Raw genomic sequence first — 54,824 nt, forward strand, 5'->3', positions numbered from 1 at the left:
GCAGTGAAACGATGCATCGCCGATGGTAGTGTGGGGTTTCCCCATGTGAGAGTAGGTCATCGTCAAGATTAAATTCCGAAACCCCATTTGCGAAAGCAGATGGGGTTTTGTTTTGCGCGGTCGAAAAGTATTTGACGCTTTTGTTGCGCGCGCTTTTCGCGCCAAGCCCCTGCCTTTCTATGCAATGGCTCTACGCATGGCTATCATGCGTGCCTCATTGTGAGGCGATACTTGCATGCTGACGTTGTTGAAACTCTTGAAAGATGGCCGCTTCCATTCCGGAGAGGCATTGGGTGCTGCGCTCGGTGTCAGTCGCAGTGCTGTCTGGAAGCAGCTGCAGCATCTGGAGACTGAATTGAATCTCCCTATCCATAAGGTTCGAGGACGGGGATATCAGTTGGCATCCCCCCTGGTCTTCTTGGATGCCGAGGAGATCGCTTCAAATTCGGCTACTGCGGCCTGGCCCGTCCATATTTCAGACTCCATTGACTCCACCAATGCCGAAGCATTGCGCCTTGTCGAGGCCGGTTGTGCCGCGCCGTTCCTGGTGCTCGCAGAGCAGCAAACGGCAGGCCGGGGGAGGAGGGGGCGGGCATGGGTCAGTCCATTTGCACAGAACGTGTATTACAGCCTTGTGTTACGCATTGAGGGCGGTCTGAGGCAGTTAGAGGGGTTGAGCCTCGTCGTCGGATTGGCTGTCATGCAGGCCCTGCGTGAGTCGGGGGTGCAAGGCGCGGCTTTGAAGTGGCCAAACGACGTTCTTGTCGGTCGGAAGAAAATTGCCGGAATTTTGCTTGAGTTGGTCGGGGACCCCGCTGATATCTGTCATGTTGTCCTGGGCATCGGGATCAACGTGAATATGCAGAATGCCGCAGAGGTTGATCAGCAGTGGTCTTCGGTGCAGCTGGAAACCGGTTTTCCTCTTGATCGCAACCTTCTTGTTGCAAGGCTTGGCCAGCAGCTGCAGCACTATCTGGACCTGCATAAGGCTTCCGGCTTTTCCGCGCTCCAGGAAGAGTGGGAGCGGAATCATTTGTGGCAGGGTAAAGCTGTTTCCCTCATAGCCGGAGTTAACCATATTGAAGGGGTGGTCTTGGGTGTCGATCGTCAGGGGGCATTGCGGTTGAGTGTCGAGGGTGTCGAAAAGACATACAGCGGTGGTGAATTAAGCCTGAGGTTGCGTGATGATTCTTGAGCTCGACTGTGGGAACAGCTTCATCAAGTGGCGTGTGCTTGATTTGCCAGCGGTAGGCGCTTTTGCGGAAGGCGTCGTCGGTTCGGATGTCGCGTTGATAGATAGCCTGTCAGCGATACCAGGCCTCTTGCTGACACGCTGTCGTTTGGTGAGTGTTCGGGCTTTGGAGGAAACGAGCAAGTTGGTGGCGGCCTTGGAGGCGGCTTTTGGGGTTGTCGTGTCTTGCGCTGCGCCCGCCCGCGACATGGCGGGCGTTCGCAATGGGTATGAGGAGTTCGAGCGCCTCGGGCTCGATCGCTGGTTGGCAATGCTCGGTGCCTTCAAATTAGCTTCGAGTGCCTGCCTGGTGCTTGATTTCGGTACAGCAGCAACGGCCGATTTTATTGCTGCGGATGGTGAGCACCTGGGAGGCTTCATCTGCCCTGGGATGCCGCTAATGCGTAACCAGTTGCGAACTCATACCCGCAAGATCCGTTACGACGATGCCGCCGCCGAGCAGGCATTGGCGCGCTTGTTGCCAGGTCGTACCACCGTAGAGGCAGTCGAGCGCGGCTGTACGCTCATGCTGAGAGGGTTCGTGCTGACTCAACTGGAGCTTGCTCGAAGTTACTGGGGGGATGAGTTCACGGTGTTTCTCACAGGCGGGGATGCCGAGCTCGTTTCGGAGGCTGTGCCTCAAGCTCGGCTTGTTCCGGATCTGGTCTTTGTTGGTCTGGCGATGGCGTGCCCTTTGTCCTGAGGTGTTTATGCGTTGGCTGTTTCTGCTTTTACTGGTCCTCAATGCGTTTTACTACATTTGGCATCAGCAAGAGGCGCCGTTACGGGCAAAGGATGTCACTCCTCTGAGTCTCTACAAGGGCTCTCAGCAGGATATCCGCCTGCTGAGTGAGTCCTCCGACGCGGTGCAAAAACGTGACAGGGGCAAGGCCTCTGAGGTGAATACCTGCTTGTACCTGGGTGGCTTTGCGGATCAGCGACAAGCATCAGTGCTTGAGCAGCGCCTCATCAGTCTGGATATAAAGGTCAAGATGCAATTGCTCAATACGTCGGAGGTCTCGGGTTATTGGCTTCGTGTTGCCCCTGAAAGCAGGCGCCTCGCTGACGATCTGCCCTTTGAAAACCTTGCTAAGGAATTCAATGAGTTAAAACATAAAATAATGTTGTGCGAAGGCGTTGCATCTCTCGAATAGTTTGCATAGAATGGCGCCCGCTTCGCAGTGAAGACCTTTACGGTCAACACGGTGAAGCAAAGGTCAACGCAGCTAACCTCATATTTTTAAATGAGAAAATGCTTGACAGAAGGTCGGCGTAATGTAAAATGCCGGCTCGCTTAGGAGGGGTTCCCGAGCGGCCAAAGGGATCAGACTGTAAATCTGACGTCTACGACTTCGAAGGTTCGAATCCTTCCCCCTCCACCATTTTTAGCGTGAGCTGCAAGCTCCGCGGGTATAGTTTAGTGGTAGAACCTCAGCCTTCCAAGCTGATGATGCGGGTTCGATTCCCGCTACCCGCTCCAAGTTTGCAGGTTGTGCAAGGTGTTTCGCTCTTGTAGCTCAGTTGGTAGAGCACACCCTTGGTAAGGGTGAGGTCAGCGGTTCAAATCCGCTCAAGAGCTCCATATAACAAGGCAGATATGAAAATATCTGCCTTTGTTTTAACAGCTGCCTCGGCTTGATGGTGTTGTGCTTGGCTTTGTTGCTGGGTGATTTCAAGTCTCTTGGGGTTGGTTGTTGTAAAGTCTTTTTCAGGCCTGCATAATGGTCGGCCTGATTTTGTTTTAGGTCAGTAGCTCAATTGGCAGAGCGACGGTCTCCAAAACCGTAGGTTGGGGGTTCGATTCCCTCCTGACCTGCCAGATTCACGTGGTGTGTCTGGCTTTCTTTTCACAGGATCTTCATAGATGACTCCTAAGGCTGAAGCTCAAAGCTCTCGTTTCGATCTGGTCAAGTGGCTCGCCGTAGTCGCGTTGGTGGTCGTAGGCGTTGTTGGCAATCAGTACTATTCTGCTTCGCCGATCCTGTACCGTGTGCTCGCATTGCTTGCTCTTGCTGCTGTAGCTGCCTTTGTAGGCCTGCAGACTGCTAAGGGTAAGTCTTTCGCAGTCCTGGTAAAGGAAGCTCGCACCGAAATTCGTAAAGTCGTTTGGCCGACTCGCCAAGAAACTACGCAGACCACCCTGATTGTGGTGGCTGTTGTTCTGGTTATGGCGTTGCTGTTGTGGGGGCTTGATTCCCTGCTCGGCTGGCTTGTTTCCTTGATTGTTGGCTAAGGGTGTCCCGTGGCTAAGCGTTGGTACGTTGTGCATGCTTACTCGGGTTACGAGAAGCATGTTATGCGCTCTTTGCTGGAGCGCGTAAAGCTGGCAGGCATGGAAGATGGCTTCGGCGAAATTCTGGTTCCCACTGAAGAAGTGGTCGAAATGCGGAATGGCCAGAAGCGCAAGAGCGAACGCAAGTTCTTTCCAGGCTACGTGCTGGTTCAAATGGACATGAACGAAGGTACTTGGCACTTAGTCAAAGATACCCCTCGTGTTATGGGTTTTATCGGCGGTACAGCTGATAAGCCTGCTCCAATCACTGACAAAGAGGCGGAAGCAATTCTGCGTCGTGTTGCTGATGGCAGCGACAAGCCCAAGCCGAAGACGTTGTTCGAACCGGGTGAGGTTGTTCGTGTTACAGATGGTCCGTTTGCTGATTTTAACGGCACTGTCGAAGAAGTTAACTACGAAAAGAGCCGGATCCAAGTGGCTGTGCTCATTTTCGGTCGCTCTACTCCGGTAGAGTTGGAGTTCAGTCAGGTCGAGAAGGTCTAGCTGAGCAAGCATCCCAACCCCGCAGCCTTAGGCTGTGGGGTTTTGTCGTCACTGGGATAAACGCGCAAGTAACCGGGGAGCCTTTCGAGGCGTTTGAACCCGTAATTGGAGTGCCTCATGGCCAAGAAGATTACCGCTTACATCAAGCTGCAAGTGAAGGCCGCTCAGGCCAACCCAAGCCCACCCGTCGGTCCAGCTCTGGGTCAGCACGGCGTGAATATCATGGAATTCTGCAAGGCCTTCAACGCCCGTACTCAGGGTCTTGAGCCAGGTCTGCCGACTCCAGTGATCATCACTGTCTACAGTGACCGTAGCTTCACTTTCGAAACCAAGTCGACCCCGGCTTCGGTTCTGCTGAAGAAAGCTGCTGGTCTGACTAGCGGTTCCGCTCGTCCTAACACCGTTAAGGTTGGCACCGTAACTCGTGCTCAGCTGGAAGAAATCGCGAAAACCAAAAACGCGGATCTGACTGCAGCTGATATGGATGCAGCCGTGCGTACCATCGCCGGTTCTGCTCGTAGCATGGGCCTTAACGTGGAGGGTGTGTAATGGCTAAGCTGACCAAGCGCCAAAAGGCTATCGCCGGCAAAATCGAAGCGGGCAAGTCCTACAGCTTTGTAGACGCTGCTGCCCTGCTGACCGAGCTGTCGACTGTCAAGTTCAGCGAGTCCGTTGACGTTGCTGTAAACCTGGGTGTTGACCCACGTAAATCCGACCAGGTCGTTCGTAGCGCAACTGTGCTGCCACACGGTACTGGCAAGACTGTACGTGTTGCTGTCTTCACCCAAGGCCCGGCTGCTGAAGCTGCTCTGGCCGCTGGCGCAGACCGCGTTGGCATGGACGACCTGGCTGCCGAAATGAAAGGCGGCGACCTGAACTATGACGTAGTTATTGCCTCCCCGGATGCAATGCGCGTTGTAGGTCAGTTGGGTCAGATCCTGGGCCCACGTGGTCTGATGCCTAACCCTAAAGTCGGCACCGTAACCCCAGACGTAGCTACCGCGGTTAAAAACGCCAAGGCTGGTCAGGTTCGTTATCGCACTGACAAGAACGGCATTATTCACACCTCCGTTGGCAAGGTCGGTTTCGACGCCGTCAAGCTGAAGGAAAACGTTGAAGCCCTGATCGCTGACCTGAAGCGTATCAAGCCAGCTTCCTCGAAAGGTATCTACGTCAAGCGCGTTACCCTGAGCACCACTATGGGCCCAGGTCTGGTCATCGACCAAGGCTCGTTGGACGTATAAGACACAAGTTGGCGCGAGAGATTGCGCCAATTGAAAAAATTGGGGTCCCTGCCTGGCGGGGGCTATCCAAGACCGTAGGCGACGCAAGTCTTAAACCACAAGCCTACGCAGATGGTGCTCCCGGTTCCTTACCGAATCAGACACCAAAACGACATCCGGCTCCGGCCAGATGAAACGGTAACAAGCAGGAGTTAAACCCGTGGCAATTAATCTCGAAGACAAGAAGGCCATCGTCGCTGAAGTCAACGAGGCTGCCAAAGCTGCTCTGTCCGCTGTCGTGGCTGATGCCCGTGGTGTGACAGTAGGCGCTATGACCGGACTCCGTAAAGAGGCTCGTGAAGCTGGCGTATACGTACGTGTTGTACGTAACACCCTGCTCAAGCGCGCTGTTGCTGACACTGAATACAGTGTTCTCAACGACGTGTTCACTGGCCCGACTCTGATCGCGTTCTCCAAAGAACATCCAGGCGCTGCTGCCCGTTTGTTCAAAGAGTTTGCCAAGAGTCAGGATAAGTTCGAGATCAAGGCAGCTGCGTTCGAGGGCAAGTTCCTCGCAGCTAACCAAATCGACGTACTGGCAACACTGCCGACCCGCGACGAAGCCATTTCGCAGCTGATGAGCGTGATTCAAGGCGCTACCAGCAAGCTGGCTCGTACTCTGGCTGCAGTTCGCGAGCAAAAAGAAGCTGCCGCAGCCTAAGGCTGAGCAACTTCTCTCGCGTATTTTTGTTTATTTCGATGGCCTCGTAGGCCGTCCCCCAATTCAGGAAATACAGTAATGTCTATCTCCCAAGAAGATATCCTCAACGCCGTAGCTGAAATGTCGGTTCTGCAGGTTGTTGAGCTGATCAAAGCTTTCGAAGAAAAATTCGGCGTTTCCGCTGCCGCTGCTTCCGCTGGCCCAGCTGCTGCTGCTGCCGTTGTTGAAGAGCAAACCGAATTCAACGTCATGCTGACCGAAGCTGGCGAGAAGAAAGTAAACGTGATCAAGGCAGTACGTGAACTGACCGGTCTGGGCCTGAAAGAAGCCAAGGCTGTAGTTGACGGCGCTCCTGCCCTGGTTCTGGAAGCTGTTGCCAAAGACGCAGCTGACAAAGCCAAAGCAGCACTGGAAGAAGCAGGCGCTAAAGTCGAGCTGAAGTAAGCATCGACCTTGCGTCTCCAGCCCAAGCGTTAAGCTGAAGGCTGATGGCTGGTGGCTCTTGCCACCGGCCTTTTTCCGTTCTTGGCTGTCGACTCGGTCGCCGCCATTAACGCGCTGTAGCCACCCGATGCGGTGGTGCAAACCATGGGGTTTGCGAGATTTTCTGGCTGCTCCCGTCGGAGGGGCCAAACAAGCAGGTGACCAAGCTGGGGAACGCTGATGGCTTACTCATATACTGAGAAAAAACGTATCCGCAAGGACTTTAGCAAGTTGCCGGACGTCATGGATGTCCCGTACCTTCTGGCTATCCAGCTGGATTCGTATCGTGAATTCTTGCAGGCGGGAGCGACCAAAGATCAGTTCCGCGACGTGGGCCTGCATGCGGCCTTCAAATCCGTTTTCCCGATCATCAGCTACTCCGGCAATGCTGCGCTGGAGTACGTCGGTTATCGCCTGGGCGAACCGGCATTTGATGTCAAAGAATGCGTGTTGCGCGGTGTTACTTACGCCGTACCTTTGCGGGTAAAAGTGCGCCTGATCATTTTCGACAAAGAATCGTCGAACAAAGCGATCAAGGACATCAAAGAGCAAGAAGTCTACATGGGCGAAATCCCATTGATGACAGAGAACGGTACCTTCGTTATCAACGGTACCGAGCGTGTGATCGTTTCCCAGCTGCACCGTTCCCCGGGCGTGTTCTTCGACCACGACCGCGGCAAGACGCACAGCTCCGGCAAACTCCTGTACTCCGCGCGGATCATTCCGTACCGCGGCTCGTGGTTGGACTTCGAGTTCGACCCGAAAGACTGCGTGTTCGTACGTATTGACCGTCGTCGCAAGCTGCCGGCCTCGGTACTGCTGCGCGCGCTCGGCTATACCACCGAGCAGGTGCTGGACGCCTTCTACACCACCAACGTATTCAGCCTGAAGGATGAAACCCTCAAGCTGGAGCTGATCGCTTCGCGCCTGCGTGGTGAAATTGCCGTTCTGGACATCCAGGATGACAAGGGCAAGGTCATTGTTGAGGCTGGCCGTCGTATTACTGCGCGCCACATCAACCAGATCGAAAAAGCCGGTATCAAAGAGCTGGAAGTACCTCTGGACTACGTTCTGGGTCGTACTACCGCCAAGGTCATCGTTCACCCGGCAACAGGCGAAATCCTGGCCGAGTGCAACACCGAGCTGAACACCGAGATCCTGGCCAAGATCGCCAAGGCCCAGGTTGTTCGCATCGAGACCCTGTACACCAACGATATCGACTGCGGTCCGTTCATCTCCGACACGCTGAAGATCGACTCCACCAGCAACCAATTGGAAGCGCTGGTCGAGATCTATCGCATGATGCGTCCTGGTGAGCCTCCAACCAAAGACGCAGCCGAGACCCTGTTCAACAACCTGTTCTTCAGCCCTGAGCGCTATGACCTGTCTGCGGTCGGCCGGATGAAGTTCAACCGTCGTATCGGTCGTACCGAGATCGAAGGTTCGGGCGTGCTGTGCAAGGAAGACATCGTCGCGGTACTGAAGACCCTGGTCGACATCCGCAACGGTAAAGGCATCGTCGATGACATTGATCACCTGGGTAACCGTCGTGTTCGCTGCGTAGGCGAGATGGCCGAGAACCAGTTCCGCGTTGGCCTGGTACGTGTTGAGCGTGCGGTCAAAGAGCGCCTGTCGATGGCTGAAAGCGAAGGCCTGATGCCGCAAGACCTGATCAACGCCAAGCCAGTGGCTGCGGCGGTGAAAGAGTTCTTCGGTTCCAGCCAGCTTTCCCAGTTCATGGACCAGAACAACCCGCTCTCCGAGATCACCCACAAGCGCCGTGTATCCGCACTGGGCCCGGGCGGTCTGACCCGTGAGCGTGCAGGCTTTGAAGTTCGTGACGTACACCCGACGCACTATGGTCGTGTTTGCCCGATCGAAACGCCGGAAGGTCCGAACATCGGTCTGATCAACTCCCTGGCCGCTTATGCGCGCACCAACCAGTACGGCTTCCTCGAGAGCCCGTACCGCGTGGTGAAAGACGCACTGGTCACCGACGAGATCGTGTTCCTGTCCGCCATCGAAGAAGCTGATCACGTGATCGCTCAGGCCTCGGCCACGATGAACGACAAGAAAGTCCTGGTCGACGAGCTGGTAGCTGTTCGTCACTTGAACGAGTTCACCGTCAAGGCGCCGGAAGACGTCACCTTGATGGACGTTTCGCCGAAGCAGGTAGTTTCGGTTGCAGCGTCGCTGATCCCGTTCCTGGAGCACGATGACGCCAACCGTGCGTTGATGGGTTCCAACATGCAGCGTCAAGCTGTACCGACCCTGCGCGCTGACAAGCCGCTGGTAGGTACCGGCATGGAGCGTAACGTAGCCCGTGACTCCGGCGTTTGCGTCGTGGCTCGTCGTGGCGGCGTGATCGACTCCGTTGATGCCAGCCGTATCGTGGTTCGTGTTGCCGATGACGAAGTTGAAACTGGCGAAGCCGGTGTCGACATCTACAACCTGACCAAATACACCCGCTCGAACCAGAACACCTGCATCAACCAGCGTCCGCTGGTGAGCAAGGGTGATCGCGTTCAGCGTAGCGACATCATGGCCGACGGCCCGTCCACCGACATGGGTGAACTGGCTCTGGGTCAGAACATGCGCATCGCGTTCATGGCATGGAACGGCTTCAACTTCGAAGACTCCATCTGCCTGTCCGAGCGTGTTGTTCAAGAAGACCGCTTCACCACGATCCACATTCAGGAACTGACCTGTGTGGCGCGTGACACCAAGCTTGGCCCAGAGGAAATCACTGCAGACATCCCGAACGTGGGTGAAGCTGCACTGAACAAGCTGGATGAAGCCGGTATCGTTTACGTAGGTGCTGAAGTAGGCGCAGGCGACATCCTGGTCGGTAAGGTCACTCCGAAAGGCGAGACCCAACTGACTCCGGAAGAAAAACTGCTGCGTGCCATCTTCGGTGAAAAAGCCAGCGACGTTAAAGACACCTCCCTGCGTGTGCCGACTGGCACCAAGGGTACTGTCATCGACGTACAGGTCTTCACCCGTGACGGCGTTGAGCGTGATGCTCGTGCACTCTCCATCGAGAAGACCCAGCTCGACGAGATCCGCAAGGACCTGAACGAAGAGTTCCGTATCGTTGAAGGTGCGACCTTCGAACGTCTGCGTTCCGCTCTGGTAGGCCACAAGGCTGAAGGCGGCGCAGGTCTGAAGAAAGGTCAGGACATCACCGACGAAATCCTCGACGGTCTTGAGCACGGCCAGTGGTTCAAACTGCGCATGGCTGAAGATGCTCTGAACGAGCAGCTCGAGAAGGCCCAGGCCTACATCGTTGATCGCCGCCGTCTGCTGGACGACAAGTTCGAAGACAAGAAGCGCAAACTGCAGCAGGGCGATGACCTGGCTCCAGGCGTGCTGAAAATCGTCAAGGTTTACCTGGCAATCCGTCGCCGCATTCAGCCGGGCGACAAGATGGCCGGTCGTCACGGTAACAAGGGTGTGGTCTCCGTGATCATGCCGGTTGAAGACATGCCGCACGATGCCAATGGCACCCCGGTCGACGTCGTCCTCAACCCGTTGGGCGTACCTTCGCGTATGAACGTTGGCCAGATCCTTGAAACCCACCTGGGCCTCGCGGCCAAAGGTCTGGGCGAGAAGATCAACCGTATGATCGAAGAGCAGCGCAAGGTCGCAGACCTGCGCAAGTTCCTGCACGAGATCTACAACGAGATCGGCGGTCGCAACGAAGAGCTGGACACCTTCTCTGACCAGGAAATCCTGGATCTGGCGAAGAACCTGCGCGGCGGCGTTCCAATGGCTACCCCGGTGTTCGACGGTGCCAAGGAAAGCGAAATCAAGGCCATGCTGAAACTGGCAGACCTGCCAGAAAGCGGCCAGATGCAGCTGTTCGACGGCCGTACCGGCAACAAGTTCGAGCGCCCGGTTACTGTTGGCTACATGTACATGCTGAAGCTGAACCACTTGGTAGACGACAAGATGCACGCTCGTTCTACCGGTTCGTACAGCCTGGTTACCCAGCAGCCGCTGGGTGGTAAGGCTCAGTTCGGTGGTCAGCGTTTCGGGGAGATGGAGGTCTGGGCACTGGAAGCATACGGTGCTGCTTACACTCTGCAAGAAATGCTCACAGTGAAGTCGGACGATGTGAACGGTCGGACCAAGATGTACAAAAACATCGTGGACGGCGATCACCGTATGGAGCCGGGCATGCCCGAGTCCTTCAACGTGTTGATCAAAGAAATTCGTTCCCTCGGCATCGATATCGATCTGGAAACCGAATAACACGTGACGCGAATCGAGAGCGGGGCTGTTTAGCCCGCTCTCTGCTCCGCCAGGAGGAAAGGCCTTGAAAGACCTACTGAATTTGCTGAAAAACCAGGGTCAAGTCGAAGAGTTCGACGCCATCCGTATTGGGTTGGCATCGCCTGAGATGATCCGTTCGTGGTCGTTCGGTGAAGTTAAAAAGCCGGAAACCATCAACTACCGTACGTTCAAACCTGAGCGTGACGGCCTGTTCTGCGCCAAGATCTTTGGCCCGGTAAAGGATTACGAGTGCCTGTGCGGTAAGTACAAGCGCTTGAAACACCGTGGTGTGATCTGCGAGAAGTGCGGCGTTGAAGTTGCACTGGCCAAGGTTCGTCGTGAGCGCATGGCGCACATCGAACTGGCTTCGCCAGTAGCCCACATCTGGTTCCTGAAATCGCTGCCGTCCCGTATCGGCTTGCTGATGGACATGACCCTGCGTGATATCGAACGCGTTCTCTACTTCGAGAGCTATGTCGTTATCGATCCAGGCATGACCACCCTTGAAAAAGGTCAGCTGCTGAACGACGAGCAGTACTTCGAAGCGCTGGAAGAGTTCGGCGACGATTTCGATGCCCGCATGGGTGCCGAAGCTGTCCGCGAACTGCTGCACGCTATCGACCTGGAGCACGAGATTGGCCGTCTGCGCGAAGAAATTCCGCAAACCAACTCCGAAACCAAGATCAAGAAGCTGTCCAAGCGTCTGAAGTTGATGGAAGCCTTCCAGGGTTCCGGCAACTTGCCAGAGTGGATGGTGCTGACCGTTCTGCCGGTTCTGCCGCCAGACCTGCGACCGCTGGTACCGTTGGACGGTGGTCGTTTCGCGACCTCTGACCTCAACGACCTGTACCGTCGCGTGATCAACCGTAACAACCGCTTGAAGCGCCTGCTTGATCTGTCCGCTCCGGACATCATCGTGCGCAACGAAAAGCGTATGTTGCAGGAAGCGGTCGATGCCTTGCTCGACAACGGTCGTCGTGGCCGCGCTATCACCGGTTCGAACAAGCGTCCTCTGAAGTCCTTGGCTGACATGATCAAGGGTAAGCAAGGTCGTTTCCGTCAGAACTTGCTCGGTAAGCGTGTTGACTACTCCGGTCGTTCGGTAATTACCGTAGGCCCGACCCTACGTCTGCACCAGTGCGGTCTGCCTAAGAAGATGGCGCTGGAGCTGTTCAAGCCGTTCATCTTTGGCAAGCTGGAAATGCGCGGTCTGGCGACCACCATCAAAGCGGCCAAGAAAATGGTCGAGCGCGAACTGCCAGAGGTTTGGGATGTTCTCGCTGAAGTGATTCGCGAACACCCGGTTCTCCTCAACCGTGCACCGACGCTTCACCGTCTGGGTATCCAGGCGTTTGAACCGGTACTGATCGAAGGTAAGGCTATCCAGCTGCACCCTCTGGTCTGTGCTGCGTACAACGCCGACTTCGACGGCGACCAAATGGCCGTGCACGTACCGCTGACACTGGAAGCCCAGTTGGAAGCGCGTGCGTTGATGATGTCGACCAACAACATTCTGTCGCCAGCCAACGGTGAGCCAATCATCGTTCCGTCGCAGGACGTTGTATTGGGTCTGTACTACATGACCCGTGAAGCGATCAACGCCAAGGGCGAAGGTCGTGTGTTTGCTGACCTGCAAGAAGTTGACCGTGTGTTCCGTGCCGGCGAAGCCGCACTGCACGCCAAGGTCAAAGTGCGGATCAACGAAACCGTCAATGACCGTGATGGTGGCAGCGTGACCAACACCCGTATCGTCGACACCACTGTCGGCCGTGCGCTGTTGTATCAAGTTGTGCCAAAAGGTCTGTCGTACGACGTCGTCAACCTGCCGATGAAGAAAAAGGCGATCTCCAAGCTGATCAACCAGTGCTACCGCGTGGTTGGTCTGAAAGAGACCGTGATCTTCGCTGACCAGTTGATGTACACCGGTTTTGCTTACTCGACCATTTCCGGCGTTTCCATCGGTGTTAACGACTTCGTTATCCCGGATGAAAAAGCCCGCATCATCGGTGCTGCCACCGACGAAGTGAAAGAGATCGAAAGCCAGTACGCCTCCGGCCTGGTAACCCAGGGCGAGAAGTACAACAAGGTAATCGACCTTTGGTCGAAGGCGAACGACGAAGTTTCCAAGGCGATGATGGCCAACCTCTCGAAAGAGAAAGTCATCGACCGTCACGGCGACGAAGTTGACCAAGAGTCCTTCAACTCGATGTACATGATGGCCGACTCGGGCGCACGGGGTTCTGCTGCGCAGATCCGTCAGCTCGCCGGTATGCGTGGTCTGATGGCCAAGCCGGACGGTTCCATCATCGAAACGCCGATTACTGCGAACTTCCGTGAAGGTTTGAGCGTACTCCAGTACTTCATCTCCACTCACGGTGCTCGTAAGGGTCTTGCGGATACCGCGTTGAAAACCGCTAACTCCGGTTACCTGACTCGTCGTCTGGTAGACGTTGCACAAGATCTGGTTGTAACCGAGATCGATTGCGGCACCGAGCATGGCCTGCTGATGACGCCGCACATTGAAGGCGGTGACGTTGTAGAGCCGCTGGGTGAGCGCGTATTGGGTCGTGTTATTGCCCGTGACGTATTCAAGCCGGGTACCGAGGAAGTTATCGTTCCTGCTGGCACCCTGGTAGACGAAAAGTGGGTCGAGTTCATCGAACTCAACAGCATCGACGAAGTGATCGTTCGCTCGCCGATCAGCTGCGAAACCCGCTACGGCATTTGCGCCAAGTGCTACGGCCGTGACTTGGCTCGTGGTCACCAGGTGAACATCGGTGAAGCGGTCGGCGTTATTGCTGCCCAGTCCATCGGTGAGCCGGGTACCCAGCTGACCATGCGTACGTTCCACATCGGTGGTGCGGCAAGCCGGACTTCTGCAGCCGACAGCGTTCAGGTGAAGAATGGCGGTACCGTCCGTCTGCACAACCTGAAGCACGTTGAGCGAGTGGATGGCCACCTGGTTGCTGTGTCCCGTTCCGGTGAGCTGGCAATCGCTGATGACTACGGTCGTGAGCGTGAGCGTTATAAGCTGCCGTACGGTGCTGTGATTTCGGTTAAAGAAGGTGACAAGGTCGACGCTGGCGCAATCGTGGCCAAGTGGGATCCGCACACTCACCCGATCGTTACCGAAATGAAAGGTACCGTGACCTACGTGGGCATGGAAGAAGGCATCACGATCAAGCGTCAGACTGACGAATTGACCGGTATGACCAACATTGAAGTACTCGACGCTAAAGATCGTCCAGCTGCCGGTAAAGACATCCGTCCAGCCGTGAAGATGGTTGATGACAACGGCAAGGATCTGTTGCTGCCAGGCACTGACGTTATCGCTCAGTACTTCCTGCCAGCCAACGCCCTGGTCGGTGTAGCGGATGGTGCGAAGATCGCGATCGGTGATGTTATCGCGCGTATCCCGCAAGAAACTTCGAAGACCCGTGACATCACCGGTGGTCTGCCGCGTGTTGCCGACTTGTTCGAAGCGCGCCGTCCGAAAGAAGCGTCGATTCTGGCTGAAGTCAGCGGCACCATCGCGTTCGGTAAAGAGACCAAGGGCAAGCGCCGTCTGGTCATTACCCCGAACGACGGTAGTGATCCGTATGAAGAGCTGATTCCGAAGTGGCGTCACCTGAACGTGTTCGAAGGCGAACAGGTAAACCGCGGCGAAGTTATCTCCGACGGTCCGAGCGATCCACACGACATCCTGCGTCTGCTGGGTGTGAGTGCGCTGGCCAAGTACATCGTTAACGAGATCCAGGACGTTTACCGCCTGCAAGGCGTGAAGATCAACGACAAGCACATCGAGACCATTCTGCGTCAGATGCTGCGTAAAGTTGAAATCGCTGAATCCGGCGATTCCAGTTTCATCAAGGGCGACCAGATGGAACTGACTCACGTACTGGTGGAAAACGAGCGCCTGACGAACGAAGACAAATTCGTGTCCAAGTTCACTCGCGTGCTGCTGGGTATCACCAAGGCGTCGTTGTCGACTGAGTCGTTCATCTCGGCGGCCTCCTTCCAGGAGACCACTCGCGTACTGACCGAAGCAGCGGTAACCGGCAAGCGCGATTACCTGCGCGGCCTGAAAGAAAACGTGGTTGTGGGTCGTCTGATCCCGGCCGGTACCGGTTTGGCTTACCACAGCGAGCGTAAGCGCCGCCGTGATGCTGACAAGCCGTTGCGCGTAAGCGCCAGTGAAGTGGAAGCTGCACTGACCGAAGCGCTGAACTCTAGCGGTAACTGAGTTCTGCGATAAATAAGTCCGGGCCCTGGCAGCCCCATTCGTCGGATCGAGGTAATTTTGCCCCAGTTCGATGAGAGGGGAGGTCGGGGCCTTGCCTTGACTGGGGGCAAGATCCTCTTTAGACTCTTGTACCCCTAAATTTGGCGGGAATTCGTTCCTGCCATTTTGCTTTTCTTGCAAGACAATAGCGTCGCAAGACAACAGTGGAGCTAGTAGATGGCAACTATCAACCAGCTGGTACGTCAGCCGCGTAAGCGTATCGTCGAGAAATCCGACGTACCTGCGCTGCAGAACTGCCCGCAACGTCGTGGCGTATGCACTCGCGTGTATACCACTACGCCGAAAAAACCTAACTCGGCACTGCGTAAAGTATGCCGTGTGCGCCTGACCAACGGTTTCGAGGTTTCCTCGTACATCGGTGGTGAAGGTCACAACCTGCAAGAGCACAGCGTGGTACTGATCCGCGGCGGTCGTGTAAAAGACTTGCCAGGTGTTCGTTACCACACCGTACGCGGCTCCTTGGATACTTCCGGCGTTAAAGGTCGTAACCAGGGTCGTTCGAAGTACGGTACCAAGAAGCCTAAGTAGTAGCGGCTTTTTGTAACACTGAATCATCTAATTTTCTGAGTCGATAAGAGTAAGGTCGGAGGCGTCCCGTAAGGGCACCGATTCCGAGCGAACCTGAAGACCGTTTGAGGGCTTATCCATGCCAAGAAGACGCGTAGCAGCCAAGCGCGAAGTGCTTGACGATCCAAAATACGGAAGCCAAATCCTGGCCAAGTTCATGAACCACGTGATGGAAAGCGGCAAGAAAGCCGTTGCCGAGCGTATCGTTTATGGCGCGCTGGAAAAGGTTAAAGAACGCAAGAACAGCGACCCCCTGGAAATCTTCGAGAAAGCTCTCGACGCCATCGCTCCGCTGGTCGAAGTGAAGTCGCGCCGTGTAGGCGGTGCTACTTACCAGGTTCCGGTTGAAGTTCGCCCGTCCCGTCGTAACGCTCTGGCAATGCGCTGGTTGGTAGACTTCGCCCGTAAGCGCGGCGAGAAGTCTATGGCTCTGCGTTTGGCTGGCGAACTGTTGGACGCTGCTGAAGGTAAAGGTGCTGCTGTTAAGAAGCGTGAAGACGTGCACCGTATGGCTGAAGCTAACAAAGCTTTCTCGCACTACCGCTTCTAATTTTAGCTTCACTAATTTTGCGAGGGCTTTATGGCTCGTACTACTCCGATTAGCCGCTACCGTAACATCGGTATCGTTGCTCACGTGGATGCTGGTAAAACCACCACCACCGAGCGCGTACTGTTTTACACCGGCAAAAGTCACAAAATGGGCGAGGTGCATGACGGCGCCGCGACCACAGACTGGATGGTTCAGGAGCAGGAGCGTGGTATTACCATTACTTCTGCTGCTATTACCGCCTTCTGGAAAGGTTCCGAGAAGCAGTACAAAGACGAGCATCGCTTCAACGTAATCGATACCCCGGGCCACGTAGACTTCACCATTGAAGTAGAGCGTTCCCTGCGCGTACTCGACGGCGCTGTCGTTGTGTTCTGCGGTACCTCGGGTGTTGAGCCTCAGTCGGAAACCGTATGGCGTCAAGCCAACAAGTACGGCGTTCCACGTCTTGTTTACGTAAACAAGATGGACCGTGCTGGTGCCAACTTCCTGCGCGTGATCGGTCAGATCAAGCAGCGTCTGGGTCACACTCCGGTGCCAATCCAATTGGCAATCGGTTCCGAAGATAACTTCCAGGGTCAGATCGATCTGATCAACATGGAAGCGGTCTACTGGAATGACGCTGACAAAGGTATGGTTCCTGTTCGCAAGCCAATCCCTGCCGAGCTTCAAGAGCTGGCTGACGAGTGGCGCAACAACATGGTTGAGGCTGCTGCCGAAGCCAGCGAAGAGCTGATGAACAAGTACCTCGAAGGTGAAGAGCTCACCAACGTGGAAATCAAGGCCGCTCTGCGTCAGCGCACTATCGCTGGCGAAATCGTCCTGGCTGTTTGTGGTTCCTCGTTCAAGAACAAGGGTGTTCCCCTGGTTCTCGACGCCGTTATCGACTTCCTGCCTGCTCCAACCGACATTCCTGCTATCAAGGGTTCCAACCCTGATAACGAGGAAGAAGAGATGGAGCGTCACGCAAGTGATGACGAGCCGTTCTCGGCATTGGCGTTCAAAATTGCTACCGACCCATTCGTGGGTACTTTGACCTTCGTCCGCGTTTACTCGGGCGTGTTGGCATCCGGCGACGGCGTGATCAACTCGGTTAAAGGCAAGAAAGAGCGTGTGGGTCGTATGGTGCAAATGCACGCAAACGCCCGTGAAGAGATCAAGGAAGTACGCGCTGGTGACATCGCGGCCCTGATCGGCATGAAGGACGTCACCACTGGTGAAACCTTGTGCGACGCTGCCAAGCCAATCATCCTGGTTCGCATGGACTTCCCGGAGCCGGTTATTTCGGTAGCCGTAGAGCCTAAGACCAAGGATGACCAGGAAAAAATGGGTATCGCTCTGGGCAAGCTTGCTCAGGAAGATCCATCTTTCCGCGTTAAAACTGATGAAGAGACTGGTCAGACGATCATCTCCGGCATGGGCGAGTTGCACCTGGACATCCTGGTTGACCGGATGCGCCGTGAGTTCAACGTCGAAGCCAACATCGGTAAGCCTCAGGTTTCCTATCGTGAGCGCATCACGAAGAACTGTGAAATCGAAGGCAAGTTCGTTCGTCAGTCCGGCGGTCGTGGTCAGTTCGGTCACTGCTGGATCCGTTTTGCTCCTGCTGACGAAGGTCAGGAAGGTCTGCAATTCGTGAACGAAGTAGTTGGTGGTGTGGTTCCTAAGGAATACATCCCGGCTATCCAGAAGGGTATCGAAGAGCAGATGAAGAACGGTGTTGTTGCCGGCTATCCGCTGATCGGCCTGAAAGCAACCGTTTTTGACGGTTCTTACCACGACGTCGACTCCAACGAGATGGCGTTTAAGGTGGCTGCCTCCATGGCTACCAAGCAACTGGCCCAGAAGGGCGGTGGTGAGTTGCTTGAGCCGATCATGGCGGTAGAAGTTGTTACACCTGAAGACTATATGGGTGATGTCATGGGCGACCTTAACCGTCGTCGCGGCATGATCTTGGGTATGGAAGACACGGTTTCCGGCAAAGTGATTCGCGCCGAGGTTCCGTTGGGTGAGATGTTCGGTTATGCGACCGACGTTCGCTCCATGTCCCAGGGTCGCGCAAGCTACTCTATGGAATTCAAAAAATACAACACAGCTCCGGCGCACATCGCTGAAACTGTATCCAAAAAACAAGGCTGATTCAGTCCTTTAGGCAAGGAGTTAATTGTCGTGGCTAAAGAAAAATTTGATCGTTCCCTACCGCACGTAAACGTTGGCACCATCGGCCACGTTGACCACGGTAAAACCACTCTGACCGCTGCTCTGACTCGCGTCTGCTCCGAAGTTTTCGGTTCGGCTCGTGTTGACTTCGACAAGATCGACAGCGCACCAGAAGAAAAAGCTCGTGGTATCACCATCAACACCGCTCACGTTGAGTACAACTCGACTATTCGTCACTACGCTCACGTTGACTGCCCAGGTCACGCTGACTACGTGAAGAACATGATCACTGGTGCTGCCCAGATGGACGGCGCGATCCTGGTTTGCTCGGCCGCTGATGGTCCGATGCCACAAACCCGTGAGCACATCCTGCTGTCCCGTCAGGTAGGCGTTCCGTACATCGTGGTTTTCCTGAACAAGGCTGACCTGGTAGACGACGCTGAGCTGCTGGAGCTGGTTGAGATGGAAGTGCGCGATCTGCTGAGCACTTACGACTTCCCAGGTGACGACACTCCGATCATCATCGGTTCTGCTCGTATGGCTCTGGAAGGTAACGACGAAAACGAAATGGGCACCACTGCCGTTCGTAAACTGGTTGAAACCCTGGACAGCTACATCCCAGAACCAGTTCGTCTGACCGACAAGCCGTTCCTGATGCCAATCGAAGACGTATTCTCGATCTCCGGTCGCGGTACTGTTGTGACTGGTCGTATCGAGCGCGGTATCGTTCGCGTTCAGGATCCACTGGAAATCGTTGGTCTGCGTGACACTACCGTCACCACCTGCACCGGTGTTGAAATGTTCCGTAAGCTGCTCGACGAAGGTCGTGCTGGCGAGAACTGCGGCGTTCTGCTGCGTGGTACCAAGCGTGACGACGTTGAGCGTGGCCAGGTTCTGGTTAAGCCAGGTTCGGTTAAGCCGCACACCAAGTTCACCGCAGAAGTTTACGTTCTAAGCAAGGAAGAAGGCGGTCGTCACACTCCGTTCTTCAAAGGCTACCGTCCACAGTTCTACTTCCGTACTACTGACGTGACCGGTAACTGCGAGCTGCCAGAAGGCGTTGAAATGGTAATGCCAGGCGATAACATTCAAATGACTGTTACCCTGATCAAAACCATCGCAATGGAAGACGGTCTGCGCTTCGCTATCCGTGAAGGCGGCCGTACCGTTGGTGCTGGCGTTGTAGCTAAAATCATCGAGTAATTATCTCTTCTGAGATAGCTCCGATGTTTTGAGAAAGCCCCCGCTCAGCGGGGGCTTTTTTATTGGGTTGACACCTATCTGGGGCGTCTATAGAATTGCGCCTCCTTTTAACGGGCGCATTGCGCCCGGTGGGAATAGCAGCCGGAGTCTGAAATCCAATGCAAAATCAGCAAATCCGTATCAGGTTGAAGGCTTTTGACCATCGCCTGATCGACCAATCCACCCAGGAAATCGTGGAAACCGCGAAACGTACTGGTGCTCAAGTGCGTGGTCCAATTCCACTGCCTACCCGTAAAGAGCGGTTCACCGTTCTGGTCTCCCCGCACGTCAACAAAGACGCGCGTGACCAGTACGAGATCCGTACTCATAAGCGCGTACTGGACATCGTCCAGCCAACGGATAAAACCGTTGATGCACTTATGAAGCTCGATCTGGCGGCCGGTGTGGAAGTACAGATCAGCCTCGGCTAAGACTCGGGTCTTAGTCGTGTAACGCTCTGAAATGGGCGGCCATAGCGGGTGAAAGCCCCGTACACTCATGAGGTTTACAACATGACTATTGGTGTAGTCGGTCGTAAATGCGGTATGACCCGTATTTTCACCGAAGAAGGTGTCTCCATTCCGGTCACGGTCATTGAGATCGAGCCGAATCGCGTCACCCAGTTCAAAACTGAAGAAACCGATGGCTATCGTGCAGTGCAAGTCACTGTCGGCGAGCGTCGTGCTTCGCGCGTGACTGCTGCTCAAGCAGGTCACTTCGCTAAAGCAAACGTTGCAGCTGGTCGCACTGTCATGGAGTTCCGTCTCGAAGACGGCGACTACCAGGCTGGCGATCTGATCAACGCTGAAATCTTCGCTGCTGGTCAACTGGTTGATGTAACCGGTCAGTCCAAAGGTAAAGGCTTCCAGGGTACGATCAAGCGTTGGAATTTCCGTGGCCAAGACAACACTCACGGTAACTCCGTTTCCCACCGCGTCCCGGGCTCTATTGGCCAGTGCCAGACTCCTGGTCGTGTATTCAAGGGCAAGAAAATGTCCGGTCATATGGGCGCTGAGCGCGTGACCGTGCAGTCCCTCGAAGTAGTGCGCGTCGACGCTGAACGCAATCTGTTGTTGGTCAAGGGTGCTGTTCCTGGCGCTACTGGCGGCAACCTGGTTGTACGTCCAGCGGCCAAGGCTCGCGGTTAAGGGGAAGCTGACATGCAATTAAACGTAAATGACGCTCAAGCGATCGAAGTTTCCGAACTGACGTTTGGCGGCGAGTTCAACGAGACGCTGGTTCACCAAGCAGTCGTGGCCTACATGGCCGGCGGCCGTCAAGGTAGCAAGCAGCAAAAGACCCGTTCCGACGTTCGTGGTGGCGGTAAGCGCCCTTGGCGTCAGAAAGGTACTGGCCGTGCTCGTGCTGGTACTATCCGTAGCCCAATCTGGCGCGGCGGCGGTACCACTTTCGCAGCTCGTCCTCAGGATCACTCGCAGAAGCTCAACAAGAAGATGTACCGCGCAGCTCTGCGCTCCATCCTTGCTGAACTCGTGCGTACCGACCGTCTGGTCGTGGTTCAGGACTTCGCTGTTGAAAGCCCGAAAACCAAAGACCTGCTGGGCAAACTGAACAACATGAGCCTGACCGACGTTTTGATCGTGTCGGAAGCTGTTGATCAGAACCTGTACCTGGCTGCTCGCAACCTGCCACACGTTGATGTACGTGACGTGCAAGGTTCCGATCCAGTTAGTCTGATCGCATACGACAAGGTGTTGATCACCGTGTCGGCCGTGAAGAAATTCGAGGAGCTGCTGGGATGAACCAGGAACGCGTATTTAAAGTTCTGCTTGGCCCGCACGTTTCCGAAAAGGCTACGGTTCTGGCTGACAAGAAAGGCCAGTTCGTTTTCAAGGTTGCAACTGACGCAACCAAGCTGGAAATCAAGAAGGCCGTCGAAAGCCTGTTCAGCGTGAAAGTTGAGCGTGTTACTACCCTGAATGTTCTGGGTAAGAGCAAGCGCACTGCTCGCGGTCTGGGCAAGCGTAATGACTGGAAGAAGGCAGTTATCTCCCTTCAGCCAGGCCAAGATCTCGATTTCAGCAGCAGTGCTGAGTAAGGAAGGGGTGCATCATGGCAATCGTTAAATGCAAACCGACTTCCCCTGGCCGCCGTTTTGTGGTCAAGGTGGTCAACCAGGAGCTGCATAAAGGCGCTCCTCACGCACCGCTGCTCGAGAAGAAATCGAAGTCTGGTGGTCGTAACAACAATGGTCGTATTACCACTCGTCACATCGGTGGTGGCCATAAGCAGCATTATCGTCTGGTCGACTTCCGTCGCAACGACAAAGATGGCATCGCTGCCACTGTCGAGCGTATCGAATACGATCCAAACCGTACTGCTCACATCGCTCTGCTGCTGTACGCAGATGGCGAGCGTCGCTACATCATCGCCCCTAAAGGCGTGAGCGCTGGCGACCAGCTGATCGCAGGTGCTTTGGCACCGATCAAGCCGGGCAACGCTCTGCAACTGCGTAACATTCCAGTTGGTAGCACCGTACACGGCATCGAATTGAAGCCAGGTAAAGGCGCACAGATCGCTCGTTCCGCTGGTGCTTCGGCTCAGCTGATCGCTCGTGAAGGTGTCTACGTGACCCTGCGTCTGCGTTCTGGTGAGATGCGTAAAGTGCTGGCTGAGTGCCGCGCGACCCTGGGCGAAGTCTCGAACTCCGAGCACAGCCTGCGTTCGCTGGGTAAAGCTGGTGCCAAACGCTGGCGTGGCGTTCGCCCAACCGTTCGTGGTGTTGCCATGAACCCGGTTGACCACCCACACGGTGGTGGTGAAGGTCGTACCTCTGGTGGTCGTCATCCGGTATCGCCATGGGGCTTCCCGACTAAGGGCGCGAAGACTCGTGGTAATAAGCGTACCGACAAAATGATCGTCCGTCGTCGCAAGTAAATAGAGGGATACGACAGTGCCACGTTCTCTGAAAAAAGGTCCTTTTATTGATCTTCACCTACTGAAGAAGATCGAAGTGGCGGCGGAAAAGAACGATCGCAAACCAGTTAAGACCTGGTCGCGTCGTTCGATGATCCTGCCACAAATGGTCGGTCTGACCATCGCAGTACACAACGGTCGTCAACACGTCCCAGTTCTCGTTAACGAAGACATGGTCGGCCACAAACTGGGCGAGTTTGCCGGTACCCGCACTTATCGTGGGCACGTGGCAGACAAGAAAGCCAAGCGTTAAGGGGTAAGGAAATGGAAGTAGCCGCTAAGTTGTCGGGCGCTCGAATCTCCGCCCAGAAAGCCCGCTTGGTCGCCGACCAGATCCGCGGGAAGAAGGTGGGCGAAGCGCTCAACCTGTTGGCTTTCAGCAGTAAGAAAGCCGCCGAGATCATGAAGAAAGTGCTGGAGTCGGCCGTAGCCAACGCCGAGCATAACGAAGGCGCAGACGTTGATGACCTGAAGGTCAGCACCGTTTTCGTCAACGAAGGGCGTTCGCTGAAGCGCATCATGCCACGTGCCAAAGGCCGTGCTGATCGCATCGTCAAGCGGTCTTGCCATATCACTGTCAAGGTTGCTGACAAGTAACGGAGTCGAAGAGATGGGTCAGAAAGTACATCCCATTGGCATTCGCCTGGGAATCGTCAAGGAGCACACCTCCGTCTGGTACGCAGACGGTCGGACTTATGCGGACTACTTGTTCGCTGATCTGAAGGTGCGTGAGTATCTCCAAGACAAACTAAAAAGCGCGTCCGTAAGCCGTATCGATATCCATCGTCCGGCCCAAACTGCACGTATCACCATCCACACCGCTCGTCCAGGTATCGTTATCGGGAAGAAAGGTGAAGATGTTGAGAAACTGCGTCAGGACCTGACCAAGCAAATGGGTGTGCCTGTGCACATCAATATCGAAGAGATCCGCAAGCCGGAGCTCGACGGTATGCTGGTTGCGCAGAGCGTAGCTCAGCAGCTGGAGCGTCGCGTAATGTTCCGTCGCGCTATGAAGCGTGCCGTACAGAACGCCATGCGCATTGGTGCCAAAGGCATCAAAATCCAAGTGAGCGGTCGTCTCGGCGGTGCTGAAATCGCACGTACTGAATGGTATCGCGAAGGTCGTGTGCCACTGCACACCCTGCGTGCCGACATCGACTATGCCAACTACGAAGCTCACACCACTTACGGTGTGATCGGTGTAAAGGTTTGGATCTTCAAAGGCGAAGTAATTGGTGGTCGCCAAGAAGAACTGAAACCACAAGCACCAGCGCCTCGTAAAAAAGCTGCTAAGTAAGGGGTACGCCAAATGTTGCAACCTAAGCGTACGAAGTTCCGCAAGCAGATGACAGGCCACAACCGTGGTCTGGCTCAGCGCGGTAGCAAAGTCAGCTTCGGCGAGTTCGCGCTGAAGTCTGTAGCTCGTGGTCGTCTCACCGCTCGTCAGATCGAGTCAGCGCGTCGTGCTCTGACCCGTCACGTAAAACGTGGTGGCAAGATCTGGATCCGTGTATTCCCGGACAAGCCGATCTCCAAAAAGCCTCTCGAGGTTCGGATGGGTAAAGGTAAGGGTAACGTGGAATACTGGGTAGCCCAGATTCAGCCAGGCAAGGTCCTGTATGAAATCGAGGGTGTTTCTGAAGAGCTGGCGCGTGAGGCTTTCGCCCTGGCTGCTGCAAAGCTGCCGCTCGCCACCTCCTTTGTTAAACGGACGGTGATGTGATGAAAGCGAATGAACTTCGTGAAAAATCCGCACAGCAGCTGAACGAGCAACTGCTCGGCCTGCTGCGCGACCAGTTCAATCTGCGTATGCAGAAAGCAACTGGCCAGTTGGGGCAGTCTCATCTGCTCTCGCAAGTTAAGCGTGACATCGCTCGCGTGAAGACTGTGCTCAACCAGCAGGCAGGTAAGTGATCATGGCTGAAGCCGAAAAGACTGTCCGTACGCTGACTGGCCGTGTTGTCAGCGACAAGATGGACAAAACCATCACCGTTCTGATCGAGCGTCGCGTTAAGCACCCGATCTACGGTAAATATGTTAAGCGTTCGACTAAGCTGCACGCGCACGACGAAACCAATCAGTGCCACATCGGCGACAAAGTCACTATTCGTGAAACTCGTCCGCTGGCCAAGACCAAGTCTTGGGCACTGGTTGATGTTCTCGAACGCGCTGTGGAAGTCTAAGGACTAGGGGTCGGAGAAATTATATGATTCAGACTCAATCCATGCTCGATGTGGCCGATAACAGCGGCGCTCGCCGTGTTATGTGCATCAAGGTGCTGGGTGGCTCCCATCGTCGTTACGCTGGTATCGGTGACATCATCAAAGTTACCGTGAAGGAAGCAATTCCTCGCGGTAAAGTGAAAAAAGGCCAAGTGATGACTGCTGTTGTAGTCCGCACTCGTCACGGCGTACGCCGTGCTGATGGCTCCATTATCCGCTTTGATGGCAACGCTGCTGTTCTTCTGAACAACAAGCAAGAGCCGATCGGCACCCGTATCTTTGGGCCAGTGACCCGTGAACTTCGTACTGAGAAGTTCATGAAGATCGTCTCGCTCGCCCCAGAAGTGCTGTAAGGAGATCCGACATGCAAAAGATTCGTCGTGACGACGAGATCATCGTGATCGCCGGCAAAGACAAAGGTAAGCGCGGTAAGGTGCTGAAGGTTCTCGCTGACGACCGCCTGGTCGTTGGTGGTCTGAACCTGGTCAAGCGTCATACCAAGCCTAACCCGATGTCGGGCGTACAGGGCGGTATCGTCGAGAAAGAAGCGCCACTGCACGCTTCTAACGTCGCCATCTTCAACGGCGAAACCAACAAGGCTGACCGCGTTGGTTTCAAAGTAGAAGACGGTAAGAAAATTCGTGTCTTCAAGTCGACCCAAAAAGCGGTTGATGCTTGAACACTGCTAGGTAGATAAGACCATGGCACGACTACAAGAGATTTACCGGAAGGAAATCGCCCCCAAGCTTAAGGAAGAACTTAAGCTCGGGAACGTGATGGAAGTTCCGCGCGTCACCAAAATCACCCTGAACATGGGTCTGGGCGAAGCGATCGGCGACAAAAAAGTCATCGAGCACGCTGTTGCTGACCTGGAAAAGATCACCGGCCAGAAAGTCGTTGTGACCTACGCTCGGAAATCCATCGCTGGCTTTAAAGTCCGTGAAGGTTGGCCGATCGGCGTCAAAGTGACCCTGCGCCGTGAGCGTATGTACGAGTTCCTGGATCGTCTGCTTTCGATCTCCCTGCCTCGGGTTCGCGACTTCCGCGGCCTGAATGCCAAGTCCTTCGATGGTCGTGGTAACTACAGCATGGGCGTGAAAGAGCAGATCATCTTCCCGGAAATCGACTACGACAAGATCGATGCTCTCCGCGGTCTGGACATCACCCTGACCACCACTGCCAAGAACGATGATGAAGGTCGCGCCCTGTTGCGTGCTTTCAAATTCCCGTTCCGCAACTGATTGGAGTAGGACCATGGCCAAGATGAGCATGAAAAACCGCGAGCTGAAGCGTCAGCTCACGGTTGCCAAGTACGCCAAGAAGCGTGCAGCACTGAAAGCAATCATCGTTGATCTGAACGCAAGTCCAGAAGCGCGTTGGGAAGCTACAGTTGCTCTGCAGAAGCAGCCACGTGACGCAAGCGCTTCGCGCATGCGTAACCGCTGCCGCCTGACCGGTCGTCCACACGGCGTTTACCGCAAGTTCGGCCTCGGCCGTAACAAACTGCGTGAAGCGGCAATGCGTGGTGACGTACCAGGTCTGGTTAAAGCCAGCTGGTAAGTACTTTCGAAGTCCAGGTGGTTGGCGTCGCAAGATAGCGACCACCGGTGACCTTGAATCTGGAACAAGCCCCTTTTGGGGCTTGTTTCATTTCCGGAGTGTGTCTAGAATACCCGGCTCGCCTGAGCCCGTGTTTTCTATGCCCGGAGATTCTCGGCGACATATGTAGCCGCAAGGCTAATTTTTTTGTATTAGGAGCGTCTAGCCCATGAGTATGCAGGACCCGTTAGCGGACATGCTAACTCGTATCCGTAATGCCCAGATGGCTGAAAAGTCCGTCGTAAGCATGCCATCTTCCAAGTTGAAGGTAGCTGTTGCCAAAGTCCTGAAAGACGAAGGCTACATTGCGGGTTATCAGATCAGCAGCGATGTAAAAGCACTGCTGTCCATCGAGCTGAAGTACTTCGAAGGCCGTTCGGTCATCGAGGAAGTGAAGCGCGTTAGCCGTCCAGGCCTGCGTCAGTACAAGTCCGCTGAAGATCTGCCGAAAGTTCGTGGCGGTCTGGGCGTGTCTATCGTCTCCACCAACAAAGGTGTGATGACGGATCGTGCTGCGCGCGCTGCCGGTGTCGGCGGCGAAGTTCTTTGCACTGTGTTCTAAGGGGGGATAAGCATGTCTCGCGTCGCTAAGAACCCCGTTAAGCTGCCAGCCGGTGTCGAAGTCAAATTCGCAGGCCAACAGCTTTCGGTGAAGGGTGCCAAGGGTACTCTTGAACTGAACATCCATTCGTCCGTTGAGATCGTTGAAGAAGCTGGTGAGCTGCGTTTTGCTGCTCGCAATGGCGATCAACAAACTCGCGCAATGGCCGGTACCACGCGTGCGTTGGTAAACAACATGGTCCAAGGCGTAAGCCAAGGCTTCGAGCGTAAGCTCCAGCTGGTCGGTGTTGGTTACAAAGCGCAAGCAAAAGGCACGGTTTTGAACCTGGCCCTTGGCTTCTCGCACCCAGTGGATTACGAACTGCCGGAAGGCATCACCGCTGAGACTCCTAGCCAGACCGATATCCTGATCAAGGGCATCGACAAGCAACTGGTAGGTCAAGTGGCTGCTGAGATCCGCGACTTCCGTCCACCAGAGCCGTACAAAGGCAAAGGTGTGCGCTACGCGGACGAAGTCGTCCGTCGTAAAGAAGCCAAGAAGAAGTAGGGCATAGCAAATGACCGACAAAAAAGTTACTCGACTGCGTCGCGCTCGCAAAGCACGCCTGAAAATGCACGAACTCGAAGTCGTGCGTCTCTGCGTGTTCCGCTCGTCGCAGCACATCTACGCCCAGGTCATCTCGGCCGACGGCAACAAGGTCCTGGCAAGCGCCTCGACTTTGGATAAAGAACTGCGTGATGGTGCCACTGGCAACATCGACGCGGCCACAAAGGTTGGCCAGCTGGTCGCTACGCGTGCTAAGGCCGCTGGCGTCTCGCAAGTGGCTTTCGACCGCTCTGGCTTCAAGTACCACGGCCGCGTGAAAGCGCTGGCTGATGCTGCTCGTGAAGCTGGGCTGGAGTTCTAAGTTATGTCAAATAACGACCAAAAGCGCGACGAAGGCTACATTGAGAAGCTGGTTCAAGTTAACCGCGTAGCCAAAACCGTTAAAGGCGGCCGTATTTTCACTTTCACCGCGTTGACCGTGGTAGGTGATGGTAAAGGGCGTGTTGGCTTCGGCCGTGGCAAGTCGCGTGAAGTGCCTGCTGCGATCCAGAAGGCAATGGAAGCTGCTCGTCGCAACATGATCCAAGTTGATCTGAACGGCACCACTCTGCAGTACGCAATGAAGTCCGCCCATGGCGCTTCGAAGGTGTACATGCAGCCTGCTTCTGAAGGTACCGGTATCATCGCTGGCGGCGCTATGCGTGCTGTCCTCGAAGTTGCTGGCGTTCAGAACGTTCTGGCCAAGTGCTACGGCTCGACTAACCCGGTAAACGTGGTTCACGCCACTTTCAAAGGTTTGAAAGCTATGCAGTCTCCTGAGTCCATCGCTGCCAAGCGTGGCCTGACTGTCAAGGAGATCTTCTGATCATGGCTACCGTTAAAGTAACGCTGATCAAAAGCATGACCGGCCGCATCCCTAACCACAAACTGTGTGTTAAAGGTTTGGGTCTGCGTCGCATCGGTCACACTGTAGAAGTCCAGGATACTCCCGAGAATCGCGGGATGATCAACAAGGCTTACTACATGCTGCGTGTAGAGGGTTAATCGATGAAACTCAATGATCTGAGTCCAGCGCCGGGTTCCCGTCGCGAAAAGCATCGTCCGGGCCGTGGTATCGGTAGCGGTTTGGGTAAGACTGGTGGCCGTGGCCACAAAGGTCAAACCTCCCGTTCCGGTGGCACCATTGCTCCAGGCTTTGAAGGCGGTCAACAGCCGCTGCATCGTCGCCTGCCTAAGTTCGGTTTCGTATCCCTGAAAGCCATGGACCGCGCAGAAGTGCGTCTGTCCGAGCTGGCTAAAGTGGACGGCGACATCGTTACTCTGCAGACCCTGAAAGATGCCAACGTGATCAACGTCAACGTACAGCGCGTGAAAATCATGCTGTCCGGTGAAGTGACTCGCGCTGTCACTATCGGCAAGGGAATCGGCGCCACCAAAGGTGCGCGTTCGGCTATCGAAGCAGCTGGCGGCAAGTTCGAGGAATAAATGGCTAAGCAAGGTGCTCTCTCAGCGCTCGGCAAAGGCGGTATGTCTGAACTTTGGGCTCGTCTGCGTTTTCTGTTCCTGGCGATTATCGTCTACCGAATAGGCGCACACATCCCGGTTCCAGGTATCAACCCGGACCGACTCGCAGACCTGTTTCGACAGAATGAGGGGACCATTCTTAGCTTGTTCAACATGTTTTCCGGCGGCGCGCTGGAACGGATGAGCATCTTTGCACTGGGGATCATGCCGTACATTTCGGCATCGATCATCATGCAACTGATGACCGCCGTCAGCCCGCAGCTGGAGCAGTTGAAGAAGGAAGGTGAAGCTGGCCGTCGCAAGATTAGCCAGTACACCCGCTACGGCACTGTCATCCTCGCCCTGGTTCAGGCTATCGGCATGTCCGTTGGTCTGGCTGGGCAGGGTGTTGCGTTCACTGGTGACTTTGGCTTCTATTTCGTCGCGGTATCCACATTTGTGGCTGGTGCGATGTTCATGATGTGGCTGGGTGAGCAGATTACTGAGCGTGGTGTTGGCAACGGTATCTCGATGTTGATTTTCGCAGGTATCGTCGCCGGTCTTCCGAGAGCAATTGGGCAGTCTTTCGAGTCTGCACGTCAGGGTGATATCAATATCTTCGCTCTGGTTGCCATCGGTTTGCTGGCAGTAGCGATTATCGGTTTTGTGGTGTTCATTGAGCGTGGCCAGCGTCGTATTGCTGTTCACTACGCCAAGCGTCAGCAGGGCCGTAAGGTCTTTGCTGCGCAGACCAGCCACTTGCCGCTGAAAGTGAATATGGCCGGTGTTATTCCGGCAATTTTCGCGAGCAGCATTTTGCTGTTTCCGGCTTCGTTGGGTACCTGGTTTGGTCAGTCTGAAAATATGGGCTGGCTGCAGGACCTCTCTCAGTCGATCGCTCCTGGTCAGCCGTTGAATATTCTGCTGTTTAGTGCAGGGATTATTTTCTTCTGCTTCTTCTATACGGCGTTGATGTTCAATCCGAAAGACGTAGCGGAAAACCTGAAGAAGTCCGGTGCCTTTATTCCGGGCATCCGTCCAGGTGAGCAGTCTGCGCGCTACATTGATGGCGTTCTGACTCGTTTGACCCTGTTCGGTGCTCTATATATGACGGCCGTGTGCCTGCTGCCCCAGTTCCTGGTGGTTGCGGCAAACGTTCCGTTCTACCTTGGCGGGACCTCGTTGCTGATCGTGGTCGTGGTTGTGATGGACTTCATGTCCCAAGTACAATCGCACCTCGTTTCGCACCAGTACGAATCCCTGATGAAGAAAGCCAACCTGAAGGGTTACGGCAGCGGCATGTTGCGCTGAGTACCCATAAGGTTCGAGGAGTTGGTGATGAAAGTTCGTGCATCGGTGAAAAAGCTGTGCCGTAACTGCAAGATTATTCGCCGCGAAGGTGTTGTTCGAGTAATTTGCAGCGCGGAACCGCGTCACAAACAGCGCCAAGGCTGAGTGTGATCCGCTTGAAGCCCGGCAGCTAGTGCGCTGCCGGGTTGATTATTTGTTATTACAGCGATATTATCTCGCGCCCTATTTCTTGGCTTCCGGGGCGTAGGTAGCTGTCAATTGGAGTCCCACTGAATGGCCCGTATTGCAGGCGTTAACATTCCAGATAACAAGCACACTGTTATCTCGCTGACCTACATCTATGGTGTTGGTCGCACTACTGCGCAGAAAATTTGCGCAGTTGCTGGGGTAAACCCAGCCGCTAAGATCAAGGATCTGAGCGACGAGCAGATTGAACAGCTGCGTGGCGAAGTGGCGAAGTTCACCACTGAAGGTGACCTGCGTCGCGAAATCAACATGAAAATCAAGCGTTTGATGGACCTCGGTTGCTATCGCGGTCTGCGTCATCGTCGTGGTCTTCCAGTACGCGGTCAGCGTACCAAGACTAACGCGCGTACCCGTAAAGGTCCGCGTAAGCCGATCCGCAAGTAATCGCCCCAGCGAATCGACAGGAAAATTATCATGGCAAAACCTGCTGCTCGTCCTCGTAAAAAAGTTAAAAAGACAGTGGTTGATGGCATCGCCCACATCCATGCTTCTTTTAACAACACCATCGTGACCATCACCGACCGTCAAGGTAACGCGCTGTCTTGGGCTACCTCTGGTGGTTCGGGTTTCCGCGGTTCCCGCAAGTCCACCCCGTTCGCTGCTCAAGTAGCTGCTGAACGTGCTGGTCAAGCTGCGCTGGAATACGGCCTGAAAAACCTCGACGTTAACGTCAAGGGTCCAGGTCCAGGTCGTGAGTCCGCTGTCCGTGCTTTGAACGGCTGTGGCTATAAGATCGCCAGCATCACCGACGTGACGCCAATCCCGCACAACGGGTGCCGTCCGCCGAAGAAGCGCCGCGTGTAATCCAGGAGATTGTAAAGAATGGCTCGTTACATTGGTCCAAAATGCAAACTCGCTCGTCGCGAAGGCACCGATCTCTTCCTGAAGAGCGGCGTGCGCGCGATCGAATCGAAGTGCAACATTGAAGCAGCACCTGGTATCCACGGCCAACGCCGCGGTCGCCAGTCCGACTACGGCACCCAACTGCGTGAAAAGCAGAAGGTCCGTCGTATCTACGGCGTTCTCGAGCGTCAATTCAGCGGCTACTACAAAGAAGCTGCTGGCAAGAAAGGTGCAACCGGTGAAAACCTGCTGCAACTGCTCGAATGCCGTCTGGACAACGTTGTATACCGTATGGGCTTTGGTTCTACTCGTGCCGAATCCCGTCAGCTGGTATCGCACAAGTCGATCAGCGTTAACGGTCAGACCGTAAACGTTCCGTCCTACCAGGTTCGTGCTGGTGACGTGGTTGCAGTTCGCGAGAAAGCAAAAAACCAACTTCGCATTGTCCAAGCTCTCGATCTGTGTGCCCAACGTGGCCGCGTAGAATGGGTAGAAGTAGACACTGAGAAGAAGTCGGGCGTTTTCAAGAACGTTCCTGCTCGCAGTGATCTGTCCGCCGACATCAACGAAAGCCTGATTGTCGAGCTCTACTCCAAGTAAGGGCTAGAAAATAGGTGCATCCATGCAGATTTCGGTAAATGAGTTCCTGACACCCCGCCACATTGATGTGCAGGTTGTCAGTCCAACCCGCGCCAAGATCACTCTCGAGCCTCTCGAGCGTGGTTTTGGCCACACCCTGGGCAACGCGCTGCGCCGCATCCTGTTGTCCTCAATGCCCGGCTGTGCAGTAGTCGAGGCCGAGATTGACGGTGTGCTCCACGAGTACAGCGCCATCGAAGGTGTACAGGAAGACGTAATTGAAATCCTGTTGAACCTTAAAGGTCTGGCTATCAAGCTGCACGGCCGTGACGAAGTTACGCTGACCTTGTCGAAGAAGGGTTCGGGGGTGGTTACCGCTGCCGATATTCAGCTGGATCATGATGTCGAGATCGTTAACCCCGATCACGTAATCGCTAACCTGGCGTCTAACGGCGCCCTGAACATGAAGCTCACCGTAGCTCGTGGTCGTGGTTATGAACCGGCCGACTCGCGTCAGAGCGATGAAGACGAAAGCCGCAGCATTGGTCGCTTGCAGCTTGACTCTTCGTTCAGTCCGGTTCGCCGTATCGCATACGTGGTGGAAAACGCCCGTGTCGAACAGCGTACTAACCTGGACAAGCTGGTTATTGATCTGGAAACCAACGGTACTCTGGATCCTGAAGAGGCTATCCGCCGCGCTGCAACCATCCTGCAACAGCAGTTGGCTGCGTTCGTCGACCTCAAAGGTGACAGCGAACCAGTGGTAATCGAGCAGGAAGACGAGATCGATCCGATCCTGCTTCGCCCGGTTGACGATCTGGAACTGACTGTACGTTCGGCTAACTGCCTTAAGGCGGAAAACATTTACTACATCGGCGACCTGATTCAGCGTACCGAAGTAGAACTGTTGAAGACTCCGAACCTGGGCAAGAAATCCTTGACTGAAATCAAGGACGTTCTGGCCTCCCGCGGTCTGTCCCTCGGCATGCGCCTCGACAACTGGCCGCCTGCAAGTCTTAAGAAGGACGACAAGGCGACTGCCTGATCGTCGTAATCACCGAACGTGAGTTTGGTAAGGAATGAACCATGCGTCATCGTAAAAGTGGTCGTCACCTGAGCCGTACCAGCTCGCACCGCAAGGCCATGTTCCAAAACATGGCGGTGTCGCTGTTCGAGCACGAGCTGATCAAAACTACACTGCCGAAAGCTAAAGAACTGCGTCGCGTTGCTGAGCCGCTGATTACTTTGGCCAAGACAGACAGCCTGGCTAACCGCCGTCTGGCTTTCGACCGTACTCGTTCGAAAGCTATCGTTGGTAAGCTCTTCAACGACCTGGGCAAGCGTTACGCTACCCGTGAGGGTGGCTACCTGCGCATCCTCAAGTGCGGTTTCCGTGCTGGCGACAACGCGCCTATGGCGTACGTCGAGTTGGTTGATCGTGCTACTGCTGGCGAAGCTGTAAGCGCCGAGTAAGACGACAAGCTGTAACGAAGAACCGGGCCTAGTGCCCGGTTTTTTGTGCGCGTAAGAAAAGTGCAGTGTGTTCAAAATTCCACGGTGAGTGCTTAACGCTATGGGTCAGCGAGAGTTTGGTAGAAATTTTCTATTGATGCCTACAATTTAATGAATTTGTAGACGTCATGTTGATGATCAATACTCCCTCCAAGCCGATTAGCCGGCAGTTCCAAGTCCGACCTGAGGGAAATTGAGCATGAGCCAGAATAAAATCCTTACTACCGCCAGCGGCGCCCCCGTTGCGGACAACCAGAATTCCCGTTCCGCCGGCCCACGCGGCCCGCTGCTGCTCGACGATTTTCACCTGATCGAGAAGCTCGCTCACTTCAACCGCGAGAACATTCCTGAGCGCCGTGTGCACGCCAAAGGTTCAGGCGCCTACGGTACTTTCACGGTCACCCAGGACATCACGAAATACACCAGTGCCAAGCTGTTCGAATCCGTTGGCAAGCAAACGCCGACCTTCCTGCGTTTCTCCACTGTAGGGGGCGAACGCGGTTCGGCTGATACAGAGCGCGATCCACGCGGTTTTGCGTTGAAGTTCTACACCGAAGAAGGCAACTGGGACATCGTGGGTAATAATACTCCGGTGTTTTTCATCCGTGACCCGCTGAAGTTCCCTGACTTCATCCACACTCAGAAACGCCTGCCGCAAAGCAACCTGAAAAGCGCCCAAATGATGTGGGACTTCTGGTCGCACTCCCCGGAGGCGCTGCACCAGGTCACCATCCTGTTTTCCGACCGTGGCATCCCTGATGGCTACCGTCACATGCACGGCTTCGGCAGCCACACCTACAGCCTGATTAACGCCAATGGCGAGCGTCACTGGGTGAAGTGGCACTACAAGACCAAGCAAGGCATCAAGAACCTGGCGCCTGCAGAAGCTGCACGCCTGGCCGGTACCGACCCTGATTACGCCCAGCGCGATCTGTTTGGTGCGATCGAGCGTGGTGATTTCCCGAAATGGCGCGTCTGCATTCAGATCATGACTGAGGCCCAGGCCAACGCTCACTACGAGAACCCGTTCGACGTGACCAAGACCTGGTCGCAGAAGGAGTTCCCGCTGATTGAAGTTGGCGAGTTGGAACTCAACCGCAATCCGCAGAACTACTTCGCTGAAGTGGAACAAGCTGCGTTCGGTCCAAGCAACATGGTTCCAGGTGTCGGCCTGTCGCCGGACCGCATGCTGCAAGGTCGTGTATTCGCTTACGCAGATGCGCACCGCTACCGTGTTGGCACCAACCACCAGCAATTGCCGGTGAACGCCCCACGCAGCCCGGTGAACAGCTATCAGCGTGACGGTTCGATGGCCTTCGGCAGCAACGGCGGCGCAGCGCCAAACTATGAGCCGAACAGCTACAGCGACGCACCGAAGCAGGCTCCTCAGTACGCAGAGCCAGCGCTGGCCCTCAGTGGCGCCGCGGACCGTTACGATCACCGCGAAGACACCGATTACTACAGCCACGCCGGTGCGCTGTTCCGCCTGATGAATGACGAGCAGAAAGCATTGCTCGTCAACAACATCGCCGGCGCCATGGGCGGGGTCTCCAGTGATGTGGTCCAGCGCCAGTTGGGGCACTTCTACAAGGCAGACCCGGCTTATGGAGAAGCAATCGCAAAGGCATTGGGTGTATCGCTTAACTGACTCTAAACGATAAGCAGAACCGCCCTCATTTGGGCGGTTTTTGCGTTAAATCAGCTACTTTTCTCTGAAAGTCTTCACTTTTCTGCCGTTGGTCTCGTGACCTCCGAGTCATCATGGTTCAAACTACAGACTTTCAAGCAGGGAGATGTAGGGCGATGCAAGGTCACCCCGACGTAATCGATTACCTCAACACGTTGCTGACGGGCGAACTGGCAGCGCGTGACCAATATTTCATCCATTCGCGCATGTACGAAGACTGGGGCTTTACCGAGCTCTACGAGCGTATCAATCACGAGATGGAAGAAGAGGCACAGCACGCCGACGCACTGATGCGCCGTATCCTCATGCTCGAGGGCACGCCGCGTATGCGTCCTGATGATCTGGATGTGGGCACCACGGTGCCTGACATGCTCGCTGCCGACCTGCGTCTTGAGTACAAGGTGCGAGCCGCACTCTGCAAGGGCATTGAGCTCTGCGAGAAGCACAGCGACTTCGTCACTCGTGAGATCCTGCGCGTGCAGTTGAACGACACCGAAGAAGATCACACCTACTGGCTGGAAAAGCAGCTGGGTCTGATCAAGCTGGTGGGCCTGGAGAATTACCTGCAATCGCAGTTCTGATTCCCGGCTACGAAAAAGCCCCTGTCACCGCAAAGTGACAGGGGCTTTTTATTGGGCCCGATAATCAGGCCCGGTCGCGCTCCAGCAGCGGCTTCAAGTAGTAACCAGTATGGGATTGCGGCATTTCGGAGACCTGCTCCGGCGTACCCACCGCGATGATCTGGCCACCCTTGGAGCCGCCTTCCGGCCCCAGGTCGACCAGCCAGTCGGCCGTCTTGATCACATCCAGGTTGTGCTCGATCACGACCACCGTGTTGCCGTGATCGCGCAGACGGTGCAGCACGTCCAGCAGTTGCTGGATGTCCGCGAAGTGCAGGCCGGTGGTCGGTTCATCGAGGATGTACAGGGTCTTGCCGGTATCGCGCTTGGACAGCTCACGGGACAGTTTCACCCGTTGTGCCTCACCACCAGACAACGTGGTCGCCGATTGCCCCAGCTTGATATACGACAAGCCTACGTCCATCAGCGTCTGCAGCTTGCGCGCCAACGCTGGAACGGCATCAAAGAACTCCCGGGCTTCCTCAATAGTCATCTCAAGGGTCTCGTGGATGCTCTTGCCCTTGTATTTGATCTCCAGGGTTTCGCGGTTGTAGCGCTTGCTCTTGCATACGTCGCACGGCACGTAGATGTCCGGCAGGAAGTGCATCTCCACCTTGATCAAGCCATCGCCCTGGCAGGCTTCGCAGCGGCCGCCCTTGACGTTGAACGAGAAACGACCTGGCCCGTAGCCCCGTGAGCGGGATTCCGGCACGCCCGCGAACAACTCGCGAATCGGCGTAAACAAGCCGGTGTAGGTCGCCGGGTTGGAGCGCGGTGTGCGGCCAATCGGGCTCTGGTCGATATCGACCACTTTGTCCAGGTGCTCCAGGCCCTTGATGCTGTCGTGTGCAGCCGCTTCCAGGGTGGTCGCGCCGTTCAAGGCAGTGGCACTCAACGGGAACAGCGTGTTGTTGATCAGCGTCGACTTGCCCGAGCCGGAAACCCCGGTCACACACGTCAGCAGGCCCAGCGGAATCTCCAGGTCGACATTGCGCAGGTTATTGCCCCGCGCGCCCTTGAGGTGCAGCGCCAGCTTCTTGTTGCGCGGTGTACGCTTGGCCGGCACTTCAATTTTCACTCGGCCCGACAGGTATTTGCCGGTCAGCGAGTCGGGATGGGCCATGACCTCGGCCGGCGTGCCCTCGGCCACAATGTGCCCGCCGTGCACGCCCGCACCCGGGCCGATGTCGACCACGTAATCGGCCAGGCGAATCGCGTCTTCGTCGTGCTCGACCACAATCACGGTGTTGCCGATATCGCGCAGGTGTTTCAACGTGCCCAGCAGGCGGTCGTTGTCTCGCTGGTGCAAGCCAATCGATGGCTCGTCGAGGATGTACAGCACGCCGACAAGGCCGGCACCAATTTGGCTGGCCAGGCGAATACGCTGGGCTTCACCGCCCGACAAGGTATCGGCACTGCGATCCAGCGACAGGTAGTCTAGGCCAACATTGACCAGGAACTGCAGCCGCTCGCGAATCTCCTTGAGGATCTTGTCGGCAATCTCGCCACGGCGTCCCGTTAGCTTGAGCACACCAAAGTACTCGCAGGCATCGCCGATCGGCAGGCTGGTGACAGCCGGCAACGTCTTCTCACCGACCCACACATGGCGAGCCTCGCGACGCAGGCGCGTACCGCGGCAATCCGGGCAGGGCTGGGTGCTGAGGAACTTTGCCAATTCTTCACGCACGCTCGCCGATTCGGTCTCGCGGTAGCGACGTTCCAGGTTCGGCACGATGCCCTCGAACGGGTGGGAGCGCTTGACGATGTCGCCACGGTCGTTCAGGTATTTGAAATCGACGTTCTGCGAACCGCTGCCATGCAGGATGACTTTCTGCTGTTCGGCAGGCAGTTGGTTGAACGGCACTTCCAGGCTGAACTTGTAGTGGGCCGCCAACGACCCGAGCATCTGGAAGTAGTAGACGTTACGCCTGTCCCAGCCGCGTATAGCCCCCTCCGCCAAGGTCAGTTCGCCATTGACCAGGCGCTTGATGTCGAAGAACTGCTTGACCCCCAGGCCATCGCAAGTCGGGCAGGCGCCGGCCGGGTTATTGAAAGAAAACAACTTGGGTTCCAGCTCGCTGATGGCGTGACCGCAGATCGGGCAGGCAAAACGAGCGGAGAAGATGATTTCTTCGCCCGGCTCGTCATCCATCGGCGCCACGAGGGCGATGCCGTCCGCCAGCTTCAACGCGGTCTCAAACGATTCCGCCAGGCGCTGCTGCAAGTCAGCCCGCACCTTGAAGCGGTCCACCACCACGTCGATCGAATGCTTCTTCTGTTTGTCGAGCTTCGGCGCTTCATCCAGCTCATACAGCTTGCCGTTGATGCGTGCGCGTACAAAGCCCTGGGCGCGCAGTTCTTCGAAGACGGAAAGGTGTTCACCCTTGCGCTCACGGATCACCGGTGCCAGCAACATCAGCTTGGCGCCTTCCGGCTGGGCCAGCACCAGGTCGACCATCTGGCTGACGGTCTGGGCTTCCAGGGGAATGTCGTGGTCGGGGCAGCGCGGAATACCGACTCGCGCATACAGCAGACGCAAGTAGTCGTAGATTTCGGTGATGGTGCCCACGGTGGAGCGCGGGTTGTGGGAGGTCGATTTCTGCTCGATGGAGATCGCCGGCGACAGGCCTTCGATGGTATCGACGTCGGGTTTTTCCATCATCGACAGGAACTGGCGGGCATAGGCCGACAGCGATTCCACATAACGACGCTGGCCTTCGGCATACAGCGTGTCGAACGCCAGGGACGATTTGCCGGACCCGGACAAGCCGGTGATGACGATCAGTTTGTCCCGGGGCAGGGTCAGGTCGATGTTCTTCAGGTTGTGGGTTCTAGCCCCACGAATCAGGATCTTGTCCAAGATGGCCTCGCACGGCGGGCGTAAATAATGCTGGAGTATACGGCTAAAGACTGGATGAATATACACTGTCAAAACGCCGCTTGCAGCCTTACATGAAAGCTGCGCGGCAAAGCGCCGCATATACCCTCTCAATCGATGGGACTGGTAGAATCGCCGCCGGTTCACACGAGGTTTTTCCATGCACGATCCCCACAGCGAACGCATGAGTAGCGGCGAGACCCGAGCGGCAAGCGGTCTGGCCCTGGTGTTCGCCTTCCGTATGCTTGGCATGTTCATGGTGTTGCCGGTGCTGGCGACCTATGGGATGGACCTCGCAGGCGCGACCCCCGCATTGATCGGCCTGGCGATTGGCGCCTATGGCCTGACCCAGGCTATTTTCCAGATCCCGTTCGGGATCATTTCCGACCGTATCGGCCGCCGCCCGGTGATCTATCTGGGATTGATCGTCTTTGCCCTCGGCAGCGTGCTCGCCGCTCAGTCAGATTCTATTTGGGGCGTGATTGCCGGTCGCGTCCTGCAAGGTGCCGGCGCGATTTCTGCAGCGGTCATGGCGCTGCTGTCTGACCTCACCCGTGAACAACACCGCACCAAGGCCATGGCCATGATCGGCATGACCATCGGCCTGTCGTTTGCCGTGGCCATGGTGGTCGGCCCCTTGCTGACTCGCGCGTTCGGCTTGCACGGTCTGTTCCTCGCAACGGGTGGCATGGCGTTGTTCGGGATCGTGATCGTGGCCTTCATGGTGCCGCGTTCTACCGGCACCTTGCAGCACCGCGAGTCCGGTGTGGCGCGCAAGGCGTTGTTGCCGACGCTCAAGCATCCGGACCTGCTGCGCCTGGATTTAGGTATCTTCGTGTTGCACGCGATGCTGATGTGCAGCTTTGTCGCGCTGCCTCTGGCGCTGGTCGAAAAAGCCGGCCTGCCCAAGGAACAGCACTGGTGGGTCTACCTCACCGCGCTGCTGATTTCGTTCTTCGCCATGATCCCGTTCATCATCTATGGCGAGAAAAAACGCAAGATGAAACAAGTGCTGCTGGGCGCCGTCGCGACGCTGATGCTCACTGAGCTATTCTTCTGGCAGTTCGGCGACAGCCTGCGGGCGCTGGTGATCGGCACGGTGGTGTTCTTCACCGCGTTCAACTTGCTGGAGGCCTCGTTGCCTTCGCTGATCAGTAAAGTTTCACCGGCCGGTGGCAAGGGCACGGCGATGGGAGTGTATTCCACCAGCCAGTTCCTCGGTTCTGCATTGGGCGGCATCATGGGTGGCTGGATGTTCCAGCATGGCGGTTTGTCGGTTGTCTTCCTGGGATGCGCCGGGCTGGCTGCACTTTGGTTAGCCTTTGCTGTTACCATGCGCGAACCGCCATACGTCACAAGCCTGCGCCTGCCTTTGTCGCCCGAAGCAATTCGTGAAGCCGGCCTGGTAGAGCGCCTTAAGGCCGTTGTTGGGGTAACAGATGCGGTAGTGATCGCCGAAGAAGCCGCCATCTACATCAAATTGGACACCGAATTATTGGATCGCGCGACGCTCGAGCAACTGGTCAACCCAGTGCCGACAGCGCGCCCAGCCTAGGAGAACGTTATGGCCCGTGGGGTTAACAAAGTCATATTGGTCGGTACTTGCGGCCAGGATCCCGAAGTTCGCTACTTGCCTAACGGTAACGCCGTGACCAACCTGAGTCTGGCGACCAGCGAACAGTGGACCGACAAGCAGACCGGCCAGAAGGTCGAGAAAACCGAATGGCACCGTGTGTCGATGTTCGGCAAGGTCGCCGAGATCGCCGGTGAATACCTGCGCAAAGGTTCGCAGGTCTACATCGAAGGCAAGCTGCAGACCCGCGAGTGGGAAAAAGACGGTATCAAGCGTTACACCACTGAAATCGTGGTCGACATGCAAGGCACCATGCAACTGCTGGGCGGCCGTCCACAGGGCGACCAACAGGGCCAGGGCGGCATGTCCAACTCGGCTCCGCGTCCACAGCAGTCGCGTCCACAGCCAAGCCAGCAGCCACAGCGTGAGTCGCGTCCAGCGCCACAGCAGGCTGCTCCGCAACCGGCTCCGGATTTCGACAGCTTTGATGACGATATCCCGTTCTAAGGTCTGAGACCCGGAACACCAAAACCCCCGACCGCGAAAGCGTCGGGGGTTTTTTATGGCCCGTGATCAGGCATCTGTCGACGCGGCCGTTACCACCATCTCCTTGAACCGTTGCAACACCGCCGAGCCATCCCCGATCCGTGTTGCCAAATGCAGCGGCGCCACCAGGCTCTGGCATTCCGTCAGCGCTCGATAAACGATGCCGTCGCCACGCAACCGCTGCATGGAGGCCGGCACGATGGACACGCCCAGGCCCGCCGCCACCAGGCTCAACGTGGCGGTCATGCGTGGTGCTTCCTGGACCACTTGGGGGCTGAACCCGGCCTCACGGCAGGCCACCAGGATCGCGTCGTACAACCCCAATCCCACTCGACGGCGGTAGAGCACAAAGGATTCGGTCGCCAAGGCCTTCAACGGCAGGGGAGAGCCTGCATCGATTGCCAGCGGATGATCGGTGGGTAGCGCCAGCAACATCGGCTCCACCAGGATAGGTTCATCCTGTAACGATTGAGTGCCGCTCAGTGGCGAGCGAATAAACGCCGCATCGAGCTTCTCATGCACCAGCGCGTCCAGCAGTTCGCCAGTACCGGCTTCCTCCAGCACCACCGAGACGCCGACAAAGGTTTCGCGAAATAGCCGCAACACACTCGGCACAAAAGGATGCAGGGCTGCCGAACTCGTAAAGCCGATTGCCAGGCGCCCGCGTTCACCACGCGCGGCACGGCGCACCACTTCGGCGATGCCTTCAGACCTGGCGAGGATTTCCCGCGCCTCATCCAGCAAGGCCAGCCCGGCAGTGGTGGGGCGCACCCCTCTGGGCAGGCGCTCCATCAAGACCACCCCCAACTCCCCCTCAAGGCTTTGCAACAGGCGCGTCAACGGCGGCTGTTGCATGCCCAGGCGTTCGGCGGCGCGGGTGATATAACCTTCTTCGGCAATCGCGACAAAGGCCTTGAGCTGGCGGAGTTCCAACATAAGCATACTTTCCGGGTATGGGAGTGCTCCAATCCTGGCATTTGTTCTCATGGCTCACAAGATTTAGGCTGTAGCCAACCTCATAAAGAAGGAAAGCCGTGATGACCTGGTCTGCCAAGCAGTACACGATGTTCGAACAACAGCGCACCCGTCCCGTCCGTGACCTGGTCGCGGCTATCCCGAATACCGAAGTTCGCAGCGCCGTCGACCTGGGTTGCGGGCCGGGCAATTCCACCGAGGTGCTGGCCGAGCGTTATCCACAGGCCCACGTCACTGGCATGGACAGCTCCGATGACATGCTGGCCGATGCACGCAAGCGCCTACCCGAACTGGCCTTTGAACTGGCGGATATTGGTGCCTGGAACCCTGCGCAACCATACGACGTGATACTGGCGAACGCCTCGCTGCAATGGCTGCCGGACCACGCCACGCTTTATCCACACTTGGTCCACCAGCTCACCCCCGGTGGCACGCTGGCGGTACAAACCCCGGACAACCTCGACGAACCTGCGCACCGCCTGGCCCGTGAAGTGGCAGCCGATGGCCCCTGGTCTGCGAAGATCGGCGCGGTCAAGCACAACGAGCGGCATGCGGCCAGCTACTACTACGAGCTGCTGAGCAAACACTGCAGCACCGTCGATGTGTGGCGCACCACCTACCAGCATCCGTTGGCCGATCACGGGGCGGTCGTGGAATGGTTCAAGGCCTCGGCCCTGAGGCCCTTCCTCGCACCGTTGAGCGATAGCGAAAAGGCCGCCTTCCTACAGGAATACAAGGCGCGGATTACCCAAGCTTATCCAGCCCTGAGCGACGGCACCGTATTGCTGCCATTCCCGCGCCTGTTCATCATTGCGACCCGCTGATACCTGGCCGGCAAGTGGCGGTCATGCCGCCGCCGCTTGCGCTTTCAAGTACTCATCCGCCGACAGCACGTCTGCATACGCAAACCCCAGCGACGCCATATAAGCCGCGTGCGCCTGCGCCGCTGGAATCACCTGCCCGTTGAATTCCAGGTCACGCGTGGCACACGCGTCATGAATCACCGTGACCTTGTAGCCAAGATCCGCCGCCGCTCGCACCACGGCGTCGATGCACATGTGGCTCATGCTGCCGACGACGACCACGTCGGTGATGCTGCGCTGTTCCAGCAAGGTGCGCAGGTTGGTTTCACGAAACGCATTCACGAAATGTTTAAGCACCACCGGCTCGCTGCCTTCGTTCAGCACCTTGGAGTGCAAGTGCGCACCTTCGGAGCCCGGGGCAAAAAAGGGCGCGTCATCGGAGGTGAACTCATGGCGCACATGAATCACCGCATCCCCCGCTTGGCGAAAAGCCTGGAGCACCTGCGCAGCCTTGTCGGCCGCGGCTTCAACGCCGTCGAGCGGCCACTTGCCCTGAGGGAAGTAGTCGTTCTGGATATCGATTAGGATGAGCGCTTGCTTGGCCATGTGTGTTGCCTCGTGATGGGTTGATGGGGCTTAGTATCTTAGCTGGCGCCCGCACCCGGGATTGGCCGCACCGACAATAACAGGGGGAAAACTGACAATGGCGGTTGTTGAGCTGGGTGTGTTGATCTACAGAGGTGCGCAATTGGCGGCCGTGCATGGCTTGACCGACCTGTTCGGCGTCGCCAATCGGATCGCTGCCGAGCATCAATCCTCGCAACTGCCCCTGTTGCGCGTCAGTCATTGGCAGGTAGACGCCATCGGCACGCCCACCCGCGTGTTCGATAGCCACCCCGGGCCAGACCAACCCATGATGGCCGTGCTGGTGCCGCCCTCCATCGGCGAATTCACTGAAGAACAAGCGCCACCCGCTCTGCTGGAATGGCTTCGTCAAAGGCATGCTGCAGGCACCGTGCTCGGTGGCGTGTGCATCGGTTCGATCATGCTGGCGCGCAGCGGCCTGCTGGATGGGCGCAGTGCCACTACCCATTGGTCCTCGGCCAAGTCCTTTGCCCTGCGTTACCCGGCCGTGCGCCTGGAAGCCGACAAGCCAATCGTTGATGACGGGGATTTGATCACCACGGCCGGGCTGATGGCCTGGTCCGAACTGGGCCTGCGCCTGGTTGATCGGCTGATGGGGCCAAGTATCGCCGCCAGTACGGCGCGATTCCTGGTGATCGAGCACAGCGACAGTGCCAGCCAGTGCGGCAGCAACTTCGCGCCGATTCTCGGCCATGGCGATACCGCGATTCTCAAGGTGCAGCACTGGCTGCAAGCCAGCGGCGCGGTGGACGTGTCGGTCACCGCAATGGCGCAAGAGGCGGGGCTGGAAGAACGCACCTTCCTGCGGCGTTTTCGCAATGCGACGGGGCTCAAACCCACCGAGTATTGCCAGCACCTACGGGTGGGCAAGGCGCGGCAGATGCTCGAATTCACCAACGGCACCATTGACCACATCGCCTGGACCGTGGGCTATCAGGACCCCAGTGCGTTCCGCGCCACGTTCAAGAAAATCACCGGCTTGGCACCCAGCGATTACCGCAGCCGCTTCGGTGTGTGAATCGTGCAGAACGCCGCGCCATTCACGGGCCGTCGTGCAGAATAAAACAGGCCTACTGCCATCGCTTTCCCCGCAACTGCTTGATTTGCAAACCGTCGCGTCATAACAGGCGTTGGCCTGATCCCTGCAACTTTCCCCTCACACACAGGGCGGGAAGGCCAAGGGGGACGCATGACCCCAACTCAACGCAGAAAGCTTGTCGTTGCTCACTCCACGCGCGAAGGCGCGCCATTGCACGAGGTCCAAACCAACCTCGCCCTGGCGCGCTGGCTGGCGCAGATTCTCGGGCTCAAATTCGGCGGCAGTTATGATCCCGATCGGCATGCCGGCCGGGAGTTGTACCTGCTGCCCACGCAAACCCTGGTGGGTGCCGAGCAAGCGCGGCAGCTCAATATCAAAGGGCCGCAAGACCTGTGGGGCGGGTATGTCGAGCACGACTTCATCTGCACCAAGGCCATCAGCCACGGCCTGCTCGGCCCCGACGCCAAGGCGCCCGAAGGTTGGTCGCCGTTGTTCTGCGAGCGAGTACGGGCTGTTGTACTCGACGGCCTGAGCGTCTTTGCCCTCGAAGATGCGCGATCTGCGGCCACGCGCCTGCTCTACAGCGGCCCCATCCGCCTGAAGCCCGTGCATGCGTGCGCCGGGCGCGGTCAGGAAGTTATCCACAGCCTCGACGAATTCGAAGCCTTACTGGCGCGACCAGACAGCGCGCGCCTATTCGACGACGGCGTGGTGCTGGAGCAAGACCTGAGCGATGTGATCACCCACAGTGTCGGCCAGAGCTTCATCGGCGATCATGTAATCAGCTACTGCGGCGAGCAGTACCTCACAAAAGACGGGCAGGGCGAGGACGTCTACGGCGGTTCCAACCTGCTAGTGGTGCCTGGCTATTACGAAGACCTGTTGCGCCTCCCACTGCCCGATGATGTGTGCGAAGCCATCGAACAAGCCCGGGTGTTCGACAACGCTGCCGACGAGGCCTACCCCGGTTTCTATGCGTCGCGGCGCAACTACGACATCGCCCAGGGCCTGGACAGCGACGGCCAACGCCGCAGCGGCGTGCTCGAACAATCCTGGCGCATGGGCGGCGCGAGCAGCGCGGAAGTCGCCGCGTTGCAGAGTTTTATCAATCACCCAGGCCTGCGCGCCATTCAAGTGGCCTCGGTCGAGACCTACGTGGATCAGCCTCTGCCGGCTGACGCTATCGAGGTGTACCGCGGGCCTGCGCAAAACAGCGACTTTCTTCTCAAATACGTGACGGTTAAGGCTTATGACGGCTAGAAGCGAAAGCATTGCGATCGATATCGACGACGAACAGATGAGCGGCACCTTCCTGAGCCCCAAATCCAAAGTGCCTGGCGTGCTATTCGTGCACGGTTGGGGCGGCAGCCAAGAGCGCGACCTTGAGCGCGCCAAAGGCATTGCAGGCCTGGGCTGCGTGTGCCTCACGTTCGACTTGCGCGGCCATGCGGGCACCGGCATTCCGCTGTCTCGCGTGACCCGTGAAGACAACCTGCGCGATCTGCTGGCGGCCTACGACCGGTTGCTGTCGCACCCGGCCATCGACACCTCGGCGGTCGCGGTAGTGGGCACCAGTTATGGCGGCTACCTGGCGGCGATCCTCACGTCATTGCGCCCGGTACGCTGGCTGGCGTTGCGTGTGCCGGCGCTGTACCGCGATCAGGAGTGGCTCAAGCCCAAGCGGGACCTGGATAAGGCGGACTTGATGGATTACCGCAGCACGCTGGTGCATGCCGAAACCAATCGTGCGTTGCACGCGTGTTCGGCGTTTACCGGGGATGTGTTGATCGTGGAGTCTGAGTCCGACGACCACGTGCCCCACGCCACCATCATGAGCTACCGCGCAGCGTGCCAGCAGACCCACTCGCTGACCCACCGCATCATCGATGGCGCCGACCATGCGCTCAGCGATCCAGTGTCGCAGCAGGCTTATACGTCGATTCTGGTGGATTGGATTACCGAGATGGTGGTGGGGGAGCGGTTGAGCATTATCCAATCCCGATAGTTTTGTGCTCTTGAGATCGCCATCGCAGGCAAGCCAGCTCCCACATTTGATTGGGTTCACACCTTTTGAATTGTGAATACCTTCAACTGTGGGAGCTGGCTTGCCTGCGATGGCGATTAACCCGTCAACACCCTTTCAAGCCGGTGCCTTTTTAACCCGCAACGCCTTGGCCTTGGCCTCCACCACGAGGTACATCACCAACGTGATCAGCAACGGCAAAATGAAGTAGATCGCCCGGTAGGCAATCAGCCCCGCCAGCAAACTCCCCCGCGAAGCCTCATGCTGCAACAGCGCAATAAACACCGCCTCCAGCACGCCCAGCCCGGCCGGGATATGCGTGACCACCCCGGCAATCGCGCTGATCAACAACACCCCCAGCACCAACGGATAATCCAGCTTGGCCGGTAAAAGCGTGAAAATCACCGCCGCCATCAACGACCAGTTCAACGCGCCCAGCGCCAGTTGCAGGCAGGCCATGCGCACCGACGGCAGGTTGATCTCCATGCCGCGAACCGACCATGCGCGCTTCTTTGAAAACTGACACGCCGCCAGATAACCCAAGCTGGCCAGCCCCAACAATGCACCAATGCCCTGCAACGCAACGGTGCTGACCTTCCAGCCCGGTGGCATGGTCACCAGCCCGCTACTGAACACCCCCCCGGCCAACGCCATGTAGCCAAACCAATTGGTCGCCAGGCTCAGGCCAAGGATCTTGGCGATATTGCCGGTGCTCACCCCCAGTCGCGAATACAGCCGATAGCGCATGGCAATGCCGCCCACCCACGCGCTCAGGTTGAGGTTGAACGCATAGCTTATGACCCCCACCGGCAGGATCTGCTTCCAACCCAACGGCTGGCGGATGTAGGTGCGGCCGATCAAATCAAAGCTGGCGTACACAAGGAAACTGCACAGTGTCAGGGCGCCTGCGATCAGCAACGTGCGCAGCTTGAAGTCGCCCAGGGTCTGCACCACTTCGCTCCAGTCGATGCGCCGGGCGAGCAGGGTGAACAGCACGATCAGCAGCAGGAAGAACACAACGGTCAGCGGTTTCTTCCAGCGTTTGAACCCGGATTCAGTGCTCATGGACCTGGCTCCCGACGGGTTTCAAGCGTGGCTTGTGCGCCGGCAGCCAACCGGTCAGCGCAGGGAAGTGACGCATCACATGAAACACCAGGAAGCCCACGGTCAACCGCCAGAGCCACAGGCGCGGCGTGCGGTTTTCCGGCATGGTCTGGCAGTGATTGTTGGCGAGTGTTTCCAGGCGTTCATACAGGTGTTGATTGAACGCACGGTCGCGAATCAGCACGTTGGCTTCCAGGTTCAGCGACAGGCTCAGCGGGTCCAGGTTGCTGGAACCCACGGTGCTCCATTCGTCGTCCACCAGCGCAACTTTGCCGTGCAGCGGGCGCTGGCAATATTCGTGAATCACCACGCCGTCCTTGAGCAAATAGTCGTAGAGCATGCGCGCCGCGAGCTTGGCCAACAGCACATCCGGCTGACCCTGCATGATCAGTTGCACCTGCACGCCACGGCGCGCCGCGTTGCGGATCTCCCGCAGCAGACGGTAACCGGGAAAGAAGTAGGCGTTGGCGATCACCACGCGCTGTTGCGCCTTGCTCAAGGCGTGGATGTAGGCCTCTTCGATGTCGTCGCGGTGCTGCACGTTGTCGCGGTAGATCAGGCGTACCAGGCCGTCGCTGTTGTCGGTGGCCCACGGCGATGGCCGTTGCTGGCGCCGTCGCCAACCGCGTCGCGTGCGCACCTGGCGACCACTTTGCGCCAGGGCAAAATGGTGCAGGTCGGCCACGGCCGGGCCGGTCACTTGCACGGCGTAATCCTGCTTGGCCTCGGGGCCGAAATCGCCCAGATGGTCGGCCGAAAAATTGATCCCGCCGATAAACGCCACGCTGGCGTCCACCACCACGATCTTGCGGTGCAGGCGCCGGAACCAGTTGGTGCGAACCCCCAGGGTCTTGGACGCCGGGTCGAACATCTGCACCGTTACCCCGGCTTCCGCCAGTTCGCCCAAAAAGCTCGGGCTCAGCTCGCCGCAACCAAAGCCGTCCAGGCTCATCACGACTTTCACCCCACGCTGCGCCGCATCGATCAGGATGCCTTGCAGCTCCAGGCCAACCTTGTCTTCAAACAGAATGAAGGTCTCCAGCACGATCTCGCGCTGGGCCCCGCGCAAGGCGTCGAACACCTTGGGGAAGTACGCCTCGCCGTTCTCCAGCAACTCGACGCGGTTGCCGCTCTGCCAGCCGTAATCCAGATCACGCGCCTTGGCTTCGTCCGGTGGTTGGTCGGTGGCGATGTGTTCGACGGCGACGTTCATAGCTCGATCTCCACCGACAACGGCACATGGTCGGATAAGTGGGACCAAGGCCGAGTGGTCAACACTCGGGGGTTATGCACCTTCACGTTGCGCACATAAATACGGTCCAGGGGCAGCAACGGCAGGCGCGCCGGGAAGGTGCGCGGCAATTTACCGTGGGTCTCGATAAACACTTCCCGCAGGCTGCTCTGGCTGAGGTCGGCCCGCTGGCGCCAGTCGTTGAAATCGCCGGCGACAACCAGCGGCGCGTCGGCCGGTATCTCGCTGATGCGCTGCTCGAGCAAACGCAGTTGTTGCTGGCGATGCACTTCGCGCAGGCCCAGGTGAATGCAGATCGCATGCACCTCCTGGCCGGTGCCCGGCAGGCGCAGTACGCAATGCAGCAGGCCACGGTTTTCGTGGCCGCTCTGGGAAATGTCGAGGTTGTCGTAGCGCACGATCTGGAACTTCGAGAGCAGCGCATTCCCGTGGTCGCCATGGGGGTAGACCGCGTTGCGCCCATAGGCGAACTGCGGCCAGATGCTGTCGGCGAGGAACTCATACTGCGGCATGTTCGGCCAGTCGCTGTAGCGCTGGGGGTGACGCTCGTGGGTGCCGTGGATTTCCTGCAGGAACACCATGTCGGCGCCCACACTGCGCACTGCTTCACGCAGCTCGGGCAGGATGAAGCGCCGATTCAGGGCGGTGAAGCCCTTGTGGATATTGACCGTCAGCACCGTGAAGCGCGTGATGGCGATGCTGGGTGTGGTGGGCATCCAGTCGGGATTCGCAGCCATGGTTGCTCCTGAAAAAACCATGGGGGCCTGGCCCCCGTTTATGGCTGACTGCGATTTTTGACGGAAAGTTTCCACCGTCCTACAGACGGCACGCATTCCAAAATGTGTGAGTGGGCTTGCCCGCGATAGCGGTGGGTCAGTCGTTAATTGATTGGCTGATGTACCGCATTCGCGGGCAAGCCCGCTCCCACAGGGGATCTGTGCTGTGACGGATTCAGTGGTCAACCCTCCGCCAAAGATGACGAAAGAGGGGAACGATCAAGGCTCAATCCCGTCAGTTCCTTACAGACCCTCTTGAAGGAGCCCGGTGTTTTGCTGAATCTCAGAGCTGCATTACTCCTCGGCGCGCTGCTGCTGTGTGGCAACGGCGCACTGCAAGCCGCAACCCCTGCACCTGCGGCGACCGCACCGGCCAAACCGGAGCTGTTGGTCGAAGGCGGTTTGCTCGGCGCCATCAGTTCCAGCATCGATGACGTGCAGGACAAACTCGACCTCAACCAGAACCTGGTGGACGCCTGGCGCCTGCGTGCCGACCGTGCGGCAGACGAAGTGGGGCGCCTGGTCGACCAGACCGCCGAACGCTCGCCCTGGAGCGTAGCCGGGGACTTCTTGTTGCTGTCCGGGGTGTGGGTCGGCGCCTTTGCCGTGCTGGCGCTGCTCGGGCGTTTTATCGTGCAGCGCTTGAGCCGGCGGCCGTTTGTCGAACGGCGTGGGCGCTTGCAAGCAGTGCTCGGGTACGTGGTGCCTTACACGATTCCTGCGCTGATTTGCCTGCCGCTGACGCTCTATGTCAGTCACTTTTTGCCCACGTCCATCGGCCGCGCGCTGGCGCTGTGTTTTGCCTACGCCACCAGCAGCGGCATTTTTTCCACCTCGATGCTGCTGTGCGTCATCGTCATGTTCAACGTCGGCCACAAACGCCCGGCCGTGCAGATCATTCGTGGCTACTGCCCTAAGCCGCTGTTCCTGATCGGCTTTCTCGCCGCACTCAGCGACGCCCTGACCAGCCCGCAGATCGCCCGCCAGCTCGGCGGTAATATCACCAGCAGCATTGCAGTGTTCACCGGCCTATTCGCGGCGGTGATCTTCGGTGTGCTGGTGGTGCGCCTGCGCCGTCCGGTGGCGCATCTGATCCGCAACCGGCCCTTGGCCCAACGCCTCAAGCATCCGGCGCTGCAACAGTCGTTGCGGGTGTTTTCCGGGCTCTGGTACTGGCCGATCCTGTTGATGGTGCTGGTGTCGGCGATCAACCTGATCGGGGCCGGCGACGATAACCAGAAGGCCCTGCGCTGCGCGCTGTTCACCACGATCCTGCTGATCGGCACGGTGTTTTTGAGCACCGTGCTGCAACACCTGTTCAAGTCCCGCAGCCAGGTGGCGATCCAGCGCAGCAGTGCCTACAAGGAGCGTTTTCTCAGCCTGTTGCACGCAATCCTGCGCATTGTCATGGCCATCGCCTTTATCGAAATCCTCGGGCGGATCTGGGGCGTATCGCTGTTTGAATTCGCCCAGCGCAATTCGGTGGGCCGGGCGATCAGCGACTCGCTGAGCAGCATCGGCCTGATCCTGCTGATGACCTGGCTGTTCTGGGTGGTGCTCGACACCGCGATCCAGGAAGCGCTGAAACCACCGGTGAATAAACGCTCCAATCGCCAGCCGAGCACGCGGGTGAAAACCATCCTGCCGCTGGTGCGCAATGCGGTGAAGATCATCCTGGTAGTGATCTGCGCGATCACCACCATGGCCAACCTGGGCATCAACGTCGCGCCGTTGCTGGCCGGTGCCGGGGTGGTGGGCCTGGCCATCGGTTTCGGTTCGCAGCAACTGGTGCAGGATGTGATCACCGGCCTGTTCATCATCATCGAAGACACGCTGTCCATCGGCGACTGGGTGGTGCTCGACTCCGGGCATGCCGGCACTGTCGAAGGCCTGACCATCCGTACCTTGCGCTTGCGCGATGGCAAGGGGTTTGTGCACTCGGTGCCTTTTGGTCAGATCAAGGCGGTCACCAACCAGTCCCGGCAGTTTGCCTATGCGTTCTTCTCGGTGCAGTTCACCTACGACACCGACGTGGACAAGGCGGTGGAGCTGATCCGCGAGGCCGGGCAATCGATCCGCGACGATGTGTTCCTCAAGTACAACCTGCAAGGGCCACTGGAAGTGTTTGGCGTGGACAAGATGGACCTCAACGGCGTGGTGCTCACGGCGCAGTTCCGTACGGTGTCGGGCGGGCAATATGCGGTGAGCCGCGCGTTTAACCAGCGCTTGAAAAAGCTTGTGGATAACTGCGCCGAGGTGCATTTCGCGCAAACTTATCCACAGCAGGTTTTTTTACCCAAGCGCGGGCCGCAGGTGGATGAGCCGGATGAAGAGGTACCGGCGTCGGTGGTGCTGACCGAGCAGCCGCGTACCCAGTGACCTCATCGCGGGCAAGCCCGGCTCCCACAGTTTCGGCTGTGTGAACCCGTTCACCTGTGGGAGCTGGCTTGCCTACGATGAGGCTGGAGATAGCAACACCAGGCTCAATGCCTGATCCACCTCTCCAAGACCACCTGCTACCCCGCCCGATACAACAAGTTGCAACCCCACACTTTATCCGTGACGGTTGCGCGACAAACCCGCAAAATGCAACGATTCTTACAAATACCTAGACAACCATCGTTCCAACAGACCGGGCCTGCTCAATCTATGCGAATGCGCCTTATGTTACTGGGCGGCGGGAATGCCCTCGGGCAGGCGCTGATTCGCCTCGGTGCAGAGGAAGACATCGGTTTCCTCGCTCCTAAACCGCCCCAAGACGGCTGGGATGCCGCGAGTCTCACCCAACTGCTCGACGACACCCGTCCCGATGCGTTGATCAACCTCGCCTACTACTTCGACTGGTTCCAGGCCGAAGCGGTCAGCGAAACCCGCTTGGCTGCCCAGGAATTCGCCATCGAGCGCCTGGCCGAGCTGTGCCAGCACCACAACATCACCCTGGTGCAACCGTCCAGCTACCGCGTGTTCGATGGCTCCCGCGCCACCGCCTACAGCGAAAAAGACGAGCCGGTGCCCCTGGGCCTGCGTGGCCAGGCGCTGTGGCGCATCGAGCAGAGCGTGCGCGCCACCTGCCCGCAGCATGTGCTGCTGCGGTTTGGCTGGTTACTCGATGACAGCGTCGACGGCACCCTCGGGCGCTTCCTTGCCCGGGCCGAGAAGCCGGATGAGTTGTTGATGGCGGATGACCGTCGCGGCAACCCGACGCCGGTGGACGATGCCGCGCGGGTGATCATCTCGGTGCTCAAGCAGCTCGATTGTGCGGCGCCGTTGTGGGGCACTTACCACTACGCCGGCCATGAAGCGACTACACCGCTGGCGCTGGGCCAGGCGATCCTCACCGAAGCGCGCAGCTATCACCCGCTGGCCATCGAGTCACCCACCGCCCAGGCCCACGCGGCTCGGCCGGATGCAGCCGATGAGCCACAACACGCGGTGCTGGCGTGCAAGAAAATCCTGCACACCTTCGGCATCAAGCCACGGGCGTGGCGGGCGGGGTTGCCGGCGTTGCTGGATCGCTACTACCGCCACAGCTGACCCCAAACACGTAGGAGCCGGCTTGCCGGCGATAGCATCTCCTCGGTCTGGCTGAAAGACCGAGGTGTTTGCATCGCCGGCAAGCCGGCTCCTACAGGGGTATTGCGGTGGGGGTTAGAACTTGTAGCCGATACCCACCATGTAAACCATCGGGTCGACGTCCACGTTCACTTTGGCGCGAGTGCCTTGGCCCAGTGCGTTGTTGTCCACCGTCGCTTTGGTGCTGATGTCGATGTAGCGCGCCTGGGCGTTGATCATCCACTTGTCGTTGATCATGTAGTCGGCGCCGATCTGCGCGGCCCAGCCCCAGGAGTTCTCAGCCTTGAAGTTGCTGAAGCCGGCGCTCTGCGCACGGCTGCCGACGTGTTCGTCGTAGATCCAGGTGTAGTTGATACCAGCGCCCACGTACGGCTGGAAGGCCGACTTGTTGTCCAGTGGGTAGTACACGACGCTCAGGGTCGGCGGCAGGTGTTTCAGGGTGCCGAGCTTGCCGTTGGCGGCGCCGAGGGCGGTGTTCTTGATCTTTACGTCATGCTCGAACGGGGTGGCGGCCAGCAGTTCGATACCCACGTGGTTGGTCAGCATGTAGGCGAAGTTCAAGCCCAGCTGAGTGTCGCTGCTCATGGTCGCCTTGCCGCCCAGGTTGGCGCCCGCCAATGGACCCTGGTCAACCTTCACGTGGCCGCTGTCGGCCTTCGGATTCACGGTGATTGCACCGGCGCGAATCAGAATGTCGCCCGCTTCGTGAGCGTGTGCGGCAGGGGCGATGAGGGCGAGCGCGAAGATGGACGCGCCGAGCAGGGACTTGTTCATGGGAGCTCCAAAAGGACGTTTAAAAGTTGTACGTCCAATGGTAAAGATCGTTCCGCTCGATCTTTTGACTCAGCTCAATGAAAGGGCGATCAACGCTATTCCGGTAGTTCGTAGATATAAATCTTCTCGGCATCCATCTGGTAACCGGCGTCGGCCAGCTCACTGGTGGACGGCTTGACCTGCATCGAACCCTCGATCCAGTAGGGCTGGTACAGCTCATCGAGTTTCACCCCGACTTCGCTTTTGACATGCACGATCTGGTTCGACGGCGGTGGCGGCACATGGATGCACGCGCCGAAATACGGCACCAACAGAAACTCGGTGGTGCGGCCTTCTTCGCTGACTTCCAGCGGCACGATATAGCCCGGCAGGCGGATGTGCTGGCCGTCGAGGCTCTGCACCACCGGCGCGTTGGGTAAGTCCTGCTTGGCCGCTGGCGCCGACTCGACCGACAACGCATCGGCCATGTTCGACAGGTCGTGCAGCGGTTTCATGTTGGGGATTTCCGGTGGTGCGTCCGGCGGGATCATCTCCTGCCACGACAGGTCCTTGGGCTGCTCATCAGCCCAGGCGGGCACGCCCACCAGCAACAGCAACGCAAACAACGCACGACGCATCGAAGCCTTCCTCATAAACGTATGGACAGGCCGTCGGCCAGGGATTGTCGGTAGGCGCGCCACGCGGGCACGGCACCCATCAACAGCGCGGCGGCCAGGATACCGGCGAGCAGCGTCCATTCATATTCGCTGGGCCACGACATCGGCAGGTCCAGGCCGTAGTTGGCCTGCAAGTAGCCACGTGAGGCGGCGATGCACACATACAAAAGCCCCACGCCTGCAACCACGCCGGACAGAGCCAGCGCGAACGCTTCGAAGATCAGCAACGTCGCAATGTGCCACGGGCGGGCGCCCACCGAACGCAGGATCGCCATTTCGCGGCGGCGCTCGTTGAGGCTGGTGAGGATCGCCGTGAGCATGCCGATCAGGCCGGTCAGCACCACGAACAACGAGATCACGAACAGCGCTTTTTCGGCGGTGCCCATCATGCTCCACAGCTCCTGCAGCGCCACGCCCGGCAAGATCGCCAGCATTGGCTCGCCACGGAATTCATTGATTTCCCGTTGCAGCGCGAACGTGGAGATCTTGTTGTTCAGGCCGAGCATGAACGC

The 54,824-nt window shown here is 57.4% G+C and carries 62 protein-coding genes and 4 tRNA genes (1 of these 66 running past the window's edge); 57 read left to right on the top strand and 9 right to left on the bottom strand.

What is annotated here, in order from left to right; translation table 11 throughout:
• Positions 1 to 235: 235 nt before the first annotated feature.
• The 49 genes from birA to bfr all read left to right on the top strand — a co-directional run bounded on the left by birA (position 236) and on the right by bfr (position 35,656).
• Positions 236 to 1,195, top strand: a complete 960-nt coding sequence (birA, locus tag AC07SU_RS20570; protein ID WP_494998088.1) for a bifunctional biotin--[acetyl-CoA-carboxylase] ligase/biotin operon repressor BirA — start codon at positions 236 to 238, stop codon at positions 1,193 to 1,195.
• Positions 1,185 to 1,934, top strand: coding sequence for a pantothenate kinase (locus AC07SU_RS20575; protein WP_494998089.1), 750 nt, complete (start codon positions 1,185 to 1,187; stop codon positions 1,932 to 1,934). The genes birA and AC07SU_RS20575 overlap by 11 nt, the downstream gene beginning before the upstream one ends.
• Positions 1,935 to 1,941: 7 nt before the next feature.
• Complete coding sequence (locus AC07SU_RS20580) at positions 1,942 to 2,385, top strand: hypothetical protein (protein ID WP_176999249.1); 444 nt, start codon at positions 1,942 to 1,944, stop codon at positions 2,383 to 2,385.
• A 143-nt stretch (positions 2,386 to 2,528) separates the two neighbouring features.
• Positions 2,529 to 2,613: transfer RNA gene (locus AC07SU_RS20585), tRNA-Tyr, on the top strand.
• 24 nt (positions 2,614 to 2,637) lie between these two features.
• Positions 2,638 to 2,711 (top strand) — tRNA-Gly (locus AC07SU_RS20590).
• Positions 2,712 to 2,737: 26 nt separating this feature from the next.
• Positions 2,738 to 2,813 (top strand) — tRNA-Thr (locus AC07SU_RS20595).
• Positions 2,814 to 2,974: 161 nt separating this feature from the next.
• Positions 2,975 to 3,050 (top strand) — tRNA-Trp (locus AC07SU_RS20600).
• Positions 3,051 to 3,095: 45 nt separating this feature from the next.
• A complete protein-coding gene (gene secE, locus AC07SU_RS20605) occupies positions 3,096 to 3,464 on the top strand; it encodes a preprotein translocase subunit SecE (RefSeq protein WP_003194658.1) in 369 nt (122 codons plus the stop codon).
• A 9-nt stretch (positions 3,465 to 3,473) separates the two neighbouring features.
• Positions 3,474 to 4,007: a transcription termination/antitermination protein NusG gene (gene nusG, locus AC07SU_RS20610; RefSeq protein WP_003176436.1), complete on the top strand. Its 534-nt coding sequence runs from the start codon at positions 3,474 to 3,476 to the stop codon at positions 4,005 to 4,007.
• Positions 4,008 to 4,124: 117 nt separating this feature from the next.
• Positions 4,125 to 4,556 carry a 50S ribosomal protein L11 gene (gene rplK / locus AC07SU_RS20615; RefSeq protein ID WP_003176435.1) on the top strand — a complete coding sequence of 144 codons (432 nt, stop codon included), beginning with the start codon at positions 4,125 to 4,127 and terminating at the stop codon, positions 4,554 to 4,556.
• On the top strand, positions 4,556 to 5,251 hold the full coding sequence (rplA, locus tag AC07SU_RS20620) for a 50S ribosomal protein L1 (protein WP_028618134.1): 696 nt from the start codon (positions 4,556 to 4,558) through the stop codon (positions 5,249 to 5,251). Before rplK ends, rplA begins: the two co-directional genes overlap by 1 nt.
• A gap of 199 nt (positions 5,252 to 5,450) precedes the next feature.
• The gene (rplJ, locus tag AC07SU_RS20625) at positions 5,451 to 5,951 is read left to right on the top strand and encodes a 50S ribosomal protein L10 (RefSeq protein WP_016969477.1); all 501 of its coding nucleotides are present in this window, start codon (positions 5,451 to 5,453) and stop codon (positions 5,949 to 5,951) included.
• Between the two features lie 78 nt (positions 5,952 to 6,029).
• Positions 6,030 to 6,395, top strand: a complete 366-nt coding sequence (gene rplL, locus AC07SU_RS20630) for a 50S ribosomal protein L7/L12 (protein ID WP_176999250.1) — start codon at positions 6,030 to 6,032, stop codon at positions 6,393 to 6,395.
• A gap of 219 nt (positions 6,396 to 6,614) precedes the next feature.
• Positions 6,615 to 10,688, top strand: coding sequence for a DNA-directed RNA polymerase subunit beta (gene rpoB, locus AC07SU_RS20635; RefSeq protein ID WP_016969475.1), 4,074 nt, complete (start codon positions 6,615 to 6,617; stop codon positions 10,686 to 10,688).
• A gap of 64 nt (positions 10,689 to 10,752) precedes the next feature.
• Positions 10,753 to 14,952, top strand: coding sequence for a DNA-directed RNA polymerase subunit beta' (rpoC, locus tag AC07SU_RS20640; RefSeq protein ID WP_016969474.1), 4,200 nt, complete (start codon positions 10,753 to 10,755; stop codon positions 14,950 to 14,952).
• A gap of 216 nt (positions 14,953 to 15,168) precedes the next feature.
• Positions 15,169 to 15,540, top strand: coding sequence for a 30S ribosomal protein S12 (gene rpsL, locus AC07SU_RS20645; protein ID WP_002555494.1), 372 nt, complete (start codon positions 15,169 to 15,171; stop codon positions 15,538 to 15,540).
• Positions 15,541 to 15,658: 118 nt separating this feature from the next.
• Positions 15,659 to 16,129, top strand: coding sequence for a 30S ribosomal protein S7 (gene rpsG / locus AC07SU_RS20650; RefSeq protein ID WP_002555493.1), 471 nt, complete (start codon positions 15,659 to 15,661; stop codon positions 16,127 to 16,129).
• A 30-nt stretch (positions 16,130 to 16,159) separates the two neighbouring features.
• Positions 16,160 to 18,265: an elongation factor G gene (gene fusA, locus AC07SU_RS20655; protein ID WP_176999251.1), complete on the top strand. Its 2,106-nt coding sequence runs from the start codon at positions 16,160 to 16,162 to the stop codon at positions 18,263 to 18,265.
• A gap of 30 nt (positions 18,266 to 18,295) precedes the next feature.
• Positions 18,296 to 19,489, top strand: a complete 1,194-nt coding sequence (gene tuf / locus AC07SU_RS20660; RefSeq protein WP_005791980.1) for an elongation factor Tu — start codon at positions 18,296 to 18,298, stop codon at positions 19,487 to 19,489.
• A gap of 158 nt (positions 19,490 to 19,647) precedes the next feature.
• On the top strand, positions 19,648 to 19,959 hold the full coding sequence (rpsJ, locus tag AC07SU_RS20665; protein WP_003186070.1) for a 30S ribosomal protein S10: 312 nt from the start codon (positions 19,648 to 19,650) through the stop codon (positions 19,957 to 19,959).
• Positions 19,960 to 20,040: 81 nt separating this feature from the next.
• Positions 20,041 to 20,676: a 50S ribosomal protein L3 gene (gene rplC / locus AC07SU_RS20670; protein ID WP_003194649.1), complete on the top strand. Its 636-nt coding sequence runs from the start codon at positions 20,041 to 20,043 to the stop codon at positions 20,674 to 20,676.
• Positions 20,677 to 20,688: 12 nt separating this feature from the next.
• Positions 20,689 to 21,291: a 50S ribosomal protein L4 gene (rplD, locus tag AC07SU_RS20675; RefSeq protein ID WP_003176424.1), complete on the top strand. Its 603-nt coding sequence runs from the start codon at positions 20,689 to 20,691 to the stop codon at positions 21,289 to 21,291.
• A complete protein-coding gene (rplW, locus tag AC07SU_RS20680) occupies positions 21,288 to 21,587 on the top strand; it encodes a 50S ribosomal protein L23 (protein ID WP_002555488.1) in 300 nt (99 codons plus the stop codon). Before rplD ends, rplW begins: the two co-directional genes overlap by 4 nt.
• Positions 21,588 to 21,601: 14 nt before the next feature.
• Positions 21,602 to 22,426 carry a 50S ribosomal protein L2 gene (gene rplB, locus AC07SU_RS20685; RefSeq protein WP_003186055.1) on the top strand — a complete coding sequence of 275 codons (825 nt, stop codon included), beginning with the start codon at positions 21,602 to 21,604 and terminating at the stop codon, positions 22,424 to 22,426.
• Positions 22,427 to 22,442: 16 nt separating this feature from the next.
• Positions 22,443 to 22,718 carry a 30S ribosomal protein S19 gene (rpsS, locus tag AC07SU_RS20690; protein WP_002555486.1) on the top strand — a complete coding sequence of 92 codons (276 nt, stop codon included), beginning with the start codon at positions 22,443 to 22,445 and terminating at the stop codon, positions 22,716 to 22,718.
• A gap of 11 nt (positions 22,719 to 22,729) precedes the next feature.
• Complete coding sequence (gene rplV, locus AC07SU_RS20695) at positions 22,730 to 23,062, top strand: 50S ribosomal protein L22 (RefSeq protein WP_003103908.1); 333 nt, start codon at positions 22,730 to 22,732, stop codon at positions 23,060 to 23,062.
• A gap of 13 nt (positions 23,063 to 23,075) precedes the next feature.
• Positions 23,076 to 23,762, top strand: a complete 687-nt coding sequence (gene rpsC, locus AC07SU_RS20700) for a 30S ribosomal protein S3 (RefSeq protein ID WP_003176422.1) — start codon at positions 23,076 to 23,078, stop codon at positions 23,760 to 23,762.
• A 12-nt stretch (positions 23,763 to 23,774) separates the two neighbouring features.
• Positions 23,775 to 24,188, top strand: coding sequence for a 50S ribosomal protein L16 (gene rplP, locus AC07SU_RS20705; protein ID WP_003176421.1), 414 nt, complete (start codon positions 23,775 to 23,777; stop codon positions 24,186 to 24,188).
• Positions 24,188 to 24,379, top strand: coding sequence for a 50S ribosomal protein L29 (gene rpmC, locus AC07SU_RS20710; RefSeq protein WP_002555481.1), 192 nt, complete (start codon positions 24,188 to 24,190; stop codon positions 24,377 to 24,379). Before rplP ends, rpmC begins: the two co-directional genes overlap by 1 nt.
• A gap of 2 nt (positions 24,380 to 24,381) precedes the next feature.
• Positions 24,382 to 24,648 (top strand): 30S ribosomal protein S17, encoded by a 267-nt coding sequence (rpsQ, locus tag AC07SU_RS20715; RefSeq protein ID WP_003176419.1) that lies wholly within the window; start codon positions 24,382 to 24,384, stop codon positions 24,646 to 24,648.
• A 23-nt stretch (positions 24,649 to 24,671) separates the two neighbouring features.
• Positions 24,672 to 25,040: a 50S ribosomal protein L14 gene (rplN, locus tag AC07SU_RS20720; RefSeq protein ID WP_002555479.1), complete on the top strand. Its 369-nt coding sequence runs from the start codon at positions 24,672 to 24,674 to the stop codon at positions 25,038 to 25,040.
• 11 nt (positions 25,041 to 25,051) lie between these two features.
• Positions 25,052 to 25,366: a 50S ribosomal protein L24 gene (gene rplX / locus AC07SU_RS20725; protein ID WP_007896770.1), complete on the top strand. Its 315-nt coding sequence runs from the start codon at positions 25,052 to 25,054 to the stop codon at positions 25,364 to 25,366.
• 22 nt (positions 25,367 to 25,388) lie between these two features.
• On the top strand, positions 25,389 to 25,928 hold the full coding sequence (gene rplE, locus AC07SU_RS20730) for a 50S ribosomal protein L5 (protein WP_003194642.1): 540 nt from the start codon (positions 25,389 to 25,391) through the stop codon (positions 25,926 to 25,928).
• A gap of 13 nt (positions 25,929 to 25,941) precedes the next feature.
• Entirely contained in the window at positions 25,942 to 26,247 is a 306-nt protein-coding gene (gene rpsN / locus AC07SU_RS20735; RefSeq protein WP_003176414.1) for a 30S ribosomal protein S14, read from the top strand.
• A 208-nt stretch (positions 26,248 to 26,455) separates the two neighbouring features.
• Positions 26,456 to 26,848 (top strand): 30S ribosomal protein S8, encoded by a 393-nt coding sequence (gene rpsH, locus AC07SU_RS20740; RefSeq protein WP_010206883.1) that lies wholly within the window; start codon positions 26,456 to 26,458, stop codon positions 26,846 to 26,848.
• A gap of 12 nt (positions 26,849 to 26,860) precedes the next feature.
• Complete coding sequence (gene rplF / locus AC07SU_RS20745; protein ID WP_003176412.1) at positions 26,861 to 27,394, top strand: 50S ribosomal protein L6; 534 nt, start codon at positions 26,861 to 26,863, stop codon at positions 27,392 to 27,394.
• A 10-nt stretch (positions 27,395 to 27,404) separates the two neighbouring features.
• Entirely contained in the window at positions 27,405 to 27,755 is a 351-nt protein-coding gene (rplR, locus tag AC07SU_RS20750; RefSeq protein ID WP_003186037.1) for a 50S ribosomal protein L18, read from the top strand.
• Positions 27,756 to 27,758: 3 nt separating this feature from the next.
• Positions 27,759 to 28,259 (top strand): 30S ribosomal protein S5, encoded by a 501-nt coding sequence (rpsE, locus tag AC07SU_RS20755; protein WP_003176409.1) that lies wholly within the window; start codon positions 27,759 to 27,761, stop codon positions 28,257 to 28,259.
• Between the two features lie 2 nt (positions 28,260 to 28,261).
• Entirely contained in the window at positions 28,262 to 28,438 is a 177-nt protein-coding gene (gene rpmD / locus AC07SU_RS20760; protein ID WP_003176408.1) for a 50S ribosomal protein L30, read from the top strand.
• Positions 28,439 to 28,441: 3 nt separating this feature from the next.
• Positions 28,442 to 28,879, top strand: coding sequence for a 50S ribosomal protein L15 (gene rplO, locus AC07SU_RS20765; RefSeq protein WP_176999252.1), 438 nt, complete (start codon positions 28,442 to 28,444; stop codon positions 28,877 to 28,879).
• Positions 28,880 to 30,208 (top strand): preprotein translocase subunit SecY, encoded by a 1,329-nt coding sequence (gene secY, locus AC07SU_RS20770; RefSeq protein WP_071485371.1) that lies wholly within the window; start codon positions 28,880 to 28,882, stop codon positions 30,206 to 30,208.
• 27 nt (positions 30,209 to 30,235) lie between these two features.
• On the top strand, positions 30,236 to 30,352 hold the full coding sequence (gene rpmJ, locus AC07SU_RS20775; RefSeq protein ID WP_002555468.1) for a 50S ribosomal protein L36: 117 nt from the start codon (positions 30,236 to 30,238) through the stop codon (positions 30,350 to 30,352).
• Between the two features lie 129 nt (positions 30,353 to 30,481).
• Positions 30,482 to 30,838, top strand: coding sequence for a 30S ribosomal protein S13 (rpsM, locus tag AC07SU_RS20780; RefSeq protein ID WP_003194635.1), 357 nt, complete (start codon positions 30,482 to 30,484; stop codon positions 30,836 to 30,838).
• Between the two features lie 30 nt (positions 30,839 to 30,868).
• Positions 30,869 to 31,258 (top strand): 30S ribosomal protein S11, encoded by a 390-nt coding sequence (rpsK, locus tag AC07SU_RS20785; protein WP_002555466.1) that lies wholly within the window; start codon positions 30,869 to 30,871, stop codon positions 31,256 to 31,258.
• Between the two features lie 18 nt (positions 31,259 to 31,276).
• Positions 31,277 to 31,897, top strand: a complete 621-nt coding sequence (gene rpsD / locus AC07SU_RS20790) for a 30S ribosomal protein S4 (protein ID WP_003176404.1) — start codon at positions 31,277 to 31,279, stop codon at positions 31,895 to 31,897.
• Positions 31,898 to 31,919: 22 nt separating this feature from the next.
• Entirely contained in the window at positions 31,920 to 32,921 is a 1,002-nt protein-coding gene (locus tag AC07SU_RS20795; RefSeq protein WP_003176403.1) for a DNA-directed RNA polymerase subunit alpha, read from the top strand.
• Positions 32,922 to 32,962: 41 nt separating this feature from the next.
• Positions 32,963 to 33,349, top strand: a complete 387-nt coding sequence (gene rplQ, locus AC07SU_RS20800) for a 50S ribosomal protein L17 (protein ID WP_003176402.1) — start codon at positions 32,963 to 32,965, stop codon at positions 33,347 to 33,349.
• A gap of 238 nt (positions 33,350 to 33,587) precedes the next feature.
• Complete coding sequence (locus AC07SU_RS20805) at positions 33,588 to 35,036, top strand: catalase (protein ID WP_494998090.1); 1,449 nt, start codon at positions 33,588 to 33,590, stop codon at positions 35,034 to 35,036.
• A gap of 155 nt (positions 35,037 to 35,191) precedes the next feature.
• Positions 35,192 to 35,656, top strand: coding sequence for a bacterioferritin (gene bfr, locus AC07SU_RS20810; protein ID WP_176999254.1), 465 nt, complete (start codon positions 35,192 to 35,194; stop codon positions 35,654 to 35,656).
• Between the two features lie 64 nt (positions 35,657 to 35,720).
• Here the strand turns inward: bfr and uvrA are convergent, their stop codons facing one another.
• Entirely contained in the window at positions 35,721 to 38,555 is a 2,835-nt protein-coding gene (uvrA, locus tag AC07SU_RS20815) for an excinuclease ABC subunit UvrA (RefSeq protein ID WP_176999255.1), read from the bottom strand.
• Between the two features lie 178 nt (positions 38,556 to 38,733).
• Here uvrA and AC07SU_RS20820 point away from each other — a divergent pair, with 178 nt between their 5' ends.
• Together AC07SU_RS20820 and AC07SU_RS20825 are read left to right on the top strand one after the other, a co-directional pair.
• Positions 38,734 to 40,128, top strand: a complete 1,395-nt coding sequence (locus AC07SU_RS20820; protein ID WP_178924243.1) for an MFS transporter — start codon at positions 38,734 to 38,736, stop codon at positions 40,126 to 40,128.
• A gap of 9 nt (positions 40,129 to 40,137) precedes the next feature.
• Positions 40,138 to 40,653 carry a single-stranded DNA-binding protein gene (locus AC07SU_RS20825; RefSeq protein ID WP_003232445.1) on the top strand — a complete coding sequence of 172 codons (516 nt, stop codon included), beginning with the start codon at positions 40,138 to 40,140 and terminating at the stop codon, positions 40,651 to 40,653.
• 66 nt (positions 40,654 to 40,719) lie between these two features.
• Here AC07SU_RS20825 and AC07SU_RS20830 read toward each other — a convergent pair whose 3' ends face one another.
• Complete coding sequence (locus tag AC07SU_RS20830) at positions 40,720 to 41,628, bottom strand: LysR family transcriptional regulator (RefSeq protein ID WP_494998091.1); 909 nt, start codon at positions 41,626 to 41,628, stop codon at positions 40,720 to 40,722.
• A gap of 101 nt (positions 41,629 to 41,729) precedes the next feature.
• Here AC07SU_RS20830 and tam point away from each other — a divergent pair, with 101 nt between their 5' ends.
• Positions 41,730 to 42,491: a trans-aconitate 2-methyltransferase gene (tam, locus tag AC07SU_RS20835; protein WP_494998092.1), complete on the top strand. Its 762-nt coding sequence runs from the start codon at positions 41,730 to 41,732 to the stop codon at positions 42,489 to 42,491.
• A gap of 21 nt (positions 42,492 to 42,512) precedes the next feature.
• On the opposite strand, the gene AC07SU_RS20840 is transcribed toward tam, so the two are convergent.
• On the bottom strand, positions 42,513 to 43,076 hold the full coding sequence (locus tag AC07SU_RS20840) for a cysteine hydrolase family protein (RefSeq protein ID WP_494998093.1): 564 nt from the start codon (positions 43,074 to 43,076) through the stop codon (positions 42,513 to 42,515).
• 97 nt (positions 43,077 to 43,173) lie between these two features.
• On the opposite strand from AC07SU_RS20840, the gene AC07SU_RS20845 reads away from it, so the two are divergent.
• The 3 genes from AC07SU_RS20845 to AC07SU_RS20855 all read left to right on the top strand — a co-directional run bounded on the left by AC07SU_RS20845 (position 43,174) and on the right by AC07SU_RS20855 (position 46,159).
• Positions 43,174 to 44,133 (top strand): GlxA family transcriptional regulator, encoded by a 960-nt coding sequence (locus tag AC07SU_RS20845; RefSeq protein ID WP_176999260.1) that lies wholly within the window; start codon positions 43,174 to 43,176, stop codon positions 44,131 to 44,133.
• A 171-nt stretch (positions 44,134 to 44,304) separates the two neighbouring features.
• Positions 44,305 to 45,414, top strand: coding sequence for a DUF3182 family protein (locus tag AC07SU_RS20850; protein WP_494998094.1), 1,110 nt, complete (start codon positions 44,305 to 44,307; stop codon positions 45,412 to 45,414).
• Positions 45,404 to 46,159 (top strand): alpha/beta hydrolase family protein, encoded by a 756-nt coding sequence (locus AC07SU_RS20855; RefSeq protein ID WP_178924255.1) that lies wholly within the window; start codon positions 45,404 to 45,406, stop codon positions 46,157 to 46,159. The genes AC07SU_RS20850 and AC07SU_RS20855 overlap by 11 nt, the downstream gene beginning before the upstream one ends.
• A 135-nt stretch (positions 46,160 to 46,294) precedes the next feature.
• On the opposite strand, the gene AC07SU_RS20860 is transcribed toward AC07SU_RS20855, so the two are convergent.
• From AC07SU_RS20860 to AC07SU_RS20870, 3 genes are read right to left on the bottom strand one after another with little or no spacing between them, the layout of a single operon-like run.
• Positions 46,295 to 47,242, bottom strand: a complete 948-nt coding sequence (locus AC07SU_RS20860) for a lysylphosphatidylglycerol synthase domain-containing protein (protein ID WP_494998095.1) — start codon at positions 47,240 to 47,242, stop codon at positions 46,295 to 46,297.
• Positions 47,232 to 48,494, bottom strand: coding sequence for a cardiolipin synthase ClsB (gene clsB, locus AC07SU_RS20865; RefSeq protein WP_494998096.1), 1,263 nt, complete (start codon positions 48,492 to 48,494; stop codon positions 47,232 to 47,234). The genes AC07SU_RS20860 and clsB overlap by 11 nt, the downstream gene beginning before the upstream one ends.
• Complete coding sequence (locus AC07SU_RS20870) at positions 48,491 to 49,270, bottom strand: endonuclease/exonuclease/phosphatase family protein (RefSeq protein WP_494998097.1); 780 nt, start codon at positions 49,268 to 49,270, stop codon at positions 48,491 to 48,493. Before AC07SU_RS20870 ends, clsB begins: the two co-directional genes overlap by 4 nt.
• A 312-nt stretch (positions 49,271 to 49,582) precedes the next feature.
• Between AC07SU_RS20870 and AC07SU_RS20875 the strand changes: the two genes are divergently transcribed.
• On the top strand, positions 49,583 to 51,688 hold the full coding sequence (locus AC07SU_RS20875; RefSeq protein ID WP_494998098.1) for a mechanosensitive ion channel family protein: 2,106 nt from the start codon (positions 49,583 to 49,585) through the stop codon (positions 51,686 to 51,688).
• Positions 51,689 to 51,958: 270 nt separating this feature from the next.
• Positions 51,959 to 52,843, top strand: coding sequence for a sugar nucleotide-binding protein (locus AC07SU_RS20880; RefSeq protein WP_494998099.1), 885 nt, complete (start codon positions 51,959 to 51,961; stop codon positions 52,841 to 52,843).
• Between the two features lie 114 nt (positions 52,844 to 52,957).
• Here AC07SU_RS20880 and AC07SU_RS20885 read toward each other — a convergent pair whose 3' ends face one another.
• From AC07SU_RS20885 to AC07SU_RS20895, 3 genes are all read right to left on the bottom strand, one after another.
• The gene (locus AC07SU_RS20885; RefSeq protein ID WP_494998100.1) at positions 52,958 to 53,656 is read right to left on the bottom strand and encodes an OmpW/AlkL family protein; all 699 of its coding nucleotides are present in this window, start codon (positions 53,654 to 53,656) and stop codon (positions 52,958 to 52,960) included.
• A gap of 95 nt (positions 53,657 to 53,751) precedes the next feature.
• Complete coding sequence (locus AC07SU_RS20890) at positions 53,752 to 54,273, bottom strand: DUF3299 domain-containing protein (protein ID WP_178924265.1); 522 nt, start codon at positions 54,271 to 54,273, stop codon at positions 53,752 to 53,754.
• 11 nt (positions 54,274 to 54,284) lie between these two features.
• Positions 54,285 to 54,824, bottom strand: partial view of an ABC transporter permease gene (locus tag AC07SU_RS20895; protein WP_178924267.1) — the final stretch only. 726 nt of this gene lie beyond the right edge of the window; the window shows 540 of its 1,266 coding nt (coding positions 727–1,266); its start codon lies beyond the right edge, outside the window; the stop codon is at positions 54,285 to 54,287.

The organism is Pseudomonas sp. GW821-FHT05H12 (assembly GCF_059419385.1).

Bases quoted from the DNA above. Each gene is read 5' to 3' on its own strand.
- rpsJ (WP_003186070.1), top strand. From the start codon at position 19,648: ATGCAAAATCAGCAAATCCGTATCAGGTTGAAGGCTTTTGACCATCGC.
- rplB (WP_003186055.1), top strand. From the start codon at position 21,602: ATGGCAATCGTTAAATGCAAACCGACTTCCCCTGGCCGCCGTTTTGTG.
- birA (WP_494998088.1), top strand. From the start codon at position 236: ATGCTGACGTTGTTGAAACTCTTGAAAGATGGCCGCTTCCATTCCGGA.
- rplP (WP_003176421.1), top strand. From the start codon at position 23,775: ATGTTGCAACCTAAGCGTACGAAGTTCCGCAAGCAGATGACAGGCCAC.
- rpmC (WP_002555481.1), top strand. From the start codon at position 24,188: ATGAAAGCGAATGAACTTCGTGAAAAATCCGCACAGCAGCTGAACGAG.
- AC07SU_RS20580 (WP_176999249.1), top strand. From the start codon at position 1,942: ATGCGTTGGCTGTTTCTGCTTTTACTGGTCCTCAATGCGTTTTACTAC.
- AC07SU_RS20795 (WP_003176403.1), top strand. From the start codon at position 31,920: ATGCAGATTTCGGTAAATGAGTTCCTGACACCCCGCCACATTGATGTG.
- rplV (WP_003103908.1), top strand. From the start codon at position 22,730: ATGGAAGTAGCCGCTAAGTTGTCGGGCGCTCGAATCTCCGCCCAGAAA.
- rpsM (WP_003194635.1), top strand. From the start codon at position 30,482: ATGGCCCGTATTGCAGGCGTTAACATTCCAGATAACAAGCACACTGTT.
- tam (WP_494998092.1), top strand. From the start codon at position 41,730: ATGACCTGGTCTGCCAAGCAGTACACGATGTTCGAACAACAGCGCACC.
- fusA (WP_176999251.1), top strand. From the start codon at position 16,160: ATGGCTCGTACTACTCCGATTAGCCGCTACCGTAACATCGGTATCGTT.
- AC07SU_RS20855 (WP_178924255.1), top strand. From the start codon at position 45,404: ATGACGGCTAGAAGCGAAAGCATTGCGATCGATATCGACGACGAACAG.
- rplN (WP_002555479.1), top strand. From the start codon at position 24,672: ATGATTCAGACTCAATCCATGCTCGATGTGGCCGATAACAGCGGCGCT.
- rpsK (WP_002555466.1), top strand. From the start codon at position 30,869: ATGGCAAAACCTGCTGCTCGTCCTCGTAAAAAAGTTAAAAAGACAGTG.
- rplA (WP_028618134.1), top strand. From the start codon at position 4,556: ATGGCTAAGCTGACCAAGCGCCAAAAGGCTATCGCCGGCAAAATCGAA.
- AC07SU_RS20825 (WP_003232445.1), top strand. From the start codon at position 40,138: ATGGCCCGTGGGGTTAACAAAGTCATATTGGTCGGTACTTGCGGCCAG.
- rpsN (WP_003176414.1), top strand. From the start codon at position 25,942: ATGGCCAAGATGAGCATGAAAAACCGCGAGCTGAAGCGTCAGCTCACG.
- rplL (WP_176999250.1), top strand. From the start codon at position 6,030: ATGTCTATCTCCCAAGAAGATATCCTCAACGCCGTAGCTGAAATGTCG.
- rpsD (WP_003176404.1), top strand. From the start codon at position 31,277: ATGGCTCGTTACATTGGTCCAAAATGCAAACTCGCTCGTCGCGAAGGC.
- rpsG (WP_002555493.1), top strand. From the start codon at position 15,659: ATGCCAAGAAGACGCGTAGCAGCCAAGCGCGAAGTGCTTGACGATCCA.
- AC07SU_RS20850 (WP_494998094.1), top strand. From the start codon at position 44,305: ATGACCCCAACTCAACGCAGAAAGCTTGTCGTTGCTCACTCCACGCGC.
- AC07SU_RS20870 (WP_494998097.1), bottom strand. From the start codon at position 49,270: ATGGCTGCGAATCCCGACTGGATGCCCACCACACCCAGCATCGCCATC.
- secY (WP_071485371.1), top strand. From the start codon at position 28,880: ATGGCTAAGCAAGGTGCTCTCTCAGCGCTCGGCAAAGGCGGTATGTCT.
- rpsL (WP_002555494.1), top strand. From the start codon at position 15,169: ATGGCAACTATCAACCAGCTGGTACGTCAGCCGCGTAAGCGTATCGTC.
- rplK (WP_003176435.1), top strand. From the start codon at position 4,125: ATGGCCAAGAAGATTACCGCTTACATCAAGCTGCAAGTGAAGGCCGCT.
- rplW (WP_002555488.1), top strand. From the start codon at position 21,288: ATGAACCAGGAACGCGTATTTAAAGTTCTGCTTGGCCCGCACGTTTCC.
- rpoB (WP_016969475.1), top strand. From the start codon at position 6,615: ATGGCTTACTCATATACTGAGAAAAAACGTATCCGCAAGGACTTTAGC.
- rplX (WP_007896770.1), top strand. From the start codon at position 25,052: ATGCAAAAGATTCGTCGTGACGACGAGATCATCGTGATCGCCGGCAAA.
- rplC (WP_003194649.1), top strand. From the start codon at position 20,041: ATGACTATTGGTGTAGTCGGTCGTAAATGCGGTATGACCCGTATTTTC.
- rplO (WP_176999252.1), top strand. From the start codon at position 28,442: ATGAAACTCAATGATCTGAGTCCAGCGCCGGGTTCCCGTCGCGAAAAG.
- rplR (WP_003186037.1), top strand. From the start codon at position 27,405: ATGACCGACAAAAAAGTTACTCGACTGCGTCGCGCTCGCAAAGCACGC.
- rplD (WP_003176424.1), top strand. From the start codon at position 20,689: ATGCAATTAAACGTAAATGACGCTCAAGCGATCGAAGTTTCCGAACTG.
- AC07SU_RS20840 (WP_494998093.1), bottom strand. From the start codon at position 43,076: ATGGCCAAGCAAGCGCTCATCCTAATCGATATCCAGAACGACTACTTC.
- secE (WP_003194658.1), top strand. From the start codon at position 3,096: ATGACTCCTAAGGCTGAAGCTCAAAGCTCTCGTTTCGATCTGGTCAAG.
- bfr (WP_176999254.1), top strand. From the start codon at position 35,192: ATGCAAGGTCACCCCGACGTAATCGATTACCTCAACACGTTGCTGACG.
- rplQ (WP_003176402.1), top strand. From the start codon at position 32,963: ATGCGTCATCGTAAAAGTGGTCGTCACCTGAGCCGTACCAGCTCGCAC.
- rpsH (WP_010206883.1), top strand. From the start codon at position 26,456: ATGAGTATGCAGGACCCGTTAGCGGACATGCTAACTCGTATCCGTAAT.
- AC07SU_RS20575 (WP_494998089.1), top strand. From the start codon at position 1,185: ATGATTCTTGAGCTCGACTGTGGGAACAGCTTCATCAAGTGGCGTGTG.
- rpmD (WP_003176408.1), top strand. From the start codon at position 28,262: ATGGCTACCGTTAAAGTAACGCTGATCAAAAGCATGACCGGCCGCATC.
- rpsC (WP_003176422.1), top strand. From the start codon at position 23,076: ATGGGTCAGAAAGTACATCCCATTGGCATTCGCCTGGGAATCGTCAAG.
- AC07SU_RS20820 (WP_178924243.1), top strand. From the start codon at position 38,734: ATGCACGATCCCCACAGCGAACGCATGAGTAGCGGCGAGACCCGAGCG.
- AC07SU_RS20885 (WP_494998100.1), bottom strand. From the start codon at position 53,656: ATGAACAAGTCCCTGCTCGGCGCGTCCATCTTCGCGCTCGCCCTCATC.
- AC07SU_RS20845 (WP_176999260.1), top strand. From the start codon at position 43,174: ATGGCGGTTGTTGAGCTGGGTGTGTTGATCTACAGAGGTGCGCAATTG.
- AC07SU_RS20880 (WP_494998099.1), top strand. From the start codon at position 51,959: ATGCGAATGCGCCTTATGTTACTGGGCGGCGGGAATGCCCTCGGGCAG.
- rplF (WP_003176412.1), top strand. From the start codon at position 26,861: ATGTCTCGCGTCGCTAAGAACCCCGTTAAGCTGCCAGCCGGTGTCGAA.
- rpsQ (WP_003176419.1), top strand. From the start codon at position 24,382: ATGGCTGAAGCCGAAAAGACTGTCCGTACGCTGACTGGCCGTGTTGTC.
- rplE (WP_003194642.1), top strand. From the start codon at position 25,389: ATGGCACGACTACAAGAGATTTACCGGAAGGAAATCGCCCCCAAGCTT.
- AC07SU_RS20830 (WP_494998091.1), bottom strand. From the start codon at position 41,628: ATGTTGGAACTCCGCCAGCTCAAGGCCTTTGTCGCGATTGCCGAAGAA.
- rpsE (WP_003176409.1), top strand. From the start codon at position 27,759: ATGTCAAATAACGACCAAAAGCGCGACGAAGGCTACATTGAGAAGCTG.
- AC07SU_RS20860 (WP_494998095.1), bottom strand. From the start codon at position 47,242: ATGAGCACTGAATCCGGGTTCAAACGCTGGAAGAAACCGCTGACCGTT.
- AC07SU_RS20805 (WP_494998090.1), top strand. From the start codon at position 33,588: ATGAGCCAGAATAAAATCCTTACTACCGCCAGCGGCGCCCCCGTTGCG.
- clsB (WP_494998096.1), bottom strand. From the start codon at position 48,494: ATGAACGTCGCCGTCGAACACATCGCCACCGACCAACCACCGGACGAA.
- AC07SU_RS20890 (WP_178924265.1), bottom strand. From the start codon at position 54,273: ATGCGTCGTGCGTTGTTTGCGTTGCTGTTGCTGGTGGGCGTGCCCGCC.
- rpmJ (WP_002555468.1), top strand. From the start codon at position 30,236: ATGAAAGTTCGTGCATCGGTGAAAAAGCTGTGCCGTAACTGCAAGATT.